Genomic DNA, 57,671 nt, shown 5'->3' with positions numbered 1-57,671 from the left:
GAGCGGATGAATGACTCGACCCTTTATAAGCCTACGGCAACCAGCTTACGTATGGGCAAACTTGGTTATACCAACAGCGTACAAGAGCAGCTCGATATTCGCTATAACAATTTGCCAGAGTATGTGGCAGGTCTGCGTCGTGCTATTCAAACCCCACATGATAGCTTCAAAAAGCTAGGTCTAAACGATGCCGATGGCAATCCCATTCAGATCAATGATCACATCTTGCAGATAGAAAACGAATACTATAGCCCTATCCGTCCTAAGCAAATCGCTGATCGTGGTGAGACGCCGACTGAAGCGCTAGAGCGACGCGGTATCGCTTATGTTGAGTTTCGCGCGATTGATCTAGACCCATACAGCGATGTTGGTATTCGTTTATCAAGCGCTTGCTTTTTAGAGGTGATGGCACTGTATTGCTTGCTTAATGACTCCCCTGAGCTGATGCCCAATGAAGAGGAGGAGCTGGCGATCAATCTTGAGCGCGTGGTCAATGAAGGACGTGCTGATAATCTGCATATACTGAATAACGGGACTGAGCAACCTTTACAAGATTGGATGCTAGATCATTTAACCAGTATGCAGCCTTTGGCAGCACTGCTTGATGCGCATCACGGCGGTAATGATTATCGTGCAGCGGTCGCGCTGATGCAAGGCAAAGCAGGACACTCTGAGTCTACTATCTCAGCGCAAGTGAATGCTGATAGCGAGCGTTTAGGTAGCCTGTGGCAGTTAGGCTTTACGCTAGCTAACCAGCATCGTGACTCTCTATTGCAGCAAACCCTCAGCCCAAATACTCAAGCTAAATATGAAGTATTAGCTGAGAAATCAATATTACAACAAGCTGAAATAGAAGCTGTCGAAACAGAAGACTTTATAGACTTTGTCCAGCAATATCGCTAAGCCTGCTAAGTCTATAACCTAGCCCCTTTTATAAGAGCATCCCTTCAATGCAACGTCTAAGCACCTATCGTAATTTGCAAATACTCTTGGTTGTGATGACCGTTATCGGCATGAGCTTTGCGCTGTTTTTTTTGCAGCGCTATATGGGCCTCTCTCCTTGTCCGCTCTGTATCTTTCAGCGTATTGGTCTGATGGTCATGGGCAGCTTTGCACTAGTCGCTGCGCTATTTAATCCTAAATCTAAAGCGGTCAGACTCGTTCTATGGCTGGGTAGCTTATTAGGGATAGGCTGGGCTGCTGGCGTAGCAGCGCGTCATGTTTGGTTGCAGCATCTACCAGCCGATCAAGTCCCCTCTTGTGGGCCTGGGCTTGATTATTGGCTCGACACTCTACCTATGAGTGAGGTGCTCAATCAAGTATTCGCAGGTTCTGGTGAGTGCGCATCAGTAGATTGGACTTTTTTAGGATTTAGTATTCCTGAGCAATCACTGTTGTTATTCAGCCTATTGCTCATTGTCCATATACTGATACTAGTAAGAATCTTAAAGCCAAGATTATAAATTGGAGATTATAAAATGATCAATCTTTGCTATACACCATGTGTTTGTTAGATATTAAGGCGTGTTTTAGGAGTAGTGAAATCAATAACACATAAGACACCTGTTTCAATGCTTCTAGATATCATCATCACTACGCAACCATCTTATTTGATAAAAGTTTACAGTAGCACTATATTTCTACAACGTTAATTTTTACTTTTACGCCTGTATGTCCATTATCATACGTATTTCGACAGGTTAACTAGTAGCTCCTATCAACTAACAACTGTAGCGAGACTGTTGTAGATGTAGCACTAGCATGATGGTCTCTATCTCGTTGTAGCGCTGTTCAATAGTTGGTGTAATTATGAAGTATTTGCTGCCTTTTGCACTTGTACCTTTACCCAAAACCATTAATTTTAGCTGTAGACAGCTTTTAGTGGTGGCATCATGCTCTTTGCCGTTATTGGGCTGCAATAATCAATCTGCATCCAGTGCCAATAACACCAGCAACGACGATAGTTCTGTAAGTGATCAAGTAATCGAAGAAAAAGCGCCTTCATTAGTAGCTGACACTACAATTGAGGAAGCTAGTAATAATGATAAAATCTCAGTAGAGGATAAAGGTACATCCCTTATGGATTCGGCTAAAGCTGATGATATTGAGGAGAAGAGACGCTCGCCTATGATTGCAGAAAAACGTGCTGGTAGTGCTCTACAAGCGACTTTGATCGGTAATTATATGGGTATTCTACCCTGTTCGAATTGCGATGAGATTACCTTAACACTCAACTTGCATTCTGATGGCACAGTCAAACAAACTAGCATCTATGAGAATCCCAAAACAACACGTCCCACTCTGGTTGAGACTGGGGTGTATCGTCAAGATAATGATATGATTACTATCGTCTATAGTAAAGAAAACATAGATAGTTATCGTATTCAAGACAATCACTTAGTGATGTTAGATGCCAATAAAAACCCTGATCCTGACTATACTTTATCGCGTTACTGATCATCAACAACAAATTATCATTAACAATAACTTGCACAAACTTATAAATCCTAATCATAATACTCATAAAATATTTATCTTAAATAACTCGTTAACGTCTAACTGACATTTTGTCGCTAGGCGTTTTTTGTTGCCTGTCTATTAGTAGTATGCCTGTTAGCAATATGGCTATTAGAGTAGTGCTATTAGAGCTGCGATTAATGCGCTACAATAAGCGCAGCTAGGGTATGCGACCTATTTCGTTACTATTCTTATTTTGCTATCCTTATTTCACTTTCATATTCACTTCATTGAGCTCAGGTTCGTTTATGCATATTCATATCCTTGGTATTTGTGGCACTTTTATGGGGTCATTAGCCTTATTAGCACGTAGCCTAGGTCACACAGTGACTGGCTCAGATGCTAACGTTTACCCTCCTATGTCCACTCAACTTGAGCGTGCTGGCGTGACTATTAATGAAGGTTATTTAGTAGAGCATCTACAGCCTACTCCTGATTTGGTCGTTGTAGGTAATGCGATGAAACGTGGTATGCCAGTGATTGAATATATGTTAGATCAAGGCTTGCGCTACACCTCAGGGCCGCAGTTTTTGTCGGAAGAGGTGCTGCAGTCGCGTCATGTTATCGCTGTGGCTGGTACGCATGGTAAGACCACGACGACGACTATGCTGGCGTGGATACTTCATTACGCGGGTATCGATACTGGGTTTTTGATCGGTGGCGTGCCTCTGGTTGATACGACGGATGAGCATTTGCAACAAGTATTTGCGCATAGTAGTTACCTAGGGGCAGAGACTCTTGACGGCGATAGTTCTCTTGATAGTACGGACTCTGTGACTCAAGGCTATTTCGTTATTGAGGCGGATGAGTATGACTCTGCGTTTTTTGATAAACGCTCAAAGTTTGTACACTACCGCCCGCGTACTGCTATCCTAAACAACCTTGAATTCGATCATGCGGATATATTTGCAGATCTAAATGCTATTCAAACGCAGTTCCATCACATGATCCGTATGATTCCGAGCAACGGTAAAATCATCATGCCAGCGGATACTGTGAGCTTAGAAGATACTTTAAGCAAAGGCGTTTGGACACCTGTTTGGCGCACTACTGTCACCAATGAGTCCTCACCTGATAGCTCAAAAAGCACAATAACAGCTACTAATGCTGACTGGCAAGCCGAGCTCATTAGCGCAGACGGTAGCCAGTTCAAAGTAAGTTATAATTCAGATGCTGATAACCACGATAATAATAGTAAAGACAAATTAAAATCTGTCGTCGATTGGTCGATGAGTGGTCTGCACAATGTCAATAATGCCCTAGTCGCTGTCGCAGCGGCCTATGATGTAGGCGTTGATATAAGCGTTGCATGTGCCGCCTTATCTGCTTTTGCTGGTATCAAACGTCGTATGGAGCTCATCGGCAATACTAACGATGTATTAGTGTTTGATGATTTCGCTCATCACCCGACCGCTATTGCGACAACGTTAGACGGCGCAAAAAAGAAGCTAACAGGCAGACGTCTTTGGGCGATCATTGAGCCGCGTAGTAACACGATGAAAATGGGTATTCATAAAGACAGCCTAGCACAGTCAGCTATGCTAGCAGATCATACTATCTGGTACGAGCCAGCAGGGCTTGAGTGGGGACTAAAAGAAGTCATAGAGAGCGCTGATATTAATAGTAATGATAGCGCGACTCAAAATAGTAAGCAGCAAGTGCTAACGAGTATAGAAGCTATCATTGAGCACATGACGGATAATATACGCGCGAATGACGCTATTATCATCATGTCTAATGGCGGCTTTGAGGGCATCCATCAGCGCTTATTAGTCGCTTTGGATAAGGTATCGACTTAGTTTTCATTGACGATTGTTATTGAATATTATTGATAATTCCTAAATTCTGTTCTGTAACCGACCGTTAACCTATTTTATCTGCAAAATAGCAAAGGTTTTGTTTTTCTCACACAGCGCCTACATAGGTAACACTTTGTACTTACTCTTCAAGCTATTGAATGTTTACAATAACTCTATTGGAATAAAGGCGTTGATTTTTAATCGTCTTATTTCAAAGATTACTTAATAAATACTATAAACAATACAAAAGCTGGGAGAATTATTATGGGTTTTATCTGGATGATTATCGTCGGGCTAGTAGCAGGACTATTGGCGCGTGCTATCAAACCTGGTAACGATGCTATGGGCTGGATTATGACCATTGTATTAGGGATCGTTGGTGCTATGCTAGGTGGCTTTGTCGCAGGTCTTATCGGTATTGACGCCGATGGTGGCTTTACAGGCCTTATCTTCTCAGTAATCGGCGCCATTATCTTATTGTTCTTATATGAAATGATAATGAACAAACGCCGCGTGTAATAGCGTTTAGTGCGTTTAATATTCACTGATATATGCTTATAGTGATACTAGAAGACTTTACCTCAGGTAAAGTCTTTTTTGATACTCGCCTATAAATTCATATTGATAAATCTCTTTTTTGCCCCCATTTACCTTATAATAAAGCACCTTTTTTTATTGCTATTTAAGTTCATTCGTATTTTTGAGGTAAGCGACATGGCCGTACTTAATATCTTAAGCTATCCCGATCCACGCCTGCGTACCATTGCCGCACCAGTAAAGCAGGTCGATGACAACATTAAAACTCTAATCACTGATATGATTGAGACCATGTATGATGCCGAAGGTATCGGATTGGCAGCGTCACAAGTGGATGAGCATTTGCAGCTTATCGTTATGGATCTGTCTGAGAATAAAGACACCCCGATGGTGTTTATTAATCCCAAAGTCACGCCATTGGTAGAAGAAAAACAACCGTACGAAGAAGGTTGTCTGTCGGTACCAGAAGTATATGACAAAGTTGAGCGTCCTAATAAAGTGCGTATTGAAGCTTTGGATGAAAACGGTGACGCTATTGATCAAGAAGCGGAAGGTCTACTGGCTGTCTGTATTCAGCATGAAATGGATCATTTAAACGGCGTTATCTTCGTTGATTACTTATCTAACCTTAAGCAGAACCGTGCTCGTGATAAAGTCAAAAAAGTACTAAAAATTCGCGAGAAAAACTTAGAAAAACAAGCACAACCTAGTAACGTCTAAGCTATCAGTAATTAAGTGTATATGAGGGCTTATTGCCTTTGTTTACACTTTTTTTTGCTCTGGGTTTTAGAACTATTCGATTTAACATTTTTGTTTTCAACAAGGTTTACTATCATGACCATGATCAAAATCGACCAATATTTTGACCCTGCTGGCTGGCAAAAATTCACCAAAGCTGCTGAGGGACGTGAAACGCCTTTTTTGGTAGTCGATCTTAATCGTATCAAGGTTAAATTCAATGAAATGGTTGGCTTGTTTCCTGACGCAAAAATTCATTATGCGATGAAAGCCAGCCCTGCGGTTGAAGTCATTAACTTATTGGCGGATTTAGGTTCTAACTTTGACTGCGCCTCCATTTATGAGTTAGATCGTGTCCTTGATTGCGGTGTTGATGCTACGCGCATCTCCTACGGTAATACTATTAAAAAAGCTAAAGATGTCAGATATGCTTTTGAGAAAGGCGTAACGCTTTATGCCACTGACTCAGAAGCAGATCTCAAAAATATCGCTGAGCAGGCTCCAGGCTCAAACGTATTTGTACGTATTTTAGTCGAAGGATCAGATACCGCAGAATGGCCATTATCACGTAAGTTTGGCTGCCATCCTGATATGGCGGTTGACTTATTGATCCAAGCACACAAATTAGGGTTGGTGCCTTATGGCGTCTCGTTTCATGTAGGTAGTCAGCAAAAGTCAGTCGCCGTATGGAATGACGCTTTGCTCATGGTCAAAGACATCTTTGATCAGCTATTGCATGAGCAAGGCCTCAAGCTGCAAATGATAAATCTAGGTGGCGGCTTCCCTGCTAAATACCTTAATCAGATCAATACCATCCAAGACTATGCTGGATCAGTAAAGCAGTATTTGCTAGACAGCTATGGTGTGGATGATATGCCTGAGATTATCTTGGAGCCTGGGCGCTCACTGGTAGCTAGCTCAGGAGTGTTAGTCAGTGATGTGGTACTCATTTCACGCAAAGCGAATGAAGAAACCACGCGCTGGGTCTATACTGATGTGGGACTGTTCCAAGGACTCATCGAGACTTTAGGAGAGGCCATCAAGTACCCTATCTATACTCCAACAATGGCAACTTCGACCCAATCTGGTCGAGTCGTATTGGCAGGACCGACTTGTGATTCGGCGGACATCATGTACGAAGAAACCGATTACCAGCTTCCACAAGAGCTCGCTATTGGCGATAAAATCTATTGGCTCGCGACTGGCGCTTATACTAATTCGTACTCTTCTATTGAGTTCAACGGTTTTCCACCGTTAGAAGTGGTTTACGTCGATTAATAGCTGGCAAATTAGCTATTAAAAATTGGGATAAAAAAAGCATGATGCTGCAAATGTCAGTATCGTGTTTTTTTATCGTATGGTTTTTTAGTAGCTGTGACTACTGTACTAATAGCTGAATAGGTACGCTGTTACTAGTAACGCTATCACGATTGCTGCCATAGCTTGAACTTTGGGTTTGGCTATTTTCTGAAACTTGTCCGATAGTTACCCAGTGCCCGCGCGGAACGATAATCGTACTATTTAATCTTTGACCTTGAATAGTGCTATTTTGGCTACGATTATTTTGACTGTATCTAGAATTTGCGCTTACTAATTTTTCTTCTGCTTGCGCCAATTGCACTTCAACTTGTCCAGTAGACAGCAGTCTCGGTATAACTTGAATGCCTTGTGTGGTCGGTAATAGAACTTGCTGTTGAATGATAATCTGCCTTGTTGGGCGATTATAAGTGGGATAACTATTAATTCGATAGTTTTGGGCTAACGAATACAGCGTGTTAGTACCTATACTCGCCGCACTGCCTGACAAGGTTTGCACTTGATACAAGCTATTGCTCTGCTGGTTAGTATTACTTTGACTAATAACCCCTGCGCCTTGAACACCTCTATTACTGATGATCACTCGACCTTGCTGGATATTGCCTTGAGTACTACTGCTATTACCGACGCGTACTGCAACTGTCAGAGCTTGCGGTTGACCATCAATTTGACTTATTAATTGTTGTACGGCCTGATAGTTAGTGGCAGTCGTTCTGAGCACTAGCTTGTCTTGGTAAATTGTGACTGTCCCACCATCGCTAGTACTATTTAACTGCTGACGTACTGCTGGCAGTAGAGCATTGCCGCCATAGGTATGGATAACGTAGGTTTGATAATTATTCTGATAAGGGGCGGCTTGGGCTGGAGCATAAAGGGAAAATGTTGTTGCTAGCGCTATAGAGGTTATAGCAAGGTTTTTCATAATACTACTCATTATTCTCACTCCATAACCTCCAATTTACTATCATCAGTCGCTAGTTCCTACTCATTCAATCCCAACACATCTTGCATATTATATTGGCCTGATTTTTTATGCGCTATCCAAGTGCTAGCCCGTACAGCACCTGCGGCAAAGGTCATTCTTGCCCGCGCTCGATGAGTAATCTCCACTACTTCACCATCAGCGATAAACATCACCGTATGGTCACCGATTATTTCACCACCACGAATCGCATGAATACCTATAGTACCTGCTTCGCGTACGCCTGTTTGACCTTCGCGGCCATAGACAGCGACCTGTTTTAAGTCCTGTCCACGCGCTTCGGCTACTGCTTCTGCCATCATAAAGGCCGTACCCGATGGCGCGTCTATTTTATGCTTATGATGTGCCTCAATGATTTCTACGTCGGCCTCAGTGCCAAAGGTTTTTGCCGCCATAGCCAATAGTTTTAACGATAAATTAACGCCAGTTGAGTAGTTACCCGCGTAGACGATAGCAATATGTTTGCTGGCCTCAGTCAACACTTGCTCTTGCTGCTCGTTAAAACCCGTTGTACCAATAACCATCGCCACTTTATGTTCCGCGCAAATCTGCATATTTTGCTCGGTAGCCTCTGGTAAGCTAAAATCAATCAACACATCGATATCATCAATAACGGCGACTAAGTCATCGACAATTTTTATATCTATACATCCTATTGAGGCAACTTCACCAGCATCAGCGCCTACCAAACTTGAACCTTGACGCTCGATAGCTGCAGCAAGCGTCGTCTGTGGATTATCTTGTACGGCCTCTATTAACATACGCCCCATGCGCCCACCTGCCCCGATGACACCGATATTTATAGGTTCATCAGCCACTTTTTTATTCGCTTTTTTTGTCATCTTTTTATCCTAAAGTTCTATTTTTTGAAGTTATCAGAATTGGCTATTTGGTGAATATCATAGCATAAATTGATTTTACTACTGTCCTAAAAAAGCTCAACTGTTTCACATGAAACAGTTGAGCTTAATCATACTTTTAAAAGATTACTTACTTATCAAACTTCTTAATCAAACCACCTAATCAAAAAGATCGCCAATTTTTTTGAAGAAGGACTTTTTATGTGGTGATTGCTTATGATGGCTATCCCCATCTAAGGTGTCTTGGAACTGACGCAATAAGTCTTTTTGCTCGCGATTTAGATTCACAGGTGTCTCGATGATGACGCGGCAAATCAGATCACCTTTCATAGTCGTGCGTACTGGGGTAACGCCTTTACCACGTACTCTTAGCAGCTTGCCACTTTGAGTACCCTCAGCGATTTTGATATTGACTTTGCCATCCAATGTTGGGATTTCGACTTCTTTACCGAGGGCAGCATCAGTGATGCTAACAGGCACATCCATATACAGATCAGCGCCTTGACGGGTAAAGACATTGTGCGGCTTGACGCGAACTTCAACGTATAAGTCACCGTTTTGTACGCCTGCACCGCCCGCTTCGCCTTCACCTGCTAGACGAACACGATCACCGTCGTCAACACCTGCTGGAATCGATACTTCTAAATTGCGCGACTTGTCTTTGACGCCTTGACCATGGCAGTCAGAACAAGGGTTTTTGATTTGCTTACCTGAGCCGCCACACTGTGGGCAGGCTTGCTGTACGGCAAAGAACCCTTGCTGCATCCGCACTTGACCTTGACCATGACAGGTCTGGCAAGTAACGATATCAGAAGATTTTTTCGCGCCTTTACCATCACAGGTATCACAAGGGGCAGGAGCGCTAAAACTGACTTCTTTTTTGCAGCCACGCACGGCTTCCTCAAGAGTCAGCTCAATGACGTATCGAAGATCCGAGCCGCGACGCGCACGCCCACCACTGCCACCACGTTGCTGACCGAAAATGTCACCAAAGTTGCCAAAGATGTCGCCAAAGATGTCTTGGAAGTTACCGCCGCCTGCACCGCCAAAGCCGCCGCCACCCATACCATTCTCGAACGCGGCATGGCCCATACGATCATAAGCGGAGCGCTTATCAGCATCGCTTAAAACCTCATAAGCCATTGACGCTTCTTTGAATTTTTCTTCAGCGTCTGGATCGTCAGAGTTGCGATCTGGATGATATTTCATCGCCAATTTACGGTAAGATCGTTTAATCTCTTTGCTATCTGCGGTCTTAGCGACGCCTAATATCTCATAAAAATCACGCTTACTCATGGGCTCTCCTATCGTCAATACAGTCGCCTTTACCGATAATTATGCTAGTAGTCATTTTGGATAATTAATGATGCTTCACATGAAACATTAGGTATCTAAATAACTAGTCAAAACGAATATTTACTAGTGCAAGTAGCATAGGGCTGTTTAACTAAATCAATTAATATAAGTATAAAAAAGTATAAAAGTTTGGGCTGTTAATGGTGATGGCAAGCTGATTTATCAAGCTTGTCATCACCAAAATTATTATCTATTCAGTTTCGATATTCAAAAACCTACCTTTAGACGTATTTACATTTATTTTTCACAACAGCAAAGGGTTAAGTCATGCTAATATTTATCGCCTTATAAAACCCGATACGTCCTATTAAAAGCGCTCCTACACCAAAGGTCATTATGAAAAAACTGCTCGCTCTGCTTATGTTACTGGTCATCGTCACTATTGCTGTTTATGCAGGCTCGCCTTATTACAGTGCCTATCAACTCAAAAAAGCTTATGATGCCAAGGATGGCGCAACTATTGCTGCTGCAATTGACTACGAGCAGGTGCGCCCTAGCGTCTATAATCAATTGGCAGGTAAGTTTGCCAATACTTTAACTCAATATCCACTGGTCGCTGAGCTGGGCGGTGCACCCCTCAAACAAGCCGCTGATAATTTTATTAGCCAAGCCGTTGAAGGCGCGATTACTACAGAGAACATCGAAAAGCTTATTAACACCCAAGGTCAGGCGAATAATGCGACCAAAGAGTTGGCAGCGGCTTGGGCAATCGCGAGCAATCAAGTCGATCTTAAGAACTTGATTCAAGAGCTGATCATTCAACGCGGCGATGTCAATGCCGTGGTCAAAAACCAAATGCAGCAAATTATGACAAAGCAAGCTAGCGAGCTTGAGCGACAAGCGGCACAAGGTGAAGATAGCTCTAAGCCAACGCTAAGTTACTGCGGTATCAATTGCTTTACGATCAGCGGACAAGTAAAAGGCTATCCACTGACTATAGAGATGCAACGTCAAGGTTTAATCGATTGGCAGATCGTTGATGTGATATTGCCTTAGGGCGTGTTTTGGTCTGATAATCTAACTGACAAGTGAGCTTATGATGCACGCTCAAGTATTACCCAATAAAATGATAGCGCAGTCTGAACACTTATCGATAACGATACTAGATGGCGGGATGGGGCGCGAGCTTGAGCGCCGCGGTGTGCCCTTTCGCCAGCCTGAATGGTCGGCGTTAGCATTGAGTTTGGCGCCCGATAGTGTTCGTGATACCCATTTAGACTATATAGCAGCTGGAGCGACGGTCATTACGGTCAATAGCTATGCCGTCACGCCTTTTCACTTAGATGAGCGATTCTTTAGTGAAGGCGAACAGCTTATAGAAACAGCCGCCAAACTCGCCTTTGAAGCCGTACAAATAAGCAAAAAGAAGGTAAGCAACAACCCTGTATCTGTACAAATCGCTGGCTGCTTGCCACCCCTATTTGGCTCGTACCAGCCTGATTTGTTCGATGCCAAACAAGCTCCTGCTATTGCACGCCCGTTACTATCTGGACAAGTAGACTATGTCGATACTTGGCTAGTAGAGACCCAAAGTAGTATTACTGAAGCGTTAACTTGGTATCAGCTGATTACTGAATTTACAGCGACTCAAACAGATAGTACGCCCAAACCCATTTGGATCGCCTTTACGCTAGATGACAATGATCTAGATAGCAACGATGATAACATTCGCGTCCAAAAAAACATCGTATCCAGTCAAACTGTAAGCACGCCTATGCTACGCTCTGGCGAAACAGTAGCCGAGGCAATACGGGTTATGATGACTCTAAATATCGATGCTATATTATTCAACTGTAGTCAGCCCGAGGTCATGAATGCTGCATTGCAAGTTGCAAAAGAGATGATCGATAGCGCTTCTTCTACCTTGCAGTTAGGAGTCTACGCTAATGCTTTTGTTGCAAAACAAAACCACAAACAAGCCAATACACAGCTGCGCCAAATGCGTCAAGACACTACCCCTGAACAGTATTTGAAGTGGGCCTCACTCTGGCAAGCCTCAGGTGCCACGATCATTGGTGGCTGCTGTGGTATTGGCGTTGAGCATATCCAATACCTTGCGCAGCATGTAACAAACAACCAATAACTTAAGTACTATAAAAGTTTATTCTACGCCCAAGAATGCCAAAAACTCAGGACTCTCAAAGCTGGCTTGAAACAACACCCCATCATCACGATAGATGGCTGGGGTGGCAATCACTGCAAGGCCTGCTGCTTTCTCGCGATTAGGCGTCACGAAATCCTTACTACAACTGGCGGGTGCTGACGTCATCTCGCCGCTCAATAGCGCTTTATCCAGCGCAGTGCGGCGACTGCTGTCATCGGCTTGGCACCAAATTGCGCGCATTTGTTCAGGCGACTCTTCATAGATAGGATAGCCGATGGTCTTTACCGTCACACCCTTACTATTCAAGCTATTCATTTGCTTATGTAGCAAACGACAATACGGACAATTGACGTCAGTGGCGACATAAATCACTGCTCGCTCAGTAGTAGTCGCTGGATAAGTAATCAGCTGCGACGTATCTAGTGTCTCAAATACAGACTGGTTCTTGAGCTTTTCAAAATTCTCATCGAGTCCTATAAACTGTCCGTTTTCTATTACAGATATCTCGCCATCCGTGATGTACTGCGCATCATCTGATAATAGAAATGGCACGCCCTCTAAGGTCGCTCCCCAAATAACACCTGGCACCGCAGTATAAAAAAACGGTGTTTTTTCACTCATATTTTTGAGCTCGCTCATATTAGCGAGTATGGAAGATTTGGCTTGGGCAGAGACCGGCTGTCCAATCTGGCTGCTGTTGCTGCGAGCAGGTGTTGTACTGATGACACGCTTACTTGGATTCTTGTTCAGCTCACCCTGAATAACGTATTGACCATCAGCAGTGATATGCAATGGCGGCTGCGCTACTAGATCAACTTGATACATATTCGGCAAATTCGATAGCGTAATAGCGACAATCTCAGTCTTTATGCCGACCTCTAACAGTACCTTACGTAAATAACTGTCGGTAGCAGCCGTTACTGTACTCGTCTCTGTAACGCTTGGTACATTTTTACTGCTCCCGCCATTAGCATTAGTAGTGGGTGTAGATTGTGCACAAGCGCTGGTCGCCAACAACATGGCGCTAATAATAGTGGCAGATTTAAACGTAGGTAGTTTCACAGGATAGTCCTATCATATTTTGAATAAGGCGTACTTTTTAATCAGTATCAGCTATTTGTATATAGCTGGTTTTTGTATGACTGATAGTATATAAAAAAGTAGATTAAAAATAAAATAAGACTGTAGCACAGAGGGCTAACTTTATAAGGAATCAGCAAAGGTATTATGGCTTATTTTGCAAATCTGCTACTTGCGCTTAAGAGACAAGTAACAGAATCGAGGGATGCACAATAAATATGATTTATGTTTGATAAAGTAGAGCCTTAAAACGGCGTGGCTTTGTAGAATATGATTGGAATTAACTTAATACCTATTATATAAGTTGCTTTTTATCAGAATTATTTATAGGAATTTCGCAAAATCAACCGCGCTAATAGTAGAGGTATAATAATAGAAAATCCTATTTAAAGGATTTTCCTTGCGAAACTATGAGCTAGGTTTAAATAAAGGTTTGGGGAACCTTTATCCTAGTGCAAGAGAAAATCTGTGATTTTCTAGTAATACGATTTTTTGACGTTTCTCAGGTGCGCTGGGCGCACCCTACAAAAGACGTTAATTTAGCCCATAAGATATCAATTAATTGACTTGTTTTTAAAATTTAGCGACTTCCTCGCTGGTTAAAAAGCGACTATCACCTTTCTCTAATCCGTCTAGAGTAATATGACCGACGCTCGCACGATGTAGCTCAGTAACTCTATTACCGAAATAACCCATCATACGTTTAACCTGATGGTATTTGCCTTGTTCCAAGGTTAGACGCGCATGAGTCTCATCGATAAATTCTAAAGTAGCAGGCTTGGTTTCTTCGTGCTCACCTTCTAGCAGGATACCTTGAGCAACCTCTTTAATGGCATTAGCCTGAGCGGCTTCATCCATAGCATCTGCTAGCGTCAGCTCATAAACTTTGGCGTGTTCGTGCTTGGGGCTAGTGACACGATGCAACCATTTACCGTCATCGCTAAGTAATAGCGCACCTGTGGTGTCGACATCTAAGCGTCCTGCCATCCGTAAACTGCTAAGCTCTGGTACGGTAATCAGTTCAGTGACGATCGGATGCTCTTTTTCTTTGAGCGTACATTCAAAGCCTTCGGGCTTATGCAATAAGATATAGCGATTGCCTGTGGCGACAGATAGCGGCTCGCCTACCCACAATACTTCATCGTTGATAATATCGACATGCACACCTGGGTCTTTAATAACTTCATCATTGACTGTGACCTCAGAGGCATGGAGGATTTTCTTAGCTTCTTTACGCGATAACTCGGTGGCTTTACTGATAAATTTATCTAAACGCATACTTATTACTACCTTTGCTATTATAGGGTTTTGTTATAGTGGGGCTAGTTTACCATATCCCAACTATACCTAGACTTATCATCTAACCCTTTATAAAAATAGAAAGCTAAAAAACTAAATGATAAAGTTAACAAGTGATTGAGCTATGAGTTATCAAACCTTACAGCGCGCAGTTACAGCGCGACTTGAGATCAAAAAGTCCGACTTTATCGCTTATGCTTATCCCGTGCATACGCGTGAACAAGCGATGTTTCATGTGGAACAGTTACGCATAAAGTATCCAGACGCGCGCCATTGGTGCTGGGCTTATATCATTGGCGATCCTGACAATACCACTAGCGCAGGCTTCGACGATGATGGCGAGCCGAGTGGTACTGCAGGACGGCCGATATTGAACGTGCTACAACACAAATCTATCGGTAATATTATCATTATCGTTGTGCGTTACTTCGGCGGTATAAAGCTTGGCGCAGGCGGTCTAACTCGCGCTTACGCAGGCTCCGCACAAGCGGCCGTTGATGAGATGCAGCTGTGTCCTTATGTCGCTATGGCACAAGTACAGATAGTAGCGGATTTTGCTAACGAGTCTCAATGTCGTTATGTGATTGAGAGTTTAAACGGTACTATCGACGATGTGGCTTATAGTAAAAAGGTGCTACTGACCGTAAAGCTTGCTGAGCGCGATATTGAGACTTTAAAGACTGAGCTGGCAATGGCAGGAAAAGTACTGGTTAAAGATGAGTAGCATAGTCACCAAAAGATATTGGCACTCGGCTCATTGCTTAGTACTATGATTGCTCAGTACTACATTATCACTACGATTGATTAGACAAATATTAGTTTATAGTTTTGATAAAAATAAGTTTCACGTGAAACCATATAACCAATAAATTTAGAAATAATACACTCCCTTCCACTTTAAACGAACAGATATATCTCTATGGCACCTTTTAATTACCAAGAATTTAAGCCACCTTTTTGGCTAACCAATCCGCATTTGCAAAGCATCTTGCCGAAGTTTTTTGCTCCAAAAACGCCTGAATATCGACGTGTGGTCAAAAAAGACTCGCTCGGTGAAAGCGATATCGCTTATGACTTTTATGATGCGTGGCCGCCAAGCACTACGACAGATACCACAGTAGACGCTACGATTGACGCTAGTGATAAAACACCATTAATCGTCTTGTTTCATGGGATGGAAGGCAGCAGCGATAGCCATTATGCGCGCGCTCTAGCCTATCAAATGCACGCGCAGGGCTGGCACTTTGTGGTTGCCCATTTTCGTAGTTGTGGCGGCATTCCTGCCAGCGGCCGAGTGTTCTATAATGCTGGCGATACGGGGGAGGTGCATCATGCTCTACAGAATCTATGCGCAACTTATGACAACATCTATGCCGTTGGTGTCTCGTTAGGGGGCAATGCCTTGGCCAAGTATATGGGCGAATACGGTGATAAAGCTTTATGCAAAGGCGCAGCGGTCATCTCAGCTCCTGTCGATATGTCCTCGGCGGCTCTTAGTATGCACAGCTTTTTGAGTCATCGAATTTATACCCCTTATCTGCTTAACCCTATTATCAAAAAAGCGCTAGCCAATGACATTACAGCAGAAGAGATCGACTCGATAAAAGCGGTCAATCGCATCAGTGACTTCGATGACATCTTTACCGCTCCGCGTCATGGCTACCGCTCTAATAATCACTACTATCAAGCCTCGTCAGCCCTACCCTATTTACTGAATGTGACTCGTCCATTATTACTCATTAGTGCCAAAGACGATCCATTTATTGGTTTTACCGCCACGCCGAACGATGTCTCTGATCAAGTCACTATCATCGATACTGAGCACGGTGGTCATATCGGCTATTTGCGCTATCGCTCTGATAAAGACAAATCACCGCATCTGTATAAAAAATCAAGATTTGATATCAATTGGATACCTGAAACGGTCAGTGCTTATTTTAATTATATTGGGGTTTCATCCCATAAATAATCATTGAGAGAATGCCATTCTGACCCTAATTTTTGAAATTTTGAGAGTGTTCTATGTATCCTTATCTACGCTATGCCAAGTCTATGGTTGATTCCTTTCGTGATAATAGAAAAACTGGTTTTATTAGTTTGGCAAACACTACTGAAGTAGACGTTCGCTGTAGCGTCACTGATCTCGATCCGATGCTTGAGATGAATAATGGGCGAGTATTGACGGTTTATGACATCGGACGTACGGACTTTATCATTCGTACTGGTCTTGGCAGAGCGCTATTGAAGCAACGTTGGGGTATGGTCGTCGCTGGCAGCACTATTCAGTACCGCAAACGCATTCGTTGGTTTGATAAAATCACGATAAAAACGCAACTGGTTGGCTTAGATGAAAAGTGGCTATATCTTGAGCATTCAATGTGGGTCAAGGGCAAGCCTTGCTCGTCGGTATTGCTAAGAAACGGCATCACTCAAGGTGGCAAGGTAATAGAAATCGCAAGGGTATTAGAGGCATTGAATGAGCCTGATTTGGTTATTGAGCCTGAACCATGGGTGCAGGAATGGATTGAGGCGAATAAGGATCACCGTTGGCCGCCGATGGGGTGAGAAATTACCTAAAATATAAGCTTATCAAACATTAAAACCTATATGTTTGCCTGTTGGAAGCTCGACATCAATACGAAGTTTACCACCCATCGCTTCAACGTATTTTTTCATAGTTGAAATCTTAAGATCATGACCACGATTTTCTATCGCTGAAAGAGACGGCTGTTTAATGCCAAGTGTTTCAGCGAGCTCTTTTTGTGAGAGTTGTAGTTCTTCACGGATGCGATAAAGCTGACTTTCTAAAAGTAGGTTGTCCGCCATTTCTTGAATGCGAGCTTGGCTCTCTGGCGAGCGCTCATTCAATAGTTCTTGCAGTGTTTTAGTCATTAGATGATTCTCCTAATGTTGCGAGATGAAGCTCGTATTGTTGATCTGCGATTGCTAGCATTTCTTTATAGAATCGCTTTTTACCACCTTTGTTGCCGATACAAAGTACAATGGCCTGACGTAATGGATCAAATGCAAAGAAGGCTCGAAGTGGTTTGCCTCGGTGCTGAATACGCAGCTCTTTCATGTTGGTAAATTTAGAATCATACACGGTATCAACTAAAGGGCGGCCTAGACTTGGTCCGTTTTGCTGTAGAACAACCAAAGCAGCTAATACTTTTTCTTGCACAGATTCTTCTTGTTGTTCAAACCATTCTTTAAATAGCTCTGTGGTAATGACGGGGCTGAGATACTGCTAGCTGCAAAAGGATTCTTGCAGTTGAATTAGAAAGTTCAGATTGAAATTTTATAATAGGTTAGTTTTCTGGGCTATCTTTTTGATAGCTTGAAGAGCTAGCCTACTTTTTATAGTAAGTCAGTTCTTAATTAGTCTAAAATGATTTAGTCAGCAGCAACAGAGCGTATTTTTGATAATTAGTAAAACAACTTCGGCAAAAATCTATTCATTAGAAAAGTATTAGTATATTTACAATTATTTCTTTAGATTTTATGATTAGCAAACGTATAATTTATTAGTATCAGTACAGAAGCACCTCGTTTGATAGTGTTCCTTTCGTTTGGAAAAATAGATTTAATACTTTCTCTGAGTAATTCCTCATTTTTTAAGTAAAATTCTTCTAATTGCTTTATATTTTCGATACCTAAGTTTTTAATTCTGTTTATTAGTAAGTCATAAGTAGAGCTCTCAATATTAGGATCTGCAATAATCAAACTGTATTCATGAATAAATACATTTTTTTCGAAACTTATCACATTATTGTTATTACTCATAAAGGATATTAGTGAGGCCTTATTTATTTCAATTTTACTAGGCTTAGATTTAATATCGTTAGTCAAACTTTCTTCATATTCTGATATGGTAGACTTTAGTTTTACGAACTCAATATCGGCTTGCTCTAAAAGTGCTGCGACTCTATAGAAAGTACGTTTTGCAGTGGATGGAATTTCAAATTCACCTTTATAGCCTAATCCATGCTCAATTTCAGCCCATGAATGTTGTAAAATCGTTCTTATTTGAAATTCAAATTTTTGTTCTCCACAGCTAGCATATTCTGGTAGCTTGATCCTTTCTTTCTTTAAACTAGCTACATAGTGCAAACTTCTATAGCCAAACTTATCGTCATCTATTTTTCGCTTGTCTATAGAATTATCATGATCTATAAGAAACTCTTTTTCAATCATATCAGCAATTTGGTCTACTTCGTCATCGAAGTAAGTAATAATGCGTACACCAACAACATCTGTAATATCACTTAAAGCTTCGTATTTTTTACCTTTTCTAAAAACTTTACCTTCTAAGCTATTTCTATCTTTTACTCTAGTTTGAACTTGATGTACTCGAATATTTTTCTGCTCAAGCAGAGAGTTAACTAGAGTAAGAAGTGTTTTATCCAAGTTGTCTAGTATATTTTTTGAACTATCATATTGTTCTAATATAGATTTCATTAAGTAGTCCATTGATATTTTAGTTGATGAATGTCGATAGTCACATCTTACATTACTTTGGATACAACTAAACTGCAGTATTAAACTTAACTACAAATTCATAGTCAAATTTTTTAACTACAAATCTTTAGCTAACTCTATCAAAAGCAGTAAAGGGTGACTTGGAGAGCGGTTTAGCCCTGATTGGAGCGGATATACTTGGCTGAACACTGTGTTGCGGTGACTTAGGCAGACGGGATATCGAGGTAACAGGAGCACGACTGCCTATTAGTCACCGCCACAGTGGCAGCTAAGATAGTAGCGCAAAGCGGGAATAGCTACTCATCCAACCCCGCCCGAAACTTTTTATAATCATTCGCCGTCTGCTTTACCGCCTCTATCATCGGTACATGACCGACCTCTTCCATCATAATGACTTGCGCTTGCGGGATAATCTCTTTTATCAAGATAGCCGTTTCAGGTTTAATCACCCGATCTTCTTCACCCCACACCACTAGTGTTGGAATATCATACTCAGCTATCACTTTGGCGCGCTCCTCTACATTGTCCTCAGTAATTTGCTTTAAAATTTTGGCATCTAGCTCTTTATTAGCGATTCTCTCTTGTGCAAACACCGCTTTTACTGACTTTGGTATATAAGGCGGCTTATACATAACAAAATCATATAAGCTATAAATATCTTCTGTCTTATTAATCAGTAGCGGATTATTCTCAAGCGTCGCACCCTCAAGCGATTTTGGAATACCTGATGACCAAAACCCTGCGCTATCTATCAGCCATAAGCTTTTGACATCCTGTGGGTACTTGGCGGCATAGGCCACACTGATCGCGCCGCCCATTGAGTTACCAGCGATATGAATGTTAGAAGCGACACCTTTGGCTTGCAATAGCTCATGCAAACGCTCAGCTTGAGCATCAGCGCGATAATCGGCCGCCATTGGCTTACTAGAATTACCAAAACCGAGTAAATCAGGAGTGATGAGATGATAGCTATCTAGTTGATTAGCAATGCGGGTAAAGTTATCTTTATTGCCGCCAAAGCCATGAATCAGTAGTAAAGGCTCGCCAGTCACATTAGCATTCTCAGCATAAGTTAGCGTATCGCCTGAGGCTAAAGTAAATGTCTTTATATCAAGATCTGATTTATTACGTTCGTACTGCACGAGCTTTTGAGTGGTACTAATGGCGAGGGTATTAGGCGCAGTGGTACAGCCTACCACTGACATACTAAAGATAGTGGCAAGAGCTAAGCGTTTTAATGGCATTGAAAATCTTCCTACAAATGAATTTTAATTACAATCTTAAAGGTAAATTCCTGCTTAGACTTTTTAATTTATAACTTTGTAGTCAAAATATTATTCCTCTGCGTTAACAAACAACACTACCGCTTAACTGATTACCTTTCTAATCAAGATAGAATGAATGGTGTCATTTATAATAAGCGTTTTTATCGTAAAATGAAAAGCCAACCGAAAACAACTGGAATGGCGCAAAAGGATGCACCTTGAGCGATACTAGTACTTCTGCTGATAAATCACGTGACCTTACCGAAGGGTCGATTGCCAAAACCATGTTGCTGTTCGCCTTGCCAACCCTTGGCTCCTCGGCACTACAGTCTTTGAACGGCTCGATTAATGCCGTTTGGGTAGGTCGGTTTTTGGGTGAAGAAGCGCTTGCTGCGACAGCGAACGGTAATATCTTGATGTTTATTATGATCTCATTCGTGTTTGGTTTTGGGATGGCGGCGACTATTTTTATTGGTCAGGCTATGGGGGAACGCGACAATGTCAAAGTCAAGCGCACTATGGGAACGGCGCTAGGGAGCATTATTCCGATAAGTATCTTATTGTCGGCGATAGGCTGGCTATTTGCACCGACGCTACTTGATCTGCTCGGAACGCCGCCAAGTGCGTTTGAGCTCGCTCTGACTTATCTGCGCATGATTTTTATTGCGATGCCCGTGACTTTGACCTTTACGCTGATGATGATGGCACTGCGTGGGACGGGCGATTCCACCACGCCGCTATGGTTTATCGCTATGTCAGTGGTGATTGATCTGATTTTGACCCCGACGCTTATTTTAGGTTTAGGGCCTTTCCCTGAGTGGGGCATATTTGGTTCAGCCTTTGCTACTGCTGTTGCTAATACGCTAGCGCTAGTCGGTATGGTGGTCACCATGTACTGGAGGGGTTCGGCACTAACGCTCAGTATGCCAGAGCTAAAATTTTTGAAGGTAGACCTCAGTATTTTGAAGTCTATGTTCTCAAAAGGCCTGCCGATGGGTTTGCAGATGATTGTCATCTCAACCGCCGCGCTGACTATGCTCTCGCTGATCAACCGCGAGGGTGTACAGACGACCGCCGCTTATAGCGCCACCCAGCAGCTTTGGACTTACGTGCAGATGCCAGCTATGGCACTCAGTGCTGCTGCCAGTGCCATGGTCGCACAAAACATCGGTGCCAATCAATGGAGTCGCGTGGCTGGGATTACCCGCTGGGGACTTATCTTTAATGTGATATTGACAGGTACTATGATTGGCGTGCTGACCCTCTTTGATAAAACTATTTTGGGCTTTTTTCTAGGTAGCGATAGCGCAGCGGTACCGATCGGTCGACATATTCAAATCATGGCGACTTGGGGCTTTCTCTTTTTTGGCATAGCGCAAGTGTTTTTTGGCACTATGCGAGCCAATGGCTATGTTATCTGGCCACTGATGGTCATGGTGGTGTCGATGTATCCTGTGCGCCTTGGCTTTGCTTTTGGTATGTATCCTATACTTGGCACCGATGCGCTTTGGTTATCGTTTCCAGCAGGTATGGTAGCGACTGCAGTAATGGGAGGAGCATTATATCTGCACGGTGGCTGGCGCAAAGGTAAAAATCTGTCCAAAGAGGAGGCCGCGCAAGGGTGCGAAGGCTATCGCACGCAGATGGGCACTTCGGCATCGTGTCGTGATCTGGCACCAACTACCTCGTGGAAGCCTTTACCTTTACGCCATGTGGTGAACTTGCATCGACGCCTGCGCGAGCATGATTCGACAGCAAAAGAATGATAGGTGCTATAGGTACATATGCAATCGAGTAGTATTGTGACGGTAAGCAAAGAACACTTATTAATAACAATACATTATATAAAAAAACATAGTATGTGCTATGATTTCATTACTTAGCATTTAACTATAATAGTAACTAACTATAAAGGAAGAATTATATGGCTACTGCAACCGATTATGTCAGCACCCTGTTCGATGACAAGAGCAATCCGAATAAAATTACCTTAGCCTTTACCATGGCAGGTATAGCCCTGAAACAAGGTCATACGGCGACTGTTATCTTAATGGTGGATGCGGTGCATTTAGCACTACCTAACGCCTTAGATAATATCAATATTGGCGCTCCGTTTGAGCCTGCTGGCAAGTTACTAGAAGCCTTTATTGAGCAAGGCGGCAACGTACTGGTCTGTGGTGCCTGCATGCAGCACAATGGCGTTGAAGAATCAGCGATTGATAAGCGTTTCGAGGTTATCAGTGGTGATGATGTAGTCAAGCTATTGATGAGTGCTAAAGGCTCGTTACAGCTTACTTAATAGCTGACTCTAGTATAAAAATACCTTCACAGCTCACTCAATAGAAAGTCAGCCGCCGCTACCTAGATAGCGGCGGTTTCAATTCATCTTACAAAGTTTAAGGCCAATCAGTGTGGTAGTGAGTATAATATGCAATCAAAATTATATAAAAATAATAACTGTTATCTACTAAAGTTCTAAACTGAGCACTATTATGGCAAATCTCCCTACCCTCAGAATACGTACCCGTCGCAAATATTATCGGCTTATCTTTACGGGGATTATGGCATTGATGATGTCGCTTATTATCTCAGCAGCGCTTATCACAGTTAAAACAGGCATTCATGATGGGTTCTTTATGACGCTACTACACTCGTGGGGGTTGGCGTTTGTGTTTGCATGGCCGAGCGCTTATTTTTGTGCTTATGTGGTGCAAGAGCATATCTTGAGTCGTATTGAGTTTTATTAAAACCTCCCTCATCTATTACGAAGCTTTCATTATACCCCTACCTCCCAAAAACCGCTAAGATAGGCTAAATACTCTTTTAATATAGAGAACGCTATGAGTCAATCGCGGCGGACTATCGAGCAACTGCTCCAGCAAGGCCAATTGCCTTTATCGAATGCTGAGGCAGCAGCCACCCATTTGCAAGTTTATCCCAGCGCGTCTACTTGGCGCAGCTTCTTTGATAAAGCCGCGTTGATTATCGGTGTGATTGCACTGAGCTTAGCGCTGGTGTTTTTCGTGGCCTATAACTGGCAGGACTTGGGCAAGATGGGCAAGTTCGCTTTAGTCGAAGGCGCATTAGCTATGACTATTGCGCTGTACGTGGCGCTCTCTTTTCGTAAGCGCTACACCCTTATTCGTCAGCTCCTTCTGCTTATTGCTAGTATCATTACAGGTAGCTTGCTGGCGCTATTTGGGCAAGTTTATCAAACAGGTGCAGACACGTGGCAGCTGTTTGCTGCTTGGGCCGTATTGATTATTCCGTGGGTACTTATCGCGCGCTTCCCTGCGCTGTGGCTATTGTGGTTGGGTTTGATTAACGCCTTGACCTTGCTCTATATTGATACCTCACTTTTTGCTAGCTTAGACTATTATTATCAAGACTTTTGGCGGTTTACTCTAATAGCTGTCGTTAACTTTGCAGCCTTGTCTTTATGGCTATTTTGCTTTGAAAATACACGTCTAAAACATCAAAACACAAGCTTACATTGGAGTACTTATACGGTCGCGTTATTAAGCGCTTACAACGTCTCTTCTTTGACAATATCGACCGTTTTCGGTAATAACAGCCTTCTATTACTTTTCATTGCAGCCTCACTGTGGCTTAGCTGGTGCGGGTTTATATATTGGCGCTTTAAAAGACAGCAATTCGATTTACTGATGCTCACCTATTTAAGTGGCTCTATCATTGCTGTGGTTATGTGTTGGGCCATTGAGCTAAAGCCCAGCAGTATGGATGCTAGTGGATTTTTAATATTAGCTGTCTTGTTGATTAGCATGAGCTCATATGCAGTCACTTGGCTACGCAAGGTGGCGCGCGCCAACTATCAGAGCAATGAGAACAATACGTCATATACGGCAGTCAAAGGGGGCGATCATGAGTAATGATACGCGCAATTCAGCCTTTTTAGAGCTACAACAGCAAGGCTTAATCGATGCTAATCTGGGCACTGATCGAGCGGGTGATAATAACCTCCAACATGACCCGAAATCAGATACGCCTTGGTTTATAAAAGTACTGTTTGGCTTTAGCGGTGTCTTTGCCAGCCTATTATTGATTGGATTCTTGTCTCTACTATTATTCGAGACAAAGGCCTTTGATAGCCTGCCTGCTTTACTCGTCATCGGGCTGTCACTGAGCGCTGTCGGTTTTGTACTTTTTAAAAGCCAGCACACTCGTCATAATGTATTTATGAGTAGCTTAGCCTTTGCTATCAGCATAGCGGGCCAATCCTACGTAGCTTTTGCTTTATTAGCTAATGAGTTACCAGAGCCTTTAGATATTTGGCTGTTTTTGCTTATTCAGCTGGCTATGACGCTGATCATGCCAAACTTCGTCTATCGTTTATTGAGCGCAGTCATCACTTTGAGCGCTGTGGTTTATCTACTTAATTACTATTACATAGCAGAAATCAGTTTAGGGCTATTGGCATTTATCGCTATAGTCAGCAACTTACAACGCTATTCATTCGCTCAACATATACCTATCAAATGGCATGCTGCTACCTTGAAAATTATCAATGCGGTCGCTTATGCCAGCGCACTCATGTTACTTGCTGTCTCGGTGTATTTTATCGCGGCTGAATATGGCAATGGCTTTATTCGCAATGACGAGGCTTTTGGCTACAATTACTACTTAGCTCAAACTCTCCTGACACTCGCCAGCTTATACGCCGCCTACCTTATATTGCGTCGCTATCAAGTCAAACTGCTTTCAACACTAGGGATAATATCGATCGTTGCTATCCTTATTTTGGGCACACTATCGATCTATGTGTCAGGTCTATTAGCCACTAGCTTAGTCGTTATAATCGCAATGGCCAATAGCCAACGAGTGCTACTGGGTGTCGCTATCATCGCCTTAGTCAGCTATATATTCTGGTATTACTATCAGCTCGACACCACATTACTCACCAAATCTATTTCCATGTTCGTTATCGGTATTGCAATACTGCTGATGCGCGGGCTGTTGATTATCTTTTATCCTGCGCGTAGTGCAGCGACAGCAAATATAAGTGATATTAATCATGAGGAGCGCCCGCTATGAGCGATATAAACGCTAATATATTGGCTCGGAATCCTCTACCCAACCCAAAACCATGGTGGCAAAAACGCGCGTTCAAAATCGGTATTGCGCTACTAGGCTTGCTCTTAGTCATTGCGGTTATGACTATCAATGTTGCTAAATATGAGACGCATTTGGCAAACGGTGATACGGTGCTACTAGAGCTGGCTCCCGTCGATCCGCGTGGCTTTATGCAGGGCGATTATATGACCTTAAGCTATGCTATAGCAGATGACATACTGACTGCATCTGAGCAACGCCGTAATGAGGTTGAATCGAGCAACGGCTATGCCATTATCCAATTAGATAAAAACAACGTTGGGCAGTTTGTGCGTTTAGCAGATAGTAACAATCGTAATAATTTGGCGACTAATGAGCTGCCCATCTATTATCGTATTCGCCGCAATCAGGTCAAACTCGCTACCAATGCTTTCTTTTTTCAAGAGGGTCACGCGGAGGCGTTTGAGGGCGCTGAATATGGTTTATTTCGAGTGAATGATAAAGGCGAGCCATTACTTACGGATATGGTCAATGGCGAATTTGCGGTTATTGAAGGTGTAAGTATTCAGGACGAAAACATTGTAGACGAGAGCGCTGAAAATACAGGTCGCCAAGGTACTGGTATGTAAAATTAGCAACGCTCATTAACCAAATTAATATTGCGCTAAATGCATGTGACTTGTTACTGTTGCTCACGACTTAAAGTAAACATTTAAAATAAATCAATAAATTAAGGAAATTACCATGCGTAGCGCAACTTATGATCATTTTGGCAAACCTACCGAAGTACTATCTATAAGCGATCGCCCAATTCCTGAGCCCAAAGCCAATGAGGTACGAGTCAAAACTGTCCTTGCCTCTATCCATAATCATGACCTTTTGACCATTCGTGGCAAATATGGCTTCAAGCCTGAAATGCCTGCTATTGGTGGTTCTGAAGCGGTCGGTATCATTGATGCAGTCGGTGATGAAGTCAAAGACCTAAAAGTCGGTCAACGTGTGGCAGCTGCTAGTGTGCAAGCGACCTGGGCAGAGTATTTTGTCGCGTCAGAGGATATGGTATTCCCTGTACCCGATAGCTTAGATGATGAGATGGCAGCACAATTAGTCGCTATGCCACTTAGTGCATTAATGCTACTTGAGTTCTTAGAAGTCGAGAGCGGTCAATGGGTCATCCATAATGCTGCTAATGGCGCAGTCGGTAAGTCCTTAGCAATGCTAGCCGCAGCTCGCGGTGTAAAAACCATCAATGTGGTACGCAGTAAGGAAGCCATTGGAGAGTTAGAAGCTATCGATGTCAAAAACAATATCAATACCGAAGATGAGGATTGGAAAGAGCAAGTAAAAGCTATCATTGGTGAAAACAAGATTAGCGCAGCGGTCGATTCAGTTGGTGGTGAAGACAGCGGTGCGCTCCTTTCACTACTCGGTCATGGTGGCGTGTTTGCGGTATTTGGTGCAATGTCTGGTAAGGCAATGGTACTCAATCCCACGGATATTATCTTTAAGCAAGCGACGTTAAAAGGCTTTTGGGGTAGTAAGCTTAGCCAAGAGATGAGCGTAGAGAATAAACAGCGCTTAGTCGATGAGCTGATCGATCGCGCGGTGAATGGTCAATTAAAATTGCCAACGGAAGCGACTTTTGATCTAGCTGATATATCAAAAGCAGTCGATGGAAAAACTCAGTCTGAGAAGACAGGTAAAGTGCTATTAAAGCCTTAAGTTATTATCTTGTACGCTTCTCTACATTCATGAATAAAGACGTACCAAAAAACTAAGTAGGAATAGCCTTATGTCTAACGATACAAAGTTTAAAGCCTTAGTCGTCCGCGAGGTCAGCGATGGTGAATTCAATAAAAGCATTCAAGAGCGCAATATCAGCGACTTGCCAGAGAACGACTTGCTCGTCGAAGTGCATTATTCATCATTAAATTTCAAAGATGCGATGTCAGCCTCAGGCAATAAAAGAATCACCAGAAACTATCCACATACCCCTGGTATCGATGCCGCTGGTATCGTGGTCAGCGATAAGTCTGGCACCTTCAAAGCAGGGCAAGAGGTCGTGGTATTCGGCTATGATCTCGGTATGGATACGGATGGCGGTCTAGGTCAGATGATTTCTATCCCTGCCGATTGGGCAGTCGAATGTCCATCTTCCTTAACACTAAAAGAAGCGATGATTTATGGTACTGGCGGCTTAACGGCAGCGTTGAGTATTCAAAAGTTAGAAAAAATGGGTGCAAAACCTGAACATGGTCCAGTCGCGGTCACGGGCGCAACGGGCGGTGTCGGTAGTATCAGTATCGCAATTTTGAGTCAATTGGGCTATGAGGTCATCGCCTTCTCTGGTAAACCTGAGCAAAGCGACTATCTAAAAGAGCTGGGTGCAAGTGAAGTCCGTCATCGCGATACCATCAATGAAGTCGGTAATAAACCTGCTGGTCGTGAGCTATGGGCAAACGCCATTGATACGATTGGTGGCGATTATCTAGCCAATTTACTCAAGCAAACCAAAGCAGGCGGCGCGGTGACCTCTTGTGGTCTAGCGAGTGGCGCTGATTTTTCGATGTCAGTGATACCTTTTATCACCCGCGCGGTGTCCCTACTCGGTATCGATTCAGTCTACATTCCATTAGCGGATAAAAAGGCAATTTGGCAGCGCGTGTCCACCGATATGAAGCTGCCTAATCTAGAAAATTATGGTGAAGAGATTACGCTTGAGCAAACGCCTGAGTACTTAGATCGCTTTATGGCGAGCAAAACCGTTGGGCGTTATGTGGTAAATGTTCGGGGTTAGGATTCATATAAGAATTCTTTTAGAAGCCATATTAACTTTAGGTTAAGTATGGCTTTAACTCATTATTAAGCTTATAATTTTATTTACCTGAGTTACAATAAAACCGTTAAGTAGCGCAACTTTATTTCCATTCCAATAGTGACCAATGTTAATCATTACCTCTTCTACATTATCAGCAATCGTAAAACTCTTTCTTGATAAATCTAAATCTTCATCTAAATAATCTTCAATTAGGTAAAGTGAAACTACTAGATTCATCATTAACCAACGATAATTTTTTAAGAAAAGACTAGTATCCCTCTGAGTTTCTTCAGATAGCTTATTAAAATCATCTGTATTTGACACTTCTGTACTTATTTTCGCATCAAGTCTCTCAACTTCAGCTAGAGTGGCTTGTGGTCTTTCAAAATTTGTATTAGATGCTTTATCTAACTCTGTATCGGTTGGTAAGTTTTTAATTCTAGATAGTGTCTCAAAAGAATCAAGACTACTTAACGATTCAAGCTGTCTAAAAGCTTCTGTTGCTTTAGACATGATGCTACTAAAATCACCGAATTGGCTTTCAGATATAATGCTTTTCGGTAATACAAATTGTGTTTGAGGTTTTAAACCTAGATGAGTTGCTTCAAACGCATCTTTAAAAGCTTTATTGAGTTCTACTGATTCAAAAAACCGTGTGTTAAGAGAATTTGATTCAGTCAAACTCTTTATCATTTCTGCTATAGAATCATAAGCAACCAGTTTATTTTGAGGAAAAGTTTTAGATAGTTGAGATAACAAATCTTGATTCGCCATATTTTCGGCCAATGTTCTGACAGGCTCTAAATCATTTAATACATTTGAAAGATCAGCTAATGATCCAGTGGCATAAGAAAGCGAATCCAGTCGCGTCCGAGCTTCATTAGCCATTTTTATTGCTGGTGATCGAATCATACTCTCAAGATTTTCGTTCACTCGTATCAACTCCTTTTATTAATCAGTCCACAGGTATTTTGTATAGTTTGTATTTGAGGGCAGTCAGAAACATAATCAACTAAAATTTATTTTCAAAATTTTAAATTAAAAAAGCACTCAATCCGATTAAGTGCTTTTAATAATTCTACTTAATACCATTAGTGGTTTTAGCGTTTTAAATTATGAACAAGCACCAGCCTGTTGCGCTCCGTAAGTTGCTTCGTCTACAGTGTATTTACTGCCTGCACTAGACGAAAGCTGTTCGATAAGTCCATCACAAGAAAAACCTGTCATATCAAGATATTGTTCGGCTGACCTTACAGCCTGCTCATTCCAATCAATGTTTAGACTATCCACTGCTACGGTAGCATCAGTGATCTCATAACCACTTCCTGCGTCTGATGAAAGCTGTTCAATAAGCCCATCTCTTGAAAACCCAGTCATATTAATATACTGTTCTGCTGATCTAACCGCATTTTTTTGAGGTCTACTTAAACCTTCTGCCTCTTCTACTTGAATCTCTTCTTGTTTTATTTCAGTCTGTTCAGGAGTTGTATTTGCAACTTGATTCACTGTGTTTTCTTCAGTTGATTGCACAACTGTAGTTTCTTGCTCTGCTGAGTCGTCTCCAAAAATAACACCAATAATAATAAGTCCAATAAATATAATAACAATCCATTTAAATAATTTCTTCATATAAACTCCTAAAAAACAACTTAGACTGCGAAAATAGTCTCTAATATTGATATTTACACTTGACACTTTGTAGTCACATTTAAACACTGAGAGTAACCTAAAGTTGGATTTTAGATAGTTGTTAGTAAGATTGCAAACCTAAATCTATTACTTTAAGATGTTTTACAAAACGAAAAAACACCCAACCAAGTTGAGTGTTTTTTTATTTATGACAAGCTGTATATCAATTCAAAAAATTTGAGTAGCTAGGAAAACGAGTGCTAGCACTACATCAAGTAGGCTAAGCGAGTTTGACAACGCTAATCAGATTTTTAGGTTGATAGCTTTTATTAAGTGTTACTCCCACTCAATCGTTGCAGGTGGCTTACTCGACACATCATAAGTCACCCGTGACACCTCAGCGATTTCATTCATAATACGATTCGATACCGTCTCTATCAAATCATACGGCAGATGAGCAAAGCGCGCAGTCATAAAGTCTACTGTCTCAACGGCACGTAGCGCAATCACCCACGCATAGCGGCGACCATCACCGACCACGCCGACGGACTTGATCGGTTGGAATACCGCAAACGCTTGCGCAGTCTTCTCATACCAACCTGAACGCTCTAACTCTTCCATAAAGATGGCATCAGCAGAGCGCAGGATATCGGCGAACTCTTTAGTCACTTCGCCCAAAATACGCACACCTAGACCTGGTCCTGGGAACGGATGGCGATTTATCATCTTCGCAGGTAGACCTAAGGTAAGACCTAATTTACGCACTTCATCTTTAAACAAATCACGTAACGGCTCAACCAATTCAAACGCCAAATCATCTGGCAGACCGCCAACATTATGATGGCTCTTAATCACATGGGCTTTACCTTGATGCGACTTGGCGGATTCGATGACGTCTGGATAAATCGTCCCTTGCGCTAAGAACTCGATGACTTTACCGTCGCTTTGCTCGCTGACTTCACGAGCGCTATTAGCGAAGACATCGATAAAGGTTTTACCGATAATTTTACGTTTAGCTTCAGGATCAGACTCGCCAGCCAATGCGGTTAAGAATAACTCTTCGGCATCGACACGGATGACCTTGACACCCATGTTTTCAGCAAAGATTTGCATCACTTGGTCGCCTTCATTGAGACGGAGCAGACCAGTATCGACAAATACACAGGTGAGCTGATCGCCAATGGCTTTATGCAATAGCGCTGCCACGACTGAGCTGTCGACTCCACCCGATAAACCAAGTAGAACTTGCTTATCACCGATTTGCTTTTTCAGTTGTTCGATACGCATATCGATAATATTGTCAGCCGTCCAGCTACCCGCGCAGTCGCAAATCTCATGGACGAAACGACCGAGTAATGCTTGACCTTGCTCGGTATGAGTGACTTCTGGATGGAATTGGAGACCATAATAATGGCGGCTGTCATCAGCCATAATCGCAATCGGACAGCTTGGCGTACTGGCGACAATATCAAAACCTTGTGGTGCTTCAATCACTTTATCGCCATGACTCATCCACACATTCAGCTTACCTGCTGCATCTTCGATACCGTTTATAAGCGTCGACTTACCATCGATATTGATCGTCGATGCGCCAAATTCATGAATATCGCTAGCGTGAACTTTGCCGCCGAAGCGCTCTGCCATCGCTTGCATACCGTAGCAAATACCTAATACTGGTACACCTAAGTCAAAGACCGCATCATTGATACGTGGGCTATTCTCAGCATGGACGCTCTCAGGACCACCCGATAAAATAATGCCTTTTGCGCCAAAATCGATGATGCGCTGGGTATCGATATCAAACGGGAACATCTCACAGAATACGCCAGAATCGCGGACACGGCGAGCAATGAGCTGGCTATATTGCGAGCCAAAATCGAGAATTAAGATGCGATCTTCTTTGATAGCGGGAACATTAGTATTCGAAGGGGCAACGGTTGTCATAAAAGGATGTCCATCAATAGATAAAATTGGTGGCCTATTTTAACAAGATTTAAGAGAATAATGGCGATTGGTGTGCTGATTAATCATGACTATTTTATTTATTACTTAAATAAGCGTTCTTATTAGTCATATTACCGCTCACTTTAGTTATAGGTGGTTGAATAGTGGCTGTAAAAGGCAGTTATTATTCACCAGTTTTATATATAATTTTAGTCAATATTTTGTAAAAATTTATCTAAACACCCTACAGAATAGTGTTACAGTGTTAAGGTTAATTTAACAGTATAAGCTACGGATTCGGCGGATACTTCAAGCGATATACTCTTTATTTGTATTTAATCAAACCCACTCCAAAGCCTTTGCGGCCTTTGAAAATAGGATGAATCATTATGAAAACGGACTTTCTATCTCCTTCAGTTTTAAAAATTAGTGCGCTCACTCTAGCGATCGCGGCAGCCTCTTTGGGATCGACTACAGCGATGGCAGCTGAGTGTCAATTGGCTAGCGGAAATGCAGGTGGTGCGGTCAGCTTTGGGACAGACGCTTTAGCTTGTGGCCCATTCACTAGTGCCTTTGGTGATAATTCCACTGCTGTCGGTCAAAACGCAGTTGCAGCAAACGAGAACGATATAGCGATCGGAAACACTGCTTTTGCTTCTTTTGAAAACGCTATCTCCATCGGTGCTAACTCGCAAGCTGACGGCATTGATGCTGTAGCGCTTGGTGGTGGTGTTTCTACGAATGGTTCGCGTGCAGGAGCACAGGCTTTGGGTAATTCGACCACTGCTATTGGTGGTGAGAGCTTAGCGAATACTCCAGGTGCAACTGCTTTAGGCTGGCAAGCAGCAGCAACTGGCGCTATGGCTACCGCAGTCGGTCATCAAACTACAGCCTCAGGTGATCAAAGTTTTGCTGGCGCTGAAGATGCTGTTGCTTCAGGCACAAATGCTGTTGCCATCGGTAACACTGCAGTTGCATCAGGTGCCGATGGCGTGGCGATCGGCGGTGACCGCTCAGGTGGACGCGCAACGACCGCTTCAGGTACATCCTCGACTGCAATCGGTGGACAAGCTCAAGCCACTGCTGCAGGCGCATCTGCTATCGGTTGGCAATCTACCGCATCAGCGGAACGCGCGCAAGCTTTCGGTCATTTAGCCAATGCTAGTGGTGTTCGCTCAACCGCAGTCGGTGAAGCAGCTGCCGCACAAGGTGAAGCTTCTGTCGCTCTAGGTAATGGCTCAGTTGCAGGCGGCACGAACGATACGGTTGCTATTGGTAATGCTGCCAATGCAGGCAATAACTCAGCAGTTGCAGTCGGTGGTCAAGCGAATGCAGCAGGACTTGCAGCCACCTCGATTGGTTGGCAGTCCAAAGCTACGGCAGAGCGAGCGACCGCAGTTGGACATCTAGCTAACGCTAGTGGTGAACGCTCTACTGCTTTGGGTGAAGCGGCAAATGCTGGCGGCACTAATGACACTGTTGCCATCGGTAATCAAGCGAATGCAGGTCTTAATTCTGCTACCGCTGTCGGTGGTCAAGCCAATGCAGCAGGTCTAGGCTCTACTTCTATCGGTTGGCAGTCCAAAGCGACCGCTGAACGCGCGCAAGCCTTTGGTCATCTCGCTAATGCTAGTGGCGTTCGCTCTACCGCTGTCGGTGAAGCAGCAGCGGCGTCATCAGATAATGCTATCGCTATTGGTAATAATTCAGTCGCCTCAGGTCTAGATGGCGTTGCAATAGGTGGCGATAGAAGTGGCGTCCGTCAAACGACAGCTTCTGGCACTTCTTCAACCGCGATTGGCGCCCAAGCTCAGGCTACTCAAGCAGGCGCGACCGCAGTAGGTTGGCAGTCAACCGCCAGCGCTGAACGGGCGCAAGCTTTCGGTCATTTAGCCTCAGCAACTGGGGTACGCTCGACTGCAGTCGGTGAAGCGGCAAGCGCAGGCGGCTTAAACAGTATCGCTATTGGTAACGAAGCGTCAGCTGCGAACGACAACCAAATTGCTATCGGCGGCGCAGGTCAGTTGCAGGCCAGTACAACCTCACAGACAGGCAATACCAACATTGTCACAACTGATGCCAACGGTACTTTGGGTACTAGCGTCTCTGTAACTTCACTAGCGACTGTTAATCAGCTGGCTAATACTAATATGCAAGTTAGCGATTTACGCAGCCAGTATAACCGCCAAGAAGAACGCTTGGATGAAGCCGAAGACGGCATCGCTATGGCGCTTGCATTAGAGACCCCAGTCATTCCCTCAGGCAAACGCTATGCGATGACGATTGGTACGGGTTATTACAATGGTGGCTCAGCTCTAAGTACTTCATTTGCTAGTCGCTTGAGCGATACTATGTCGATCTCAGCGGGTGCAGGCGTTGGTCTTGATACGGGCAAAGTCGGCGCACGTGGCGGCGTGACTTTTGCTTGGTAAGCTGCCTATAACCATCTATCCAAGTTAGCTAACCAAAACTTAATAGCTGAAATTACTTTCGACTCTTTAACATTAATAAGACCTCGTTACTGCGAGGTTTTATTAATTAACGCTACGATAGTATGTTTTAATACTATTTGCCCTGTAATCTTTATCAATCCACAACTATATTCATCATCAAGCCATAAAGGCTTTAAAAAGGATTAAACAATGAAAATGGACTTTTTATCAAAATCAGCAGTCAAAATCAGCGCCCTTACTTTAGCTATCGCTGCCACCTCTGCTTGTACGGCTATGACCACAGCCACTGACTCTCAACCGAATGATGCACATACTCAAATGATGGCAAATGCTAACAGTACTGCTATCATTTTAGGCGATAGCGCTATGTCTAGTGGTACTAACGATACCGTCGCTATCGGTAATATGGCGAACGCAGGTCTTAACTCGGCAACCGCTGTCGGTGGTCAAGCGAATGCAGCGGGTTTAGGCTCAACGTCTATCGGCTGGCAGTCCAAAGCCACTGCCGAGCGAGCACAGGCTTTCGGCCATCTAGCCAATGCTAGTGGCGTACGCGCGACCGCAGTTGGTGAAGCGGCCATGGCTGGTGGCACTAATGACACTGTCGCTGTCGGTAACAAAGCCAATGCAGGGCTCAATTCAGCAACTGCCGTCGGTGGTGAAGCCAACGCTGCAGGACTCGGCTCAACCTCTATCGGCTGGCAGTCCAAAGCCACTGCCGAGCGTGCGCAAGCTTTCGGTCATATAGCCAATGCTAGTGGTGTTCGTTCAACCGCAGTCGGTGAAGCTGCCACAGCACAAGGTGCCAATTCGGTAGCGCTAGGCAATAAATCTATGGCAGGCGGCATCAATAGCATCGCCATCGGTAATGGCGCAATGGCGGCTAAAGGCAATCAAGTGGTCTTAGGTAGCGCAGGACAAGTAGCAGCTAGTACAACATCTCAGACAGGCACAGTCAGAATCGTCACTATCGACGACAATGGTACTTTAGGCACTATGCTGGTTGACTACTATAAGTCAGCTCGCTAAGAATAATATCTAGAAAATCATTTGAATATATTTGAATCTCTTAAACCTCGCTATTGCGGGGTTTTTTTAACGATATTGATAAAAATATGACCCGACTCTTATCTAGCTCATATCACTAAACGCTGTATGAATACGATTCAACCCCTCAATAAGCACCTCTTGAGGACAAGCCACATTGAGGCGCATTTTTAGATGTCCCTCAGTACCATATTGAATGCCTGCACTAAGCTCAACTTTGGCAGCTCTAAGCTTGTCATAAAGCGCTTGATCATCCGCGCCATACGCTGAGCAATCGAGCCATATCAAATACGAGGCTTCTGGGCGCATGACTTTGATATCGGGTAGATGCTCTAGTAAAAAACCAAGGGTCAATTCAATATTAGCTTCAATATAAACTAACAGCTGCGCCAGCCAATCCCCGCCCTCTTCATAAGCAGTACGCATCACCTCATAAGCAAATAAATTCAGATCATGCTCATCACCTAAGCGCTGCTGTTGGCTGATTCTATCTATCAACTCCTGATCTTTAGCAAATATTAGTGAGCCTTTAATACCTGCCACATTAAAGGTTTTGGTCATTGAAGTGATGCTCGCCACCTTATGCTCATAGCCTTTTGCTACCCGTAAAAAGGGCGTAAACTCATAACCACTCAAGGTTAAGTCCTGATGAATCTCATCGCTAACTATCGCTACATTATGTTTTTTGCAGATCAACAATAGCGCCTCAAGCTCACTTAGCCTCCATACACGACCACCTGGATTATGCGGGTTACACAGTAAATATAGCTTGACGTCGTGCTCGATAATTTTGGCTTCGATATCAGCCAAGTCTAGATAATATCTGCCTTCACTCTCTTTTAATGTAGAAGTAATAAGTCGTCGGTCATTAACCTGAACCTTCGTCATAAAGGGCGTATAAATAGGATCATTGATCATTACCGCATCGCCAGCCTTGGTAAATACTCTCAACATCAGCGCCAAGCTTGGAACGACACCGTGGGAGAACAGGATATGCTGTTTATCCAATGCCAAATCATAACGACTGCTATGCCATTTAATAATAGTCTTGTACAAAGCCTCAGTAGGTTTGGTATAGCCCAATACGCCATGCTGCACTACTTGCTCAATCGTATCTAGAATGGGCTGCGCGGCTCTAAAATCCATATCAGCCACCCAAAGTGCAATAGTGTCATCGGTATAAGGCCATTTCAGCGATCCAGTATGACGTCTATCAATTATCTCATCAAAGTTGTGCAACATAAGTATTCTCTTAAATAGCTTTGGTTTATCAAAACGGTCATTATGATAGCTTATTCAGCTATCTTCTATTTTAATCAATCCTACCACTGCCTAGTAGCAAGTCTATAGATAACAGTTGTTTATAGTGTGTTATGCTCAAATGAATCATATTTTATTTTACAATTATAATAAATCGATAGGTCATAGTCTTATGAGCAAAATCAAATCCATTATCCGTAAAAATGATAGAAGTATCCCTATTGCAGTCACTTCTGATAGCAAAAATGCCGACAACACCAGTCAAGATATGGCTTCCAAGACCAACATACCCCTAAATACGCCCATAGAGCAAACGCGCTGGAATGGTTGGGGCAATATTGATATTAATAAAAAGGTCTCGCCGCACGGCGCAAAGCTAATCAAATCGCATATCGGTAAAACCAAAAAACTTAAATCTGTCAGCATGCAACAAGTACTTAAAACGGTACCTGAATCGCGCTTGCCTACCGAGGTTACCGATCTTGCTATGGTGTCGGTTGATAGTGAAATAAGGCTTAGACACGCGCGTGGTCAGAGCTTCCCTGATTGGATTGCTATGCATGGCGGCGACTTTGAAGCCTTCCCAGATGGCGTGGCTTTCCCCGAGTCGACCAATGATGTCGAGCAATTACTAAAGCTAGCACAAGAACACGATCTAATCGTCATTCCGTTCGGCGGTGGTACTTCTGTAGTCGGTCATATTAATCCACCCAAAGACGCGCGATCTGTATTAACTGTAGCGATGAGTAAAATGGCCAAGCTCATTGACTTAGATAATGAGAGTCAAATCGCTACCTTTGGTGCCGGCACCCAAGGCCCATCGGTAGAAGCACAACTGGATGAGCACGGTTACCGTTTAGGACATTATCCGCAGTCGTGGGAGCTATCGACGCTTGGCGGCTGGATTGCTGCGCGCTCTAGTGGTCAGCAGTCATTGGGCTATGGGCGTATCGAGCAGATGTTTGCAGGCGGTACGCTCGTCACGCCACAAGGTATATTAACTATCGCTGATATTCCTGCATCATCAGCAGGGCCTGATCTGCGCGAGATGATGATGGGCACTGAAGGCCGTGCAGGTATCTTCACCGAAGTTAAAATGCGCGTACAGCCGCAACCTGAACAAGAGCTATTTAAAGTCGCCTTTTTACCGAATTGGACAGCGGGCAAAGCGGTGCTCAGACAAGCGGTACAGTCTGATATTCGTTTATCTATGCTCCGTCTTAGCAATGCTATCGAGACCAACGCCCATTTGCATTTGGGCACTTCTCCCAGTCAATTTTTAGCGATTAGCACTTACCTAAAAGCGCGTGGTCTTGACTCAGAAAAGGTCATGCTGACCTACGGCGTCTCAGGCGATAAAGCACAGAATAAGTTAGCGCTAACGCAGTTCAACAAACTCTTAAAACAGTATGGCAGCGTTACGGGGAAAATCACTAATATCATGGGTAATGTCTGGGCACATGGACGCTTTAAGTTTCCTTATCTACGCGGTACGCTTTGGGATAAAGGCATCATGGTCGATACCTTTGAGACCGCGACTAACTGGAACAATATCGACCAGCAGATGGAGCAGATGCAGGATGCCGTTCGTAATTCTCTAGCAGATGAAAGTGAAGAAGTCATGGCTTTTACTCATATCTCGCATGTCTATAAACAGGGCGCTAGCCTTTATACCACTTACTTTTTTAGAGCGGCAAAAGATCATGCTAGTACCTTAGCGCGTTGGCAAAAGATTAAAAAAGCTGCCAGCTTAAGTGTCGCTAACGGTAAAGCAACGATATCGCATCAACATGGCGTAGGTCGCGATCATGCGCCTTACTTGGCGGCTGAAAAAGGCGAGCTTGGATTGCAAGTAACTCGTGATATGCTCAAAAGCTTAGACCCTGAGCAGCGTATGAACCCAGGTGTGTTGCTTGAAGAGTAGCATACAAATTAATAAGAGCACCTTATGACTCAAAGCACACAACGCCAGCAAGCATTAGCGCCCCTATCTCGCCGCTCGTCTCACCGATTGTCTCAAACAGAACCTTGGGATATGCTCATCATCGGTGGCGGTATTACGGGTGCGGGCATTGCACGTGAGGCAGCAAGGCGCGGTCTTGCCGTATTACTCATTGAGCAAAAAGACTTTGCTTGGGGTACCTCTAGCCGCTCTAGCAAAATGGTACACGGCGGGCTACGTTATATTGCATCAGGTGATTATAAAACCACTTTGCTTAGCGTACGTGAGCGCGAGCGCATGCTTACAGAGGCAAGCGGTCTGGTTAATGAGATGCACTACGTCATGCCGCACTATAAAGGCAAGTTTCCGCCGCCTTGGATATTTAATACCTTATTAAGGGTCTACGATAGGATAGCGGGCAAGCGCTATTTTAAGTACTTTAAAAAGGACGCTTTTCTAAGTTTAAACCCTAATATCAAGCAAGATAAGTTCTTGGGTGCTAGTCAATTCAGCGATGCCGTTACCGATGATTCACGGCTGGTGATGCGCGTGCTTGATGAAGCCACTCATGATGGCGCTTATGCGATTAACTATTTAAAAGCTGAATCGCTCATCACTAATGAGCAAGGATTAGTCATCGGTGCTAATTTAAAAGACACTGCCGATACAGACTCTACAACCTCTAATAGTAATCAAAATTACAATGTTCACGCCAAAGTCGTCGTCAGTGCCACAGGCGCTTGGGCAGATACTTTGCGCATGCAAGCCAGCAATGAGACGGAGCAAACCTTTCATAAGCAAATCCGTCCCTCGCGCGGTAGTCATTTGGTCGTTAGCCAAGAGCGTTTGCCTATCTATCAAGCCTATACCTTTTTGCATCCTGTTGATAAAAGAGCGGTGTTTGTTTTCCCATGGGAGAACCGTACCGTCCTTGGCACCACCGATTTAGATCACCCACCGCTTAATGATGACGAAGTCGGTATTACTAGCGAAGAGGTCGATTATCTATTGGCCGCGACCAATGATCTGTTTGATGATGCCAAGCTCAATCGAGAGGATGTCATCAGTACGTGGGCAGGCGTGCGTCCGCTGATATCTGATGGCGGCGATGGTAAGCGCGTTAGTCCCAGTAAAGAAAAGCGCGATCACAGCGTCTGGCTCGATAATAACTTAGTAACGGTCAGCGGCGGTAAGCTCACTACCTTTCGCCTAATCGCCCTTGATGTGCTTGAGAAGTGCCAACAAGTGCTAGCGCTCGATGACACAACCATTCAAAACCAAGCAATAAATGGCGATCAAGTCTTTAGCACCGTTGTGCCAACCAATGAAAAATTCGCTACCCTGTCGCCACAGTTGCAGCAGCGCCTATTAGGGTTTTATGGTCTCCAGCTCGATACTTTATTGGAGCTGGCGCACGATGATGACCTAACTTATGTTACCGATAGCAATACTATTTGGGCGGAGCTTCGCTTTGCTGGGCGCTGTGAGCAGGTTATACATTTAGACGATTTATTATTACGTCGTACCCGCTTAGGCTTGATACTGCCGCATGGCGCGATGACACCGCTTATTAGCGCGAGACTAAAGCAAATATGCCAGCAAGAGCTGGGCTGGAATGAGCAAAAGTGGCAACAAGAAGTCGCTCGCTATAATGATTTATGGCAACGCTATTATCACTTGCCTGCGGCTTAGTTTTTTTCGTATCCACATAGTTAAGGACAACTATGACCACCCCCAATGACCCTATCTATTTCTTAGCCATCGACAATGGCACTCAAAGCGTCAGAGCGCTCATCTTTAATCAATTCGGCACTGAGATCGCAAAAGCTCGCGTGCCTATCGAGCCGTATTTCTCCGAGCAGCCCAATTATGCCGAACAGCATGCTGACTACTATTGGCAAAAGCTCTCCGAGGCCTGCCAGCAATTGTGGCAGACCTGCGACATTACGCCCAATCAAATCGCAGGTGTTAGTCTCGCCACCCAGCGCTATACCATGATTTGTCTGGATAAGGATAAACAACCACTACGCCCCGCTATCGTTTGGATGGATTTACGACGCGGCGAAACCAATGATATCGGCTTTCTAAATCCTTTGACCAAAGTCATCGGCATGGGCGAGCTGGTTCAAGAGGCGCAACAAAAAGCCCGCTGCAATTGGCTATCGCAAAATGAGCCTGAGATTTGGGCAAACACTGCCCACTACGTCAACCTATCCGCTTATCTTACCTACCAACTCACTGACAAGCTCATCGATTCAACAGGTCATTGTGTCGGCTATCTACCCTACGACTATAAAGCGCAAACGTGGCTAAAGCCGAGCGACCTTAAATGGCGACTATTTAGTTGTACACTTAAGCAAATGCCAACCCTTATCCCACCAGGCCAGCTATTAGGTGGCATTACTGCCCAAGCCGCTGAAGCTACAGGTATCATTAAAGGTACACCGATGATAGCCGCCGCTAGCGATAAAGCCTGCGAAGCTCTAGGCGCAGCAGGTCTAGAAGCCGATACCGCTTGCTTAAGCTTTGGCACTACCGCTACGATTAATACTATCTCAACCGATTACGTCGAAATCCTCAAGCACATGCCCGCCTATACCGCCGCCGCGCCCCACTACTACAACCACGAGTATATGATCTATCGCGGCTTTTGGATGGTTAGCTGGTTTAAGGAGCAGTTCGCCCACTACGAGCAGCAGCTGGCTAAGACGCAGGGCATCGATACCGAAAAGCTCCTCGACGCAGCGGTCAAAGACATTCCAGCAGGCTGTATGGGGCTGATGATGCAGCCGTATTGGTCGCCAGGCGTGCGTCATCCAGGGCTTGAGGGCAAAGGCGCGCTCATTGGTTTTGGCGATGTGCACACGCGGGCACACGTTTATCGCGCTATTTTGGAAGGGCTGGCCTACGAGCTCAAGCTCGGTTTTGATACTATCGAGAAGCGTACGCGCAAGCCTATCAAACACTTGCGCGTCTCAGGTGGCGGATCCCAAAGCGACTCTGCCATGCAGCTCACCGCCGATATTTTTGGCATGCCCGCTTGCCGTCCGCACACTTTTGAGGCTACGGGATTGGGCGCTGCCATCAACTGCGCGGTCGGTCTCGGCGTCTATCCCGACCATTTATCCGCCACGCAAGCGATGACTCATTTAGGCGATGAATTCTCACCTATTGCAGCCAATGTCCAGCTCTATAAACGTCTTTATAACGAAGTCTATCTAAAGATGTATCAGCGCCTAAAGCCGTTATACCAAAGCATTCAAGATATCACGGGCTACCCTGCGAAGTGAGTTAATCGTCTTGGCTACTCGTAAGGTTAAGTGATTTAGGGTTAGCTAGAGATTGTGATTATTAAGGGTGATGTGATGTTGGAGCTGATCCTGCCATCCGCTATTATCTGCTTAGCCAATGGCGTGCGGACTAAAGTCGCTGGTAGCATTGCTGTTACTCGATATGAGGAGGGAAATAGTAAGTGTCTGGGAGACACTTACCCCGACGCAAGAGAAAATCTATGATCTTCTGAAAAACCTAGCCACCGCAACTTGCCCAGCCCAGCAGGATAACCGCTACTGTCAGGGCTAAACCGCTTTTTAGGGCAACCTCTATAGACAAAGCAAAAGTTGGTTAAGCGTCGTAAGCCGTAGGGTGGGTTAGCATTGTCAAGTTCTCGAAGAGAACGACGACAGGGCGTAACCCACCACTGTATATAGAATAAGCGTTCGGTGATCTACGGTTGAGCTAGCCCATCTTACGTGCTAGGAATATCTTGAATAGCTTTGATCAATATAGATTCATTTAATTCGATAACTTTTACGAAGTTTTTAAAGCTATTCACGTTTTGCGGAATAGCGATTTTAAACTTATAAATATTGCCGCCGTAACCATTTAAAACACCTATGTTTTTACAACTATTATCATTGGAAGTAGGCGCAATAAAACCGCCTTTATCCGCTTTATATAAATAAAGGTAAGAGATAATTTGGTTCATGTCATTTCTATCAATGCTATTGCCAAGCATCCGCTTATATTTAGCATCTAAGATAACTTTATTCTCATCGTTATCTTTAACAAAATCAGGAAACCTTCTAGGATTGCTACCTGTATTTGGTCTAGAAAAAACTTTTATACCACCTTTTAACTGTTTATTTTGAGGATGTAAAAAGCCAATCTTATGCAGCAAGGTGTTTAGATACTCTTCCCATAGCCATGCGCCATCAAACAGAATACCGTGCGCTTTACTATCATTGTCAGCATACTTTAGCCCTTCATATCTAAGTATTTGCATACAGATATTTTGTAGTCCTTTATATTCAAAAAAGTAAGGATGCATAAAAGGTTTTAGGTTATCGTTGATTATGGAACGTCTATCTCTAGCATGATAAGACGGTGTATGCTGAATAATTAAATTGACAAATTTCTGCGTATCGCTATCGACATGCAATACACCCTGCATAACTTCTTTTTGCTTGATAAAATCTATGGTATGACGGATTAATTGAGTAATCCGATTATCAAAACTATGTTCACGCACGTTATAAGCAACGTTTCCTCTAAAAGGAACATTCTGCTTTATGTGAACATTAATATTGATAGCTCCCTTAATGCTAGCGTTATTATATTCTTTCTTTATGTACTGCTTATACAAGCCTTGTGCGAGCGCTTTTTTTAAAAAGTAAGGAAATAAGTAGACTAAAAAGTCAAATAGCGATGATTGCTTTTGACTATGCTTTAAATCAAACAGGTTAATACAAAACACCTTTTGCAGCATATAATGCAAAAAATAATCTTCTACGTTATCAACAGCTTGCGAAAATCGGGATTCAATTTTTAACTGAGTATTATTAATACCGATGAAGCCCATGATATTATTAGTAATCAACGTATTTTCTTCTAATTCAAAAATACAGTCTTTACCTATATCATCATTACTCTTAAGACACTGCGGAAAAACCAATAAATTAGCATGACTTGAAACTAAGCTATTAATACTCTTGTTTGCAACAAGTCTTAGATTAATTTTATCTGTTTGAGATTCCTCTGTCAGCTCTATAGTTTTATTATCAGTCGTTACTAGCATCATAATCAACCATATCATAAGCATTTTTCAGTTGTTCGAGCTGTTGCTCAGAATCAGGATAACCACGCAGATATTCAAATAGTAACGATTGCAAATGATGCATCCAAAGAGCTTCAAAATCTCCATCATAGTTAGTGAGCTTTAAAAAATAGGCAGGCCCAACATGATAAGCTGAATTTAGTCCTTGAATTGATTCTATAGATCCATTAAGAGAGTTCAGTCGTGCTTTGGCTTCCTCTATCCACTCATCTATCTCTCCATCCCACATAGACAGCCTATCTTTTGCCTTGATTTCTCTCCAAGCAAATCGACGACGCATAGCAAAATCAAACGACTCAACGCTGCGGTCAATATCATTCATAGTACCGATTATATATACGTTTTCAGGTACGTAAAACCCGTCTTTAAAGACATCTTCATTAGTTTGCAAGTTGGTATACTGAGTTTTTACCTTACCCTTCTTACCGCGATAACCTGAATCGATTGAAAAGAAAAGCTCACCTAATACTTTGGAAATTTCAGCGCGATTGATTTCATCAAGAATAATGACAAACTTTTTATTCTTATCTGTTACCGAATCTAACCTTAGGTCATAATTAGCTTTTACGTATTCACAGATAGGGATCAAATACGGTTTCCAGTCAGTTACTCTGTCAGTTTCAAGATAAGTTCTAATAAACTGCTTAGTAACAGCCATTTCTGTTTGCTTGACGGTATCTGGTATGACCTTACAATTTTTCTGAGAGTTTATTTCTACTCGAAATGGCTTTTTATGAGAAGGAGTCACAAGTTGTAAGCCGTTTTCAGAAACATCATCGATAAACTTGTGATAAACCTCATCGAAATTACTTAATACTTGATGATTTTCAGTTTTAAGCGCTTCTTTGCAAAAAGCTTTAAAAATACCATCTCTTAATTCAAACCCTACTTCGCCATTCTCATTTTGAACAGGTCTTAATCCTTCCACAAAGTCAGTATAGTCATAAGACGGATGAAACTGTACCAACTCGTAAGTAGCGCCCAGCGCTTTGCAAACTTCTTTAGCAATATAGGTTTTACCAGTACCTGGTGCGCCTGTTAATATTAGGTTTTTGTTAGCTAGCAATAGCTCGCTAACTTCTTGTAGCAAAGGATTGGTGATAGATAACTGAGCATTTGAATTACTTGCTTGTTCATTCATGGTTGTTTTATTAGCAAGTTTAAAGACGTTCTTATAAGCCTCAAACAAGTCACCTTTTAAATCGTTGATAATACTGTAGTAATCAACCAAAGACAGTTTTTGTTTATGATCTAACTCTACTATTCGACCGAATAAGTAATGCTCATCCTTGACAGGGTTTTGAAAGTCGTATTCATTCGTATTTAATTTAAAGCCTCTATTAGCAAGCTTGGCAACCTCATTACTATCTTTCAAAGCTATAAATGCATCCATAAATGGCTTGATATACTCTACCGGCGTCTTTTCCTCTTTAAATCTGACATAAAGCGTATTAAAACCTAAACCATAACCAATTTTATTGTCTGATAAGTAGATATGATACTGAACTTCGGTACCTGCACCTTCGTTGATCGCCCACTCTCTATCTTCGCTATCATATTTGAACAATAACTTTGAGTTGGTGATTCTTTGATTGCCTACCAGCTCTTTTCTAGCAGCAAGAAAGTCTTTTTTCAGACCACCGATGTCTTGATTTATAAAGCTAACTAGATGACCAATGCTATCAATTTTCATAGCACTATTACTTATATAATCTAGCTCTCGCATTGCTTTGGCTAACTCATCACGTAATTTCCATTCAAATAATTTACCTGAAACCTTAGTGCCAAGCATTGTAACTAGCCAATAAGTTTTATCACCCTCTTCTGTTGTTATTTCGAACCTATTCAAACGCTCTTGAACAGCCCTACTAAATCCAGTGATAAACCCACTAATAGAAAAAGGGGATGTATGATATTTATCAGCTAGAAACTTACAGGTTGCTTTATGATCAGGCTCTAAAAAGAAAATGCTTAGCGCATATTTATAGTTATTGGTCATAAAAGTATCGTCAGATAGTATCTTTAGCCATTCCTCCTTAGTTACTTGCGACTCAGAATTATAATCATCACTTCTAACAACTATCTGCTCCATACTTCATTCCTAAAAATTATTTTTATTGTTAAAACCCTAACGCCCCTTAAACTCAGCCGCCCGTCTCTCAACCATCGCCATTGCGCCCTCTTTGGCATCCTCTGAATGAAATAGCGCGGGTAGATAGCTATGAATATTGCCCAATGCTACGCCTGCGCCATTACGCGTGGCGTCTTGTGCTGACGATATCAGCCCTTTTACCCCAAGTGGTGCGGCAGTGCTAATCTCTTTTGCGACGGTTAACGCGCGCGCGTATTCTTCGCCATTGAGCACGACTTCACTGACTAAACCGAGCTTATCAGCGGTTTGCGCGTCGAAGTTTTTGCCTGTTAATAGATACGGCATGGCTTTTTGCCAGCCAGCCGCCGCGACAAATCTTACCGTTGCCCCACCAAAGGGCATGATACCGCGCTGGACTTCCATCTGTGCAAAGTTGCTATTATCACTGACGATGACCACATCGCTATTAAGCATCAGCTCGATACCAGCGGTAAAGCAAGTGCCTTGTATCGCCACCACCACAGGTTTAGTACGCAATTTACCACCGACGCCCCACGGATCGATTTGGCTATCATCAAATACAAACACCCCTTTAGCGACTTTGTCTTGCAGCTCCATCAGATCGAGACCTGCGGTAAAATGCTCACCGTGGGCGAATATCAGCGCACAACGCAGATTATCGTCGTCTTCGTAGTTGGTTAGCGCAACAGAGAGTTGCTTGATCATATGACTATCAAAGGCATTGCGCTTATCCGCGCGATTAAAGCCAATCAAGCAAATGTATCCATCAGTGTCATAAGTAATACGGTTATCGGTGGTCATAGTGCTATCCTTGTCGACGTTGTGATTATTTAGCAAGCGGGCTTTTAATATAGACATCCTAACGCGATTACACAAGTAACAAAGCGCTCTACCATAGCAGTTGGCAATATCACGCTAAAATGATACCGCGCTATTTTCTTTTATAGAGTTGACCTCATTTAGAATTAGTGCAAAGATTGAGCGAATAGCCGCAAGACGCAGAGCACTTTATGGAATTTTGGCACGGGTTTTGTTAATTACGAGCGTGCATCTGCTTGCTGCCGCCTCGCCAGGGCCTGATTTTGTACTGGTTTCACAGCAGACCTTAGCTAAGGGTCGTCGCACTGGTCTAATCTGTAGTCTAGGCATTACCCTCGGTCTTGCCATTCATATTATCTACTCTGTGCTAGGACTGGCTACAATAATTGCGCATTCGCAGCCTCTACTGACGGCTATAAAATGGTTGGGTGGTAGCTATCTTATTTATTTAGGCTGGCAAGGTATCCAAGCTAAGCCAAAAAAAGTATTAGGTGATAGTGATAATAGACCACAACCTATCATCGCCAAAACTGAGACTAAGAATAGAGCGACTCAACCGCTTGCGAACCAGCCAGCTTCAATGGCAAGACCCGTTGTAAATAAAGATCATCAACAAACAGAGTCCACCGTTGCTATCTTGCGCCGTGGCTTTTTTTGTAATGTCTTTAACCCTAAAGCGCCAGTGTATTTTGTGGCAATATTTACTTTAGTATTATCGCCTGATATTCCGCTTTGGCAATTGGCTATTTATGGCGTATGGATGATGGTATTGCAGATGGCATGGTTTAGTACTGTGGTGATGCTGCTATCCATTCCCACTATTCTCAGACGTTTTCAGCGCTTTGAGCATTGGATTGACCGTATATTGGGTAGCGCAATGATTGTATTAGGGTTAAACCTTATTTTTCGCAATCGATAAAACATTAGTGACTCGCAAAATCTGCTAAAATGTCTAGTTATATTCAAACTTTGTAGCCCAATATTATGAACAGCCGAAACAACACTAGTACCCATAAAAACCGCTCACCTGCGACCGCCAAAAAGCTTGGCCAACTGCATCCTCGTAATCCACATCAAGGTCGCTATGACTTTGCAGCTTTGACTCGCGCCCTGCCTGAATTAGCCAAGCATACTATTACCAACCCTAAAGGTGAGTCGACGATTAACTTCTCCGATCACGGGGCGGTGCGCGTGCTGAATCAAGCGCTATTAGCACAATTTTATGGGGTGAAGTTTTGGGATATTCCTGACGGCTATCTGTGTCCACCGATTCCAGGTCGCGCTGATTATATCCATTATATCGCTGACTTATTGGCACAAACGACACATGCGAATAAAGACAGTACCCCGCCGACAGGTAAGCAAATTCATGCCTTAGATATCGGTACAGGTGCTAGCGCGATTTATCCAATTATCGGTAGTCAAAGCTATGGCTGGCGCTTTACTGCCAGCGACATTGATCCAATTTCGGTCAATACCGCAGCCCTTATTTGTGAGACTAACCCTAAGCTAAAAGGCGCAGTAAAAGTTAAACTACAGCCTGAGCCTAAGAGTTTCTTTAAAAATATCATTGGTCGTCAAGATTACTTCGATGTGGTGATCTGTAACCCTCCGTTTCATGCCTCAATGGCAGAAGCAATGGAATCCAATAGCCGCAAGCAACATAACCTGCAACGACATCGCGGCAAAAACGAGAATGAGCAAGTCAGCCGTAGCTCAACCAAATCAGGTAATGCCGCGCAAAACCTAAACTTTGGTGGTCAACATAAAGAGCTGTGGTCTACAGGCGGCGAGATTACTTTTTTGACCAATATGATTAAAGAGAGTGCCAACTTTGCCGAACACGTTGGCTGGTTTACATCACTGGTATCAAAATCAGAGAACGTAAAACCTTTACAGTTATTATTAAAGCAGCTCGATGTTGCGCAGATGCGTATTATTGAGATGAGCCAAGGTCAAAAGAGCACGCGAGTATTGGCATGGCGCTTTACTATGGATGAAGAAGAATAGTTTTGCCTATTAGGTTTCACATGGAACATTAAGTAATCTTGAACTAATCCTTTAAGTTTCATGTGAAACAAAAACACCGCTTTAATGATTAAAGCGGTGTTTTTTATCGGCTGATATTCCTTTAGTCATCGACTCGCTCCCAGAAACTATACTTTTTACCATGCTTGTCATAAAGCGCTTTGATGTAGTTTTGATGCGTCATTAAGGTACTGTAGCTCTCTACTGTGTTGCCAATGCTGGTATTGAATGCAATAAGTTTTTTGCAATAGCGAGCTGCATAACCATAAGCTTTGCTACGACCTTGATCTAATATATCGTCAATCAAACTGCGATAAATAATGACCTTTATAAGATCTGTATTTTCTGGTAAGTCTTTTAGCAACCGCGTCAAGGTCTCATAGTGGATATCATTAAAATCAAGATGACGAGTAACGGCTACTTGATTCGCAAGTATCGTCTCATTTATCTCTAATAATAGTGAAATAGCATCAACAATACTTTCTTGCTGCTCAGCTAATTTATAAGCCGTTTTACGTAATTTTGCTTGCTGCGCTGGGCTAGCAATAGCCATTATTGACTGGAGCCTTTGCGGTGACGCGTGTAGTTCAAATGCTTCGTTAAGTGTGAGCATCTGTGCCTCGCTATTTCCTTGTAAGCGATAAATTTCACTTAGCCAATCCAAACGTTTTAATTGCTCTTGCTTATTTTGCTTACTATTATTTTGCCAGACCTCATTTAAATAATACTCAGCTTTATCAAAAGCCTTATGATCTAGCATAAATGGTAATAGCTCATTCAATTGCTGCGAGGTCATAGCATCTTTAGGATAAATCCGTAAATATACTTTCTCGAACAAAGCCACATTACCCAGTGCCCTAACCAACCCTATCAGCGTCACTTCTGTTTTCAGCTTTTCCTGATGATTTGCTCTACTATGATCGTACGATCTTTTTGTAGATAGACTTTTTATGCTCTCTGATGAATCTTGTTCAAACAAGCTTTCATAATACTGCTCATAGTCCTCAATAAGCCCTGCTATTTCAGACTCTGATAACAGCTGATTAACACCTTCTATTAGCGCTTCTTTAGTAGCGTAAATATGACCAAACCCGTAGTCATTCTCATCAATTAAGGTCTTAATTTTCTGTTGCCACGCTTGACTTAAGATATCCTGCTCATCTATAGGTAAGCTGAGTTTTTCTTGCTCGTAGCATTTACTGGCTACTGTCAGCCAAGACTCAGCAGCACTTCTATAAGTCTTGGCGACCTCGCCATTATCTTCACAGCGCTGTAGACTGCTATTGCTTGATTCAAGGAACAGCTCTAATAGATTCAGACAGATATCAGCTTGTTCAGGATATAAGCTCATAATGTCATCGGCTAAATATTGTAGCTCAGTGGCGAATTCACTGACCCTCCAGTATTCAACGAACGCATGACGACGACGCAGCCCTTTTAAATTCGAAGTCAGCTTTTTGATCAGTTTGGGCGTATCAGATTGCAATAATAGACGCTCTATCTTTTTATCTAACAACTTATCTACGCCTTGTACCTCAGCGACAAAGTTTACTAAAGTGGCTTTGGATAATTTGCTTAGCGCTTCTTTTTGTTCTGTCGTCAGCATAATAAAGCCCCTACTCTTCACCAATAATTATAAATCCTAGCCTATACTTTATATTGTTTCACATGAAACAAAAAAGCCACCTTGCGAGCAAGATGACTTTTATTATAGGTATTTTTACTGTAAATCCAAACCAAATATCTTATTTAGATATCTGCTTTAAATATCTGCTTTAAATATCTAGGTTAGATACGGTCAGCGCATTCTCTTCAATAAAGATACGACGTGGTTCAACATGATCGCCCATCAAGCATGTGAACATATGATCGGCAGCGATTGCATCTTCAATAGTCACGCGCAGCATACGACGGTTTTCAGGATCCATTGTAGTATCCCAGAGCTGATCCGCGTTCATCTCTCCTAGACCTTTATAGCGCTGTACCGATAGACCACGACGCGCATCAAGCATCATTTGCTGCCAGAGATAATCAAAGTCACGTACTGGAATATCTTTATTAGCACTTGTCCCTTCACGGCGAATAAAGGCATCATCTTCTAGCAAAGTATTCCACTCACTCGATAAACGCAGGAGTTTGCTGTACTCGCCTGAATTGATAAAGCTAGCATCTAGCAAATAGTGATGCGCCAATTGATGCACATAAACGGTTATGCGTGGTAACCACTGCGGTCTTTTCGACTCAGTTTCAACATCAGTAACGGTTTCACCATCTACGCTGGCAATCTCAGGCTGTACTTGCGGTTTCATGCCTAACAGATCAGCAGTCACTGCATCAGTAGCCGCAGATACAGGCGCATGAATATCAACCAGCTCAATCTCAGAATTTAGATCAGCCCCAAAAGTATTGAGCTGAACTTGCAGCTTATCCGCCCACTCTTGCATCACACCTTTATCGTAAGTCATATCGGTGCTGAGCTTTGGCGTATGCGTTAGCGCGTCTAATAAAACAGCGGGATAGCGAATCTGCAATCGCGCTTTAATCAGCTGAGTCTGGTTATAGTCGTTCAGCAAAGTTTCAAGCGCTTGACCTGTAATAGCAGGCGCATCCGCACTGATATGTAGCTTAGTATTATCAATCGTTGATGATAATAGATAAGCTTTTAGCGCTTCATCGTCTTTAAGGTACAGCTCTTGACGACCTTTTTTGACTTTATAAAGCGGTGGCTGAGCGATATAAATATAGCCGCGTTCAATCAACTCAGGCGTTTGACGGAAAAAGAACGTCAATAGCAAGGTTCTGATGTGTGAACCATCAACGTCCGCATCGGTCATAATAATAATTTTATGATAGCGGGCCTTATCAGGGTTATACTCATCAGGACCAATACCACAGCCAAGCGCGGTAATTAAGTTACCAACCTCAGCTGAAGACAGCATCTTATCAAAGCGTGCGCGCTCAACGTTCAGGATTTTACCTTTGAGCGGTAAAATAGCCTGTGTCTTACGGCTACGACCTTGTTTGGCACTACCGCCAGCTGAGTCCCCTTCCACTATGTATAACTCTGATAATGCAGGATCTTTTTCTTGGCAATCAGCCAACTTACCAGGCAAACCTGCAATATCCAAAGTGGTTTTACGACGGGTCATTTCACGCGCTTTACGAGCAGCATCACGGGCACGAGCGGCGTCAATAATCTTGCCAGCGATCGCTTTACCAGCGCCTGGATTCTCTTGTAAATAGTCATTAAACTTATCATGCATCGCTGATTCGACAGCAGACTTAACTTCGCTTGAGACCAGCTTATCTTTAGTTTGACTGGAGAACTTAGGATCAGGTACTTTTACTGAGACGATAGCCGTCAAGCCTTCACGAGCATCATCACCAGTGGCAACGACTTTTTCTTTTTTAAATAAATTCTCGCGATCCATATAAGTATTTAGACAGCGCGTTAATGCCGAGCGAAAGCCTGATAGATGGGTACCGCCATCGCGCTGTGGAATATTATTGGTAAAGCACAGCACTTTTTCGTTATAAGTATCCGTCCACTGCAGTGCAACTTCAACACTGATGCCGTCATCTTGCTCACTGGTAAAGTGAAATATCTCATTGACGTTATCTTTGCCTGCGTTAATGTAGCTGACAAACTCAGATAGGCCGCCTTTGTGCTCAAACTCATGACGCTTATCGATGCGCTCATCAGTTAAGACAATACGCACGCCTGAGTTCAAAAATGACAACTCGCGTAGACGCTTGGCTAAAATATCGTATTCAAAGATAGTACCTGTGAACACGTCATTGCTCGGATAAAAACGAATTTGTGTGCCCGTTCTATCGGTAGCTTCTTGTTGTTCGATATCAGCGTCAGGTACCCCATCAGTATAAGTCTGATGGTAATGGAAGCCTTCACGCCAGATATTCATCTCTAAATGTTTAGACAGCGCATTCACCACCGATACGCCAACCCCATGCAAGCCGCCTGACACTTTATAGCTATTATCATCGAACTTACCACCAGCATGCAGTACAGTCATAATAACCTGAGCCGCTGACACACCTTCTTCTGGATGGATATCCACAGGCACACCGCGACCATTATCCATAACGCTGACTGACTCATCTTCATGAATGATGATATCGATCTGATCACAGTGACCAGCAAGCGCTTCATCGATAGAGTTATCAACGACTTCAAAGACCATATGATGCAAGCCTGTGCCATCATCGGTATCGCCAATGTACATCCCAGGACGCACGCGCACGGCCTCTAAGCCGCGCAGTACACGGATATCTTTAGAACTATAGTCGGATGGGACTGTTCCAGAAGCGCTTATTTCAGAAACAGTATCAGGGGCGATGATTTGAACGCTAGTCTCTGTCAATACTTGCTCATTATCAGTAGGTAATGAATCACTCATGTGCATTCCTTAATCAAGCCATAATCAGCGATTCGACACCGCTATACATTTCAATGTACTGCCGTAATCTCATCTAAGATTTAGCTTATCAACGTTAATATCTTTGAATAAAGTATGATGTCACTATACAAAAACTAAATAATTTCGGGCTAGTCAGCCAATGCTTTATTTTTAACTTATCAAGACACTGACTAAAGGCTAATTATTAAAATAAAAGCTTTTATTATCAATTGTGTATACTCTTAATGAGTTGAATAATCAATAATATAAAACTATCTACAGACCTACTTAAAATAGGACGAAAACGAAGGTTCATTTTAGCATTTTTCTGGGCTTAAGTCACTGTTTACCAGCGATATTATAAAGATAGCTAGGCTTAAATTTTATAGAAAACAAGCTAGTATCAACAGTGCCAATTTGGGAGGGAATAATTGCGGATGAGCAAATAAAAAGGTCATATAAGTATTTGCTTGATGATTGAATCGTCTTCATCAACCTGTCGTCATTAACCTATAGTAAGCTGCCCTTGTTTCATGTGAAACACATTAGGGTTAGACCAGTATTTAGTGATAAGTGGTAGCACATCCTCTGTTAGGCTTGTGATAAATACTTGGCAAGGTAGCGTTGATAAAGTGGCCAATAAGATATCCAAAGCTTTATCGTCAAGCTCTGCAGTAATATCGTCTAATAAAACTACTGGTGTTGCTTGTCGCTGTGTTGTTGTATTAACTTTCTTTATCACATCATCTCTCATACTTGATTTAAACACATTATCTAACGACATTACTTGATCAGTATCATTCAATAATAGTGGTAATTGTGACAGTCTTAATGCGGTAATAAGCAGCTTCTTTTCACCGCGCGATAATACATTAGCCGCCTGCTCTTTTATTACTGGCAGCTTACTGACCTTATCCACAGGAACATCACTGATGCTGTTAGCCGATGTTTCGTTGTCCGCTGTATTCTGTAGTTGATCTATCTTGTTAAAGCTATTCGAGCGCCAATGAACATGTATATCCGCACGGTGACTGCCTATACGCGTATAGCCAAGCTGTAGGTCTTGCGATAAGCGCTCGTGCAACTGCGCATCGAGAGCGATGCTAGTATCATAACCTGCATTATAAGTTAAGCTCAGTTGCTCAGCATAATTGGGCAGTAGCTGCTTAATACTAGCCTCAAAGTAAGGCTGCCATGCTCTAAAGACGCTTTCACGGTAGTGATGAATCAATGCAGCGTGATTGGCAAAGCCTTTATCCCAGGCTTTGAGCTCATTAAGCTGTGCGGATGTTAGGGTGCTAGCTTGTTTGAGCAAACTATTGCGTTGTTTCAACAGACGCTGATATGCCACCCACTGTGAATGGAACCCTGGTTTCATGTGAAACACTAGCCAATCAAGCAATTGACGTCGACTGGCACTCCCCTGCTCTAACATATCCATTGATGAGGGATCTATCAGTAGCGTTGGTAATTGCTCAGTAAGTATGCTTTGGTTATAAACAGTAGATTGATTGAGGCGCAGGATAGTTGTGGCATCAGTCTGTTTTTGAATAGCTGCAGTACTACCGTCAGCGAGCCTAGCATGGACAGTAGTCGCTTGCTTATGATGTTGTATATAGCGTTTGGGCTGATGATGACGAAAGCTCTTGCCACGTGATAATAAGAATACAGACTCAAGCAATGAAGTCTTACCACTACCGTTGACTCCAATAATGACATTGCATTGAGCCGCTTGCATATCTACTTGCTCAAGATTGCGTAAATGCGAGACTTGTAAGCGTTCAATCATAGCTACTATAACCGTCCCTGTTTATCAATCGTCACAATCTCAATGGCTATTTTAATCACAAAACTCTTAACTAAAAACTTTTAACCAAAACACTCAACAACAATAAACAAACCTTTGTTTATTTGTCGTACTTATATACGCATTGGCATAATGACATATTGATGAAACTCATCGTTAAGCTGATTGACCAGTACAGAGGCATTAGACTGACTCATATGCATTTGCAAATCGCCTTGGATGACGCCTAACACATCTTGCAGATATGCCGCATTAAAAGACAGTTCCATCGGCTCACCTTGATACTTAGCTTGAATCATCTCGACCGCTTCATCTTGCTCAGCATTATTAGCACGAATCTCAACCATACCATCACTAGCAAAATTAAACACGACGCCGCGTGACTTCTCGTTACTCAAAATAGCAACTCGACGCAAAACATCAGACATCTTTTCCTGACTAAACAAAGCTAGTTTATCGGTATTACTTGGCATTACCCGACGATAATCAGGGAATTTACCATCGATAAGACGCGCAGTGAAGGTTACCATCAAGTCTTGACTCACTTGACCCATACTATCAACGTCGCCAAAGGGCAAGCTCACTTGCAAAAACTCACGACCAAAGCTTAGCGTAACGTTATTATCCTTATCACTCAGCATTTTACCTAATTCTGTCGCTAAACGCTCAAGTTCGATCACTGCCTTACGCGGCAAAATAGCCTGCATGTTTAGCTCACTGCTGACATCGATAACGCTACGAGCCAGTGCCAGTCTATGCCCGTCAGTCGCGACAGTTGTTAGCTGCTGCCCTGAGATATCAAACAACATACCTGTCAGATAATAACGCACATCTTGAATAGCCATAGCAAACTGAGTTTTGTGAATCAAGTCAACAAGGCGATTACGACTCATCGTAAGCGGCGTAATATTCTCAGGGTTACCTAGACTTGGATAATCCTCACTCGGCAAAGTTCCTAAGGTAAAACGGCTCTTACCACTGGTTAGTAGACAACGCTCATTTTCTTGCGTAGCAAGATTAATCAGCGCTTGAGCTGGCAATGACTTACAAATATCTCTTAATTTAGTTGCTGGTAGGGTAGTTGTACCTTCTTCAATACAAGCCCCGATTGGTAGTTTAAGCGTTGAGGTCAGCTCAACCTCTAAATCAGAGGCAGTCAAGATCAGCTCAGACTCAGATAACTGCAGCTTTATATTGCCTAGAATCACCATATTATGGCGCTTATCGGCGGCTTTGGCGATTAAGTTGATAGCTTTTAACAATGACTCTCGATTGATTGATAATTGCATGTGTATTTCTCTTATTAATAATGCTTTTCTGTGAAATATTTTTATGATTATAAACCATATCTAAGCGCTAAAACATAGCAAAACTAATGACTATCGCATAGTACTACAACTGATACTACCCAGCTTGTAGCATCATCGCTAAAGCTTTGTAGTCTTTATCAAAGGCAGGGTCTGCGGCGCGTAGTTCAGCGACTTTATCGCAGCCATGCATCACTGTTGTATGGTCACGACCACCAAAAGATTGACCAATATCTGGATAGCTATCGCCCGTCAGCTCCCGTGATAGCGCCATGGCTATTTGTCTTGGCCGGGCAATTGTGCGCGTACGTTTGCGCCCCATTAGATCCTTTACGGTTATATCGTAATACTCAGCGACTACTTTACGGATATTATCCATATTAACCGCTTGCACGCGCATAGCTACGATATCTTTTAACGCATACTGTACCATCTCAAGGGTAATAGGGGCGCCTGTCAAATTAGCATTAGCAAATACTTGGTTTAAGGCACCCTCCAAACGTCTAACGTTAGAAACTACGTTTTGTGCGATAAACAAAGCACACTCTTTTGGTAGCAACATTCCGTAAGAATCAGCCTTCTTTTGCAGGATCTGTACCCGAGTATCGATCTCAGGTGGCTCTACTGCGACTGTCAAGCCCCAAGAAAAACGCGATCGAAAGCGCTCATCAAATTCAGTCATTTGTGAAGGATGGCGATCTGAGGCTAGTATCAGCTGCTTGTCGCCACTGGTAAAATCAGCAAATAAAGTTAAAAACTCATTACTACTTTTAGTCTTTCCTGCAAGCACATGAATATCATCTACAATTAATAGATCTACTTTTTTTATTTTCTTTTTAAAATCTTCTATTTTATTATTTCTTAATGAGTAAACTAATTGATTAATAAATTTCTCAGAAGTGAAATAATAAAAACTTCTATTATTTTTTAAATAGCGCTGAGCTACAGAATGCATTAAATGAGTTTTCCCCAAACCTGAAGGTCCGTATATAAATAAAGGATTATGACGATTTTTTGATTGTGGTTTGGTAAGCTCATAACAAGCCTTGTAAGCTAAGTTGTTAGACTTGCCTGTGACGAAGGTTTCAAAGGTAAAATCAGGATTGAGATAGCTCAGGGATTTAATGTCAGCTGAGTCAATCAGTGCCGCTTGCGAGGTATTTACTTGCTGCTTATTATTTAAGTCCTTAGCGTTATTATCTGAACTCGCTAGGGTAGGGGAGAGCTGGTTGCCTGTAAACAACGAAGTAGAAGACGTTTCGTTATTATCTATCGTTCCTGTTTCACTAGCATCGACATTTTGAGCATTACTATGACTATTATTATCTACACGAACCACCACCTCTTCAATACTGTTTTGACTGTGTTTGATAACTAACTGCTCAATATCTGCTAGATGGTTCTTTTTTATGTAAGTAACGAAGTAGTCGTTAGGCGCTCTAATGATTAGCGTTTGCTCTTCTTTATGTACTGACAAAGGTCTTAGCCACATCGTAAAAACGTTATCTTTCACACGATAACGTAGATCGTCTAAGCATTTGTCCCAAAGTATAGCGGTATCTATCAT

At 42.9% G+C, this 57,671-nt stretch carries 48 protein-coding genes (1 of these 48 running past the window's edge); 27 read left to right on the top strand and 21 right to left on the bottom strand.

Features of this window, described 5'->3' with window-relative positions:
- From gshA to Q9G97_RS00210, 7 genes are all read left to right on the top strand, one after another.
- Nucleotides 1-903, top strand: partial view of a glutamate--cysteine ligase gene (gshA, locus tag Q9G97_RS00240; RefSeq protein ID WP_305899252.1) — the 3' portion only. It extends 672 nt beyond the left edge of the window; the window shows 903 of its 1,575 coding nt (coding positions 673-1,575); its start codon lies beyond the left edge, outside the window; it ends in the stop codon at nt 901-903.
- Between the two features lie 47 nt (nt 904-950).
- The gene (locus Q9G97_RS00235) at nt 951-1,463 is read left to right on the top strand and encodes a disulfide bond formation protein B (RefSeq protein WP_305899251.1); all 513 of its coding nucleotides are present in this window, start codon (nt 951-953) and stop codon (nt 1,461-1,463) included.
- 346 nt (nt 1,464-1,809) lie between these two features.
- On the top strand, nt 1,810-2,457 hold the full coding sequence (locus Q9G97_RS00230) for a copper resistance protein NlpE N-terminal domain-containing protein (RefSeq protein WP_201570791.1): 648 nt from the start codon (nt 1,810-1,812) through the stop codon (nt 2,455-2,457).
- Between the two features lie 308 nt (nt 2,458-2,765).
- Nucleotides 2,766-4,316 (top strand): UDP-N-acetylmuramate:L-alanyl-gamma-D-glutamyl-meso-diaminopimelate ligase, encoded by a 1,551-nt coding sequence (gene mpl, locus Q9G97_RS00225; protein ID WP_305899250.1) that lies wholly within the window; start codon nt 2,766-2,768, stop codon nt 4,314-4,316.
- 264 nt (nt 4,317-4,580) lie between these two features.
- The gene (locus Q9G97_RS00220; RefSeq protein ID WP_201570789.1) at nt 4,581-4,835 is read left to right on the top strand and encodes a GlsB/YeaQ/YmgE family stress response membrane protein; all 255 of its coding nucleotides are present in this window, start codon (nt 4,581-4,583) and stop codon (nt 4,833-4,835) included.
- A 195-nt stretch (nt 4,836-5,030) separates the two neighbouring features.
- Nucleotides 5,031-5,573 carry a peptide deformylase gene (gene def, locus Q9G97_RS00215; RefSeq protein WP_201570787.1) on the top strand — a complete coding sequence of 181 codons (543 nt, stop codon included), beginning with the start codon at nt 5,031-5,033 and terminating at the stop codon, nt 5,571-5,573.
- 120 nt (nt 5,574-5,693) lie between these two features.
- Nucleotides 5,694-6,869, top strand: coding sequence for a type III PLP-dependent enzyme (locus tag Q9G97_RS00210; protein WP_305900346.1), 1,176 nt, complete (start codon nt 5,694-5,696; stop codon nt 6,867-6,869).
- Between the two features lie 100 nt (nt 6,870-6,969).
- Here the strand turns inward: Q9G97_RS00210 and Q9G97_RS00205 are convergent, their stop codons facing one another.
- The 3 genes from Q9G97_RS00205 to dnaJ form a co-directional block, all read right to left on the bottom strand.
- A complete protein-coding gene (locus Q9G97_RS00205; protein WP_305899249.1) occupies nt 6,970-7,830 on the bottom strand; it encodes a hypothetical protein in 861 nt (286 codons plus the stop codon).
- A 59-nt stretch (nt 7,831-7,889) separates the two neighbouring features.
- A complete protein-coding gene (gene dapB, locus Q9G97_RS00200) occupies nt 7,890-8,732 on the bottom strand; it encodes a 4-hydroxy-tetrahydrodipicolinate reductase (protein ID WP_305899248.1) in 843 nt (280 codons plus the stop codon).
- Between the two features lie 177 nt (nt 8,733-8,909).
- Entirely contained in the window at nt 8,910-10,046 is a 1,137-nt protein-coding gene (gene dnaJ, locus Q9G97_RS00195) for a molecular chaperone DnaJ (RefSeq protein ID WP_305899247.1), read from the bottom strand.
- Between the two features lie 396 nt (nt 10,047-10,442).
- On the opposite strand from dnaJ, the gene Q9G97_RS00190 reads away from it, so the two are divergent.
- Together Q9G97_RS00190 and Q9G97_RS00185 are read left to right on the top strand one after the other, a co-directional pair.
- The gene (locus Q9G97_RS00190; protein ID WP_305899246.1) at nt 10,443-11,102 is read left to right on the top strand and encodes a DUF2939 domain-containing protein; all 660 of its coding nucleotides are present in this window, start codon (nt 10,443-10,445) and stop codon (nt 11,100-11,102) included.
- Nucleotides 11,103-11,145: 43 nt separating this feature from the next.
- Nucleotides 11,146-12,189: a homocysteine S-methyltransferase family protein gene (locus Q9G97_RS00185; RefSeq protein WP_371747951.1), complete on the top strand. Its 1,044-nt coding sequence runs from the start codon at nt 11,146-11,148 to the stop codon at nt 12,187-12,189.
- Nucleotides 12,190-12,207: 18 nt separating this feature from the next.
- On the opposite strand, the gene Q9G97_RS00180 is transcribed toward Q9G97_RS00185, so the two are convergent.
- Together Q9G97_RS00180 and Q9G97_RS00175 are read right to left on the bottom strand one after the other, a co-directional pair.
- Nucleotides 12,208-13,272, bottom strand: coding sequence for a thioredoxin fold domain-containing protein (locus tag Q9G97_RS00180; RefSeq protein ID WP_305899245.1), 1,065 nt, complete (start codon nt 13,270-13,272; stop codon nt 12,208-12,210).
- Between the two features lie 591 nt (nt 13,273-13,863).
- Nucleotides 13,864-14,568, bottom strand: a complete 705-nt coding sequence (locus Q9G97_RS00175; protein ID WP_305899244.1) for a pseudouridine synthase — start codon at nt 14,566-14,568, stop codon at nt 13,864-13,866.
- Nucleotides 14,569-14,713: 145 nt separating this feature from the next.
- Between Q9G97_RS00175 and Q9G97_RS00170 the strand changes: the two genes are divergently transcribed.
- The 3 genes from Q9G97_RS00170 (at nt 14,714) to Q9G97_RS00160 (ending at nt 17,154) form a co-directional block, all read left to right on the top strand.
- Nucleotides 14,714-15,313, top strand: a complete 600-nt coding sequence (locus tag Q9G97_RS00170) for a YigZ family protein (protein ID WP_305899243.1) — start codon at nt 14,714-14,716, stop codon at nt 15,311-15,313.
- Between the two features lie 195 nt (nt 15,314-15,508).
- A complete protein-coding gene (locus Q9G97_RS00165) occupies nt 15,509-16,558 on the top strand; it encodes a YheT family hydrolase (protein ID WP_305899242.1) in 1,050 nt (349 codons plus the stop codon).
- Between the two features lie 53 nt (nt 16,559-16,611).
- Nucleotides 16,612-17,154: an acyl-CoA thioesterase gene (locus Q9G97_RS00160; RefSeq protein WP_305899241.1), complete on the top strand. Its 543-nt coding sequence runs from the start codon at nt 16,612-16,614 to the stop codon at nt 17,152-17,154.
- Between the two features lie 24 nt (nt 17,155-17,178).
- Here Q9G97_RS00160 and Q9G97_RS00155 read toward each other — a convergent pair whose 3' ends face one another.
- From Q9G97_RS00155 to Q9G97_RS00140, 4 genes are all read right to left on the bottom strand, one after another.
- On the bottom strand, nt 17,179-17,481 hold the full coding sequence (locus Q9G97_RS00155) for a helix-turn-helix domain-containing protein (RefSeq protein ID WP_305899240.1): 303 nt from the start codon (nt 17,479-17,481) through the stop codon (nt 17,179-17,181).
- Nucleotides 17,474-17,818 carry a type II toxin-antitoxin system RelE/ParE family toxin gene (locus Q9G97_RS00150; protein ID WP_305900344.1) on the bottom strand — a complete coding sequence of 115 codons (345 nt, stop codon included), beginning with the start codon at nt 17,816-17,818 and terminating at the stop codon, nt 17,474-17,476. The genes Q9G97_RS00155 and Q9G97_RS00150 overlap by 8 nt, the downstream gene beginning before the upstream one ends.
- Nucleotides 17,819-18,081: 263 nt before the next feature.
- Nucleotides 18,082-19,047: a GTP pyrophosphokinase family protein gene (locus Q9G97_RS00145; protein WP_305899239.1), complete on the bottom strand. Its 966-nt coding sequence runs from the start codon at nt 19,045-19,047 to the stop codon at nt 18,082-18,084.
- A gap of 317 nt (nt 19,048-19,364) precedes the next feature.
- On the bottom strand, nt 19,365-20,312 hold the full coding sequence (locus tag Q9G97_RS00140) for an alpha/beta fold hydrolase (protein ID WP_305899238.1): 948 nt from the start codon (nt 20,310-20,312) through the stop codon (nt 19,365-19,367).
- 239 nt (nt 20,313-20,551) lie between these two features.
- On the opposite strand from Q9G97_RS00140, the gene Q9G97_RS00135 reads away from it, so the two are divergent.
- The 8 genes from Q9G97_RS00135 (at nt 20,552) to Q9G97_RS00100 (ending at nt 28,200) form a co-directional block, all read left to right on the top strand.
- Complete coding sequence (locus Q9G97_RS00135) at nt 20,552-22,099, top strand: MATE family efflux transporter (protein ID WP_305899237.1); 1,548 nt, start codon at nt 20,552-20,554, stop codon at nt 22,097-22,099.
- 158 nt (nt 22,100-22,257) lie between these two features.
- Complete coding sequence (locus tag Q9G97_RS00130; RefSeq protein WP_201570763.1) at nt 22,258-22,632, top strand: DsrE family protein; 375 nt, start codon at nt 22,258-22,260, stop codon at nt 22,630-22,632.
- 193 nt (nt 22,633-22,825) lie between these two features.
- Nucleotides 22,826-23,080, top strand: coding sequence for a DUF2798 domain-containing protein (locus Q9G97_RS00125; protein WP_201570755.1), 255 nt, complete (start codon nt 22,826-22,828; stop codon nt 23,078-23,080).
- Nucleotides 23,081-23,173: 93 nt separating this feature from the next.
- A complete protein-coding gene (locus tag Q9G97_RS00120) occupies nt 23,174-24,223 on the top strand; it encodes a DUF2157 domain-containing protein (RefSeq protein WP_305899236.1) in 1,050 nt (349 codons plus the stop codon).
- Nucleotides 24,216-25,385 (top strand): DUF4401 domain-containing protein, encoded by a 1,170-nt coding sequence (locus tag Q9G97_RS00115; RefSeq protein WP_305899235.1) that lies wholly within the window; start codon nt 24,216-24,218, stop codon nt 25,383-25,385. The genes Q9G97_RS00120 and Q9G97_RS00115 overlap by 8 nt, the downstream gene beginning before the upstream one ends.
- Complete coding sequence (locus Q9G97_RS00110; protein WP_305899234.1) at nt 25,382-26,032, top strand: GDYXXLXY domain-containing protein; 651 nt, start codon at nt 25,382-25,384, stop codon at nt 26,030-26,032. Before Q9G97_RS00115 ends, Q9G97_RS00110 begins: the two co-directional genes overlap by 4 nt.
- Before the next feature lie 115 nt (nt 26,033-26,147).
- A complete protein-coding gene (locus tag Q9G97_RS00105) occupies nt 26,148-27,125 on the top strand; it encodes a zinc-binding dehydrogenase (RefSeq protein WP_305899233.1) in 978 nt (325 codons plus the stop codon).
- 70 nt (nt 27,126-27,195) lie between these two features.
- Nucleotides 27,196-28,200: an oxidoreductase gene (locus Q9G97_RS00100; RefSeq protein ID WP_305899232.1), complete on the top strand. Its 1,005-nt coding sequence runs from the start codon at nt 27,196-27,198 to the stop codon at nt 28,198-28,200.
- Between the two features lie 54 nt (nt 28,201-28,254).
- Here Q9G97_RS00100 and Q9G97_RS00095 read toward each other — a convergent pair whose 3' ends face one another.
- From Q9G97_RS00095 to guaA, 3 genes are all read right to left on the bottom strand, one after another.
- Complete coding sequence (locus tag Q9G97_RS00095; protein ID WP_305899231.1) at nt 28,255-29,154, bottom strand: hypothetical protein; 900 nt, start codon at nt 29,152-29,154, stop codon at nt 28,255-28,257.
- A 180-nt stretch (nt 29,155-29,334) separates the two neighbouring features.
- Nucleotides 29,335-29,850, bottom strand: a complete 516-nt coding sequence (locus Q9G97_RS00090) for an Ltp family lipoprotein (RefSeq protein WP_305899230.1) — start codon at nt 29,848-29,850, stop codon at nt 29,335-29,337.
- A gap of 336 nt (nt 29,851-30,186) precedes the next feature.
- Nucleotides 30,187-31,794 carry a glutamine-hydrolyzing GMP synthase gene (gene guaA, locus Q9G97_RS00085; RefSeq protein WP_305899229.1) on the bottom strand — a complete coding sequence of 536 codons (1,608 nt, stop codon included), beginning with the start codon at nt 31,792-31,794 and terminating at the stop codon, nt 30,187-30,189.
- Nucleotides 31,795-32,183: 389 nt separating this feature from the next.
- On the opposite strand from guaA, the gene Q9G97_RS00080 reads away from it, so the two are divergent.
- Nucleotides 32,184-34,226, top strand: a complete 2,043-nt coding sequence (locus Q9G97_RS00080; protein ID WP_305899228.1) for a hypothetical protein — start codon at nt 32,184-32,186, stop codon at nt 34,224-34,226.
- A 210-nt stretch (nt 34,227-34,436) separates the two neighbouring features.
- Complete coding sequence (locus Q9G97_RS00075) at nt 34,437-35,276, top strand: hypothetical protein (protein WP_305899227.1); 840 nt, start codon at nt 34,437-34,439, stop codon at nt 35,274-35,276.
- A gap of 102 nt (nt 35,277-35,378) precedes the next feature.
- On the opposite strand, the gene Q9G97_RS00070 is transcribed toward Q9G97_RS00075, so the two are convergent.
- A complete protein-coding gene (locus Q9G97_RS00070; protein WP_305899226.1) occupies nt 35,379-36,536 on the bottom strand; it encodes a MalY/PatB family protein in 1,158 nt (385 codons plus the stop codon).
- Nucleotides 36,537-36,726: 190 nt separating this feature from the next.
- On the opposite strand from Q9G97_RS00070, the gene Q9G97_RS00065 reads away from it, so the two are divergent.
- Genes Q9G97_RS00065 through Q9G97_RS00055 form a run of 3 tightly spaced genes read left to right on the top strand, consistent with a single transcriptional unit; the run spans nt 36,727 to nt 41,786 of the window.
- Nucleotides 36,727-38,478, top strand: coding sequence for an FAD-binding oxidoreductase (locus Q9G97_RS00065; protein ID WP_305899225.1), 1,752 nt, complete (start codon nt 36,727-36,729; stop codon nt 38,476-38,478).
- Nucleotides 38,479-38,502: 24 nt separating this feature from the next.
- Entirely contained in the window at nt 38,503-40,188 is a 1,686-nt protein-coding gene (locus Q9G97_RS00060; RefSeq protein ID WP_305899224.1) for a glycerol-3-phosphate dehydrogenase/oxidase, read from the top strand.
- Nucleotides 40,189-40,220: 32 nt separating this feature from the next.
- Nucleotides 40,221-41,786, top strand: a complete 1,566-nt coding sequence (locus Q9G97_RS00055) for an FGGY-family carbohydrate kinase (protein WP_305899223.1) — start codon at nt 40,221-40,223, stop codon at nt 41,784-41,786.
- A gap of 458 nt (nt 41,787-42,244) precedes the next feature.
- Here the strand turns inward: Q9G97_RS00055 and Q9G97_RS00050 are convergent, their stop codons facing one another.
- Genes Q9G97_RS00050 through Q9G97_RS00040 form a run of 3 tightly spaced genes read right to left on the bottom strand, consistent with a single transcriptional unit; the run spans nt 42,245 to nt 46,526 of the window.
- Entirely contained in the window at nt 42,245-43,576 is a 1,332-nt protein-coding gene (locus Q9G97_RS00050) for an McrC family protein (protein WP_305899222.1), read from the bottom strand.
- Entirely contained in the window at nt 43,557-45,704 is a 2,148-nt protein-coding gene (locus Q9G97_RS00045) for an McrB family protein (RefSeq protein WP_305899221.1), read from the bottom strand. The genes Q9G97_RS00050 and Q9G97_RS00045 overlap by 20 nt, the downstream gene beginning before the upstream one ends.
- 36 nt (nt 45,705-45,740) lie before the next feature.
- Entirely contained in the window at nt 45,741-46,526 is a 786-nt protein-coding gene (locus Q9G97_RS00040; RefSeq protein ID WP_305899220.1) for a crotonase/enoyl-CoA hydratase family protein, read from the bottom strand.
- A gap of 229 nt (nt 46,527-46,755) precedes the next feature.
- Between Q9G97_RS00040 and Q9G97_RS00035 the strand changes: the two genes are divergently transcribed.
- Complete coding sequence (locus tag Q9G97_RS00035; protein WP_305899219.1) at nt 46,756-47,463, top strand: LysE family translocator; 708 nt, start codon at nt 46,756-46,758, stop codon at nt 47,461-47,463.
- A 65-nt stretch (nt 47,464-47,528) separates the two neighbouring features.
- Nucleotides 47,529-48,554, top strand: a complete 1,026-nt coding sequence (gene rlmF, locus Q9G97_RS00030; RefSeq protein WP_305899218.1) for a 23S rRNA (adenine(1618)-N(6))-methyltransferase RlmF — start codon at nt 47,529-47,531, stop codon at nt 48,552-48,554.
- A 121-nt stretch (nt 48,555-48,675) separates the two neighbouring features.
- Here rlmF and Q9G97_RS00025 read toward each other — a convergent pair whose 3' ends face one another.
- From Q9G97_RS00025 to dnaA, 5 genes are all read right to left on the bottom strand, one after another.
- Entirely contained in the window at nt 48,676-50,178 is a 1,503-nt protein-coding gene (locus Q9G97_RS00025; RefSeq protein ID WP_305899217.1) for a DUF6880 family protein, read from the bottom strand.
- 169 nt (nt 50,179-50,347) lie between these two features.
- Nucleotides 50,348-52,990: a DNA topoisomerase (ATP-hydrolyzing) subunit B gene (gyrB, locus tag Q9G97_RS00020; protein ID WP_305899216.1), complete on the bottom strand. Its 2,643-nt coding sequence runs from the start codon at nt 52,988-52,990 to the stop codon at nt 50,348-50,350.
- A 505-nt stretch (nt 52,991-53,495) separates the two neighbouring features.
- A complete protein-coding gene (locus Q9G97_RS00015) occupies nt 53,496-54,779 on the bottom strand; it encodes a DNA replication/repair protein RecF (RefSeq protein ID WP_305899215.1) in 1,284 nt (427 codons plus the stop codon).
- Nucleotides 54,780-54,910: 131 nt separating this feature from the next.
- Nucleotides 54,911-56,086, bottom strand: coding sequence for a DNA polymerase III subunit beta (gene dnaN / locus Q9G97_RS00010; protein ID WP_305899214.1), 1,176 nt, complete (start codon nt 56,084-56,086; stop codon nt 54,911-54,913).
- Nucleotides 56,087-56,201: 115 nt separating this feature from the next.
- Nucleotides 56,202-57,671 carry a chromosomal replication initiator protein DnaA gene (dnaA, locus tag Q9G97_RS00005; protein WP_201570715.1) on the bottom strand — a complete coding sequence of 490 codons (1,470 nt, stop codon included), beginning with the start codon at nt 57,669-57,671 and terminating at the stop codon, nt 56,202-56,204.

Source organism: Psychrobacter sp. M13 (assembly GCF_030718935.1).
GTDB lineage: Bacteria > Pseudomonadota > Gammaproteobacteria > Pseudomonadales > Moraxellaceae > Psychrobacter > Psychrobacter immobilis_G.
This window is presented reverse-complemented; position numbering and strand designations above follow the sequence as displayed.

Excerpts from the sequence above, each read along its gene's own strand:
- Q9G97_RS00235 (WP_305899251.1), top strand. The coding sequence starts at position 951 with ATGCAACGTCTAAGCACCTATCGTAATTTGCAAATACTCTTGGTTGTG.
- Q9G97_RS00230 (WP_201570791.1), top strand. The coding sequence starts at position 1,810 with ATGAAGTATTTGCTGCCTTTTGCACTTGTACCTTTACCCAAAACCATT.
- mpl (WP_305899250.1), top strand. The coding sequence starts at position 2,766 with ATGCATATTCATATCCTTGGTATTTGTGGCACTTTTATGGGGTCATTA.
- Q9G97_RS00220 (WP_201570789.1), top strand. The coding sequence starts at position 4,581 with ATGGGTTTTATCTGGATGATTATCGTCGGGCTAGTAGCAGGACTATTG.
- def (WP_201570787.1), top strand. The coding sequence starts at position 5,031 with ATGGCCGTACTTAATATCTTAAGCTATCCCGATCCACGCCTGCGTACC.
- Q9G97_RS00210 (WP_305900346.1), top strand. The coding sequence starts at position 5,694 with ATGATCAAAATCGACCAATATTTTGACCCTGCTGGCTGGCAAAAATTC.
- Q9G97_RS00205 (WP_305899249.1), bottom strand. The coding sequence starts at position 7,830 with ATGAAAAACCTTGCTATAACCTCTATAGCGCTAGCAACAACATTTTCC.
- dapB (WP_305899248.1), bottom strand. The coding sequence starts at position 8,732 with ATGACAAAAAAAGCGAATAAAAAAGTGGCTGATGAACCTATAAATATC.
- dnaJ (WP_305899247.1), bottom strand. The coding sequence starts at position 10,046 with ATGAGTAAGCGTGATTTTTATGAGATATTAGGCGTCGCTAAGACCGCA.
- Q9G97_RS00190 (WP_305899246.1), top strand. The coding sequence starts at position 10,443 with ATGAAAAAACTGCTCGCTCTGCTTATGTTACTGGTCATCGTCACTATT.
- Q9G97_RS00185 (WP_371747951.1), top strand. The coding sequence starts at position 11,146 with ATGCACGCTCAAGTATTACCCAATAAAATGATAGCGCAGTCTGAACAC.
- Q9G97_RS00175 (WP_305899244.1), bottom strand. The coding sequence starts at position 14,568 with ATGCGTTTAGATAAATTTATCAGTAAAGCCACCGAGTTATCGCGTAAA.
- Q9G97_RS00170 (WP_305899243.1), top strand. The coding sequence starts at position 14,714 with ATGAGTTATCAAACCTTACAGCGCGCAGTTACAGCGCGACTTGAGATC.
- Q9G97_RS00165 (WP_305899242.1), top strand. The coding sequence starts at position 15,509 with ATGGCACCTTTTAATTACCAAGAATTTAAGCCACCTTTTTGGCTAACC.
- Q9G97_RS00160 (WP_305899241.1), top strand. The coding sequence starts at position 16,612 with ATGTATCCTTATCTACGCTATGCCAAGTCTATGGTTGATTCCTTTCGT.
- Q9G97_RS00155 (WP_305899240.1), bottom strand. The coding sequence starts at position 17,481 with ATGACTAAAACACTGCAAGAACTATTGAATGAGCGCTCGCCAGAGAGC.
- Q9G97_RS00145 (WP_305899239.1), bottom strand. The coding sequence starts at position 19,047 with ATGAAATCTATATTAGAACAATATGATAGTTCAAAAAATATACTAGAC.
- Q9G97_RS00140 (WP_305899238.1), bottom strand. The coding sequence starts at position 20,312 with ATGCCATTAAAACGCTTAGCTCTTGCCACTATCTTTAGTATGTCAGTG.
- Q9G97_RS00130 (WP_201570763.1), top strand. The coding sequence starts at position 22,258 with ATGGCTACTGCAACCGATTATGTCAGCACCCTGTTCGATGACAAGAGC.
- Q9G97_RS00125 (WP_201570755.1), top strand. The coding sequence starts at position 22,826 with ATGGCAAATCTCCCTACCCTCAGAATACGTACCCGTCGCAAATATTAT.
- Q9G97_RS00120 (WP_305899236.1), top strand. The coding sequence starts at position 23,174 with ATGAGTCAATCGCGGCGGACTATCGAGCAACTGCTCCAGCAAGGCCAA.
- Q9G97_RS00115 (WP_305899235.1), top strand. The coding sequence starts at position 24,216 with ATGAGTAATGATACGCGCAATTCAGCCTTTTTAGAGCTACAACAGCAA.
- Q9G97_RS00110 (WP_305899234.1), top strand. The coding sequence starts at position 25,382 with ATGAGCGATATAAACGCTAATATATTGGCTCGGAATCCTCTACCCAAC.
- Q9G97_RS00105 (WP_305899233.1), top strand. The coding sequence starts at position 26,148 with ATGCGTAGCGCAACTTATGATCATTTTGGCAAACCTACCGAAGTACTA.
- Q9G97_RS00100 (WP_305899232.1), top strand. The coding sequence starts at position 27,196 with ATGTCTAACGATACAAAGTTTAAAGCCTTAGTCGTCCGCGAGGTCAGC.
- Q9G97_RS00090 (WP_305899230.1), bottom strand. The coding sequence starts at position 29,850 with ATGAAGAAATTATTTAAATGGATTGTTATTATATTTATTGGACTTATT.
- guaA (WP_305899229.1), bottom strand. The coding sequence starts at position 31,794 with ATGACAACCGTTGCCCCTTCGAATACTAATGTTCCCGCTATCAAAGAA.
- Q9G97_RS00080 (WP_305899228.1), top strand. The coding sequence starts at position 32,184 with ATGAAAACGGACTTTCTATCTCCTTCAGTTTTAAAAATTAGTGCGCTC.
- Q9G97_RS00075 (WP_305899227.1), top strand. The coding sequence starts at position 34,437 with ATGAAAATGGACTTTTTATCAAAATCAGCAGTCAAAATCAGCGCCCTT.
- Q9G97_RS00070 (WP_305899226.1), bottom strand. The coding sequence starts at position 36,536 with ATGTTGCACAACTTTGATGAGATAATTGATAGACGTCATACTGGATCG.
- Q9G97_RS00065 (WP_305899225.1), top strand. The coding sequence starts at position 36,727 with ATGAGCAAAATCAAATCCATTATCCGTAAAAATGATAGAAGTATCCCT.
- Q9G97_RS00060 (WP_305899224.1), top strand. The coding sequence starts at position 38,503 with ATGACTCAAAGCACACAACGCCAGCAAGCATTAGCGCCCCTATCTCGC.
- Q9G97_RS00055 (WP_305899223.1), top strand. The coding sequence starts at position 40,221 with ATGACCACCCCCAATGACCCTATCTATTTCTTAGCCATCGACAATGGC.
- Q9G97_RS00050 (WP_305899222.1), bottom strand. The coding sequence starts at position 43,576 with ATGATGCTAGTAACGACTGATAATAAAACTATAGAGCTGACAGAGGAA.
- Q9G97_RS00045 (WP_305899221.1), bottom strand. The coding sequence starts at position 45,704 with ATGGAGCAGATAGTTGTTAGAAGTGATGATTATAATTCTGAGTCGCAA.
- Q9G97_RS00040 (WP_305899220.1), bottom strand. The coding sequence starts at position 46,526 with ATGACCACCGATAACCGTATTACTTATGACACTGATGGATACATTTGC.
- rlmF (WP_305899218.1), top strand. The coding sequence starts at position 47,529 with ATGAACAGCCGAAACAACACTAGTACCCATAAAAACCGCTCACCTGCG.
- Q9G97_RS00025 (WP_305899217.1), bottom strand. The coding sequence starts at position 50,178 with ATGCTGACGACAGAACAAAAAGAAGCGCTAAGCAAATTATCCAAAGCC.
- gyrB (WP_305899216.1), bottom strand. The coding sequence starts at position 52,990 with ATGAGTGATTCATTACCTACTGATAATGAGCAAGTATTGACAGAGACT.
- Q9G97_RS00015 (WP_305899215.1), bottom strand. The coding sequence starts at position 54,779 with ATGATTGAACGCTTACAAGTCTCGCATTTACGCAATCTTGAGCAAGTA.
- dnaN (WP_305899214.1), bottom strand. The coding sequence starts at position 56,086 with ATGCAATTATCAATCAATCGAGAGTCATTGTTAAAAGCTATCAACTTA.
- dnaA (WP_201570715.1), bottom strand. The coding sequence starts at position 57,671 with ATGATAGATACCGCTATACTTTGGGACAAATGCTTAGACGATCTACGT.